This is a genomic window from Flavobacterium sp. W21_SRS_FM6 (genome assembly GCF_052119645.1).
Lineage (GTDB): Bacteria > Pseudomonadota > Gammaproteobacteria > Enterobacterales > Alteromonadaceae > Paraglaciecola.
Window position 1 is genome coordinate 115344 of sequence record NZ_JBGQOM010000005.1, and the last position, 57671, is coordinate 173014.

The 57671-nt window shown below is 44.4% G+C and carries 49 protein-coding genes (1 of these 49 only partly in view); 29 read left to right on the plus strand and 20 right to left on the minus strand.

Annotated features, from left to right (window positions below; genetic code table 11):
* Positions 1 to 310, minus strand: partial view of a hypothetical protein gene (locus tag ACEN2L_RS10210; protein WP_441743522.1) — the 5' portion only. Its footprint begins 626 nt before the window's first position; the window shows 310 of its 936 coding nt (coding positions 1–310); its start codon is at positions 308 to 310; its stop codon lies off the left edge, out of view.
* 172 nt (positions 311 to 482) lie between these two features.
* Between ACEN2L_RS10210 and ACEN2L_RS10215 the strand changes: the two genes are divergently transcribed.
* From ACEN2L_RS10215 to ACEN2L_RS10240, 6 genes are all read left to right on the plus strand, one after another.
* Positions 483 to 656, plus strand: coding sequence for a hypothetical protein (locus tag ACEN2L_RS10215; RefSeq protein ID WP_441743523.1), 174 nt, complete (start codon positions 483 to 485; stop codon positions 654 to 656).
* A 277-nt stretch (positions 657 to 933) separates the two neighbouring features.
* Positions 934 to 2277, plus strand: a complete 1344-nt coding sequence (locus ACEN2L_RS10220; protein WP_441743524.1) for an MFS transporter — start codon at positions 934 to 936, stop codon at positions 2275 to 2277.
* Between the two features lie 36 nt (positions 2278 to 2313).
* A complete protein-coding gene (locus ACEN2L_RS10225; RefSeq protein ID WP_441743525.1) occupies positions 2314 to 3714 on the plus strand; it encodes an aldehyde dehydrogenase in 1401 nt (466 codons plus the stop codon).
* Positions 3715 to 3779: 65 nt separating this feature from the next.
* On the plus strand, positions 3780 to 4619 hold the full coding sequence (locus tag ACEN2L_RS10230) for a p-hydroxycinnamoyl CoA hydratase/lyase (RefSeq protein ID WP_306020254.1): 840 nt from the start codon (positions 3780 to 3782) through the stop codon (positions 4617 to 4619).
* Positions 4620 to 4634: 15 nt separating this feature from the next.
* Positions 4635 to 6107: an AMP-binding protein gene (locus tag ACEN2L_RS10235; protein WP_306020255.1), complete on the plus strand. Its 1473-nt coding sequence runs from the start codon at positions 4635 to 4637 to the stop codon at positions 6105 to 6107.
* Positions 6108 to 6345: 238 nt separating this feature from the next.
* Positions 6346 to 6879 carry a type II secretion system protein gene (locus tag ACEN2L_RS10240; protein ID WP_441743526.1) on the plus strand — a complete coding sequence of 178 codons (534 nt, stop codon included), beginning with the start codon at positions 6346 to 6348 and terminating at the stop codon, positions 6877 to 6879.
* A 74-nt stretch (positions 6880 to 6953) separates the two neighbouring features.
* Here ACEN2L_RS10240 and ACEN2L_RS10245 read toward each other — a convergent pair whose 3' ends face one another.
* Together ACEN2L_RS10245 and ACEN2L_RS10250 are read right to left on the minus strand one after the other, a co-directional pair.
* Positions 6954 to 8711 carry an acyl-CoA dehydrogenase family protein gene (locus tag ACEN2L_RS10245; RefSeq protein ID WP_441743527.1) on the minus strand — a complete coding sequence of 586 codons (1758 nt, stop codon included), beginning with the start codon at positions 8709 to 8711 and terminating at the stop codon, positions 6954 to 6956.
* A gap of 331 nt (positions 8712 to 9042) precedes the next feature.
* On the minus strand, positions 9043 to 9951 hold the full coding sequence (locus ACEN2L_RS10250) for a LysR family transcriptional regulator (protein WP_441743528.1): 909 nt from the start codon (positions 9949 to 9951) through the stop codon (positions 9043 to 9045).
* A gap of 185 nt (positions 9952 to 10136) precedes the next feature.
* On the opposite strand from ACEN2L_RS10250, the gene ACEN2L_RS10255 reads away from it, so the two are divergent.
* The 6 genes from ACEN2L_RS10255 to ACEN2L_RS10280 are packed head-to-tail and all read left to right on the plus strand — an operon-like array spanning position 10137 to position 15571.
* The gene (locus ACEN2L_RS10255) at positions 10137 to 11132 is read left to right on the plus strand and encodes a fumarylacetoacetate hydrolase family protein (RefSeq protein WP_306020262.1); all 996 of its coding nucleotides are present in this window, start codon (positions 10137 to 10139) and stop codon (positions 11130 to 11132) included.
* On the plus strand, positions 11132 to 11920 hold the full coding sequence (locus tag ACEN2L_RS10260; RefSeq protein WP_441743529.1) for a cyclase family protein: 789 nt from the start codon (positions 11132 to 11134) through the stop codon (positions 11918 to 11920). The genes ACEN2L_RS10255 and ACEN2L_RS10260 overlap by 1 nt, the downstream gene beginning before the upstream one ends.
* A gap of 57 nt (positions 11921 to 11977) precedes the next feature.
* Positions 11978 to 13138: an alpha/beta hydrolase family protein gene (locus ACEN2L_RS10265; RefSeq protein WP_441743530.1), complete on the plus strand. Its 1161-nt coding sequence runs from the start codon at positions 11978 to 11980 to the stop codon at positions 13136 to 13138.
* A gap of 10 nt (positions 13139 to 13148) precedes the next feature.
* Positions 13149 to 14075, plus strand: a complete 927-nt coding sequence (locus tag ACEN2L_RS10270) for a VOC family protein (RefSeq protein WP_441743531.1) — start codon at positions 13149 to 13151, stop codon at positions 14073 to 14075.
* A gap of 6 nt (positions 14076 to 14081) precedes the next feature.
* A complete protein-coding gene (locus tag ACEN2L_RS10275) occupies positions 14082 to 14444 on the plus strand; it encodes a Rieske (2Fe-2S) protein (protein WP_441743532.1) in 363 nt (120 codons plus the stop codon).
* Positions 14441 to 15571: an FAD-dependent oxidoreductase gene (locus tag ACEN2L_RS10280; RefSeq protein WP_306020268.1), complete on the plus strand. Its 1131-nt coding sequence runs from the start codon at positions 14441 to 14443 to the stop codon at positions 15569 to 15571. The genes ACEN2L_RS10275 and ACEN2L_RS10280 overlap by 4 nt, the downstream gene beginning before the upstream one ends.
* Positions 15572 to 15635: 64 nt before the next feature.
* Here the strand turns inward: ACEN2L_RS10280 and ACEN2L_RS10285 are convergent, their stop codons facing one another.
* Positions 15636 to 16121 (minus strand): cupin domain-containing protein, encoded by a 486-nt coding sequence (locus ACEN2L_RS10285; RefSeq protein ID WP_441743533.1) that lies wholly within the window; start codon positions 16119 to 16121, stop codon positions 15636 to 15638.
* 194 nt (positions 16122 to 16315) lie between these two features.
* On the opposite strand from ACEN2L_RS10285, the gene ACEN2L_RS10290 reads away from it, so the two are divergent.
* Positions 16316 to 17254: an NAD-dependent epimerase/dehydratase family protein gene (locus ACEN2L_RS10290; protein ID WP_441743534.1), complete on the plus strand. Its 939-nt coding sequence runs from the start codon at positions 16316 to 16318 to the stop codon at positions 17252 to 17254.
* 9 nt (positions 17255 to 17263) lie between these two features.
* Here ACEN2L_RS10290 and ACEN2L_RS10295 read toward each other — a convergent pair whose 3' ends face one another.
* Positions 17264 to 17749, minus strand: a complete 486-nt coding sequence (locus ACEN2L_RS10295; RefSeq protein WP_306020272.1) for a MarR family winged helix-turn-helix transcriptional regulator — start codon at positions 17747 to 17749, stop codon at positions 17264 to 17266.
* Between the two features lie 436 nt (positions 17750 to 18185).
* Here ACEN2L_RS10295 and ACEN2L_RS10300 point away from each other — a divergent pair, with 436 nt between their 5' ends.
* Positions 18186 to 19142, plus strand: coding sequence for a PDR/VanB family oxidoreductase (locus tag ACEN2L_RS10300; RefSeq protein WP_441743763.1), 957 nt, complete (start codon positions 18186 to 18188; stop codon positions 19140 to 19142).
* Positions 19143 to 19165: 23 nt separating this feature from the next.
* Positions 19166 to 20239: a Rieske 2Fe-2S domain-containing protein gene (locus ACEN2L_RS10305; RefSeq protein ID WP_441743535.1), complete on the plus strand. Its 1074-nt coding sequence runs from the start codon at positions 19166 to 19168 to the stop codon at positions 20237 to 20239.
* A 109-nt stretch (positions 20240 to 20348) separates the two neighbouring features.
* On the opposite strand, the gene ACEN2L_RS10310 is transcribed toward ACEN2L_RS10305, so the two are convergent.
* Positions 20349 to 20555 (minus strand): hypothetical protein, encoded by a 207-nt coding sequence (locus ACEN2L_RS10310; protein WP_441743536.1) that lies wholly within the window; start codon positions 20553 to 20555, stop codon positions 20349 to 20351.
* Between the two features lie 631 nt (positions 20556 to 21186).
* Between ACEN2L_RS10310 and ACEN2L_RS10315 the strand changes: the two genes are divergently transcribed.
* On the plus strand, positions 21187 to 22161 hold the full coding sequence (locus tag ACEN2L_RS10315) for a DNA topoisomerase IB (RefSeq protein ID WP_306020276.1): 975 nt from the start codon (positions 21187 to 21189) through the stop codon (positions 22159 to 22161).
* 246 nt (positions 22162 to 22407) lie between these two features.
* Here ACEN2L_RS10315 and ACEN2L_RS10320 read toward each other — a convergent pair whose 3' ends face one another.
* Positions 22408 to 23415 carry a LacI family DNA-binding transcriptional regulator gene (locus tag ACEN2L_RS10320; RefSeq protein ID WP_306020277.1) on the minus strand — a complete coding sequence of 336 codons (1008 nt, stop codon included), beginning with the start codon at positions 23413 to 23415 and terminating at the stop codon, positions 22408 to 22410.
* A 489-nt stretch (positions 23416 to 23904) separates the two neighbouring features.
* Between ACEN2L_RS10320 and ACEN2L_RS10325 the strand changes: the two genes are divergently transcribed.
* The 4 genes from ACEN2L_RS10325 (at position 23905) to ACEN2L_RS10340 (ending at position 31427) form a co-directional block, all read left to right on the plus strand.
* A complete protein-coding gene (locus ACEN2L_RS10325) occupies positions 23905 to 26226 on the plus strand; it encodes a TonB-dependent receptor (RefSeq protein WP_441743537.1) in 2322 nt (773 codons plus the stop codon).
* A gap of 116 nt (positions 26227 to 26342) precedes the next feature.
* Positions 26343 to 28670: a glycoside hydrolase family 3 C-terminal domain-containing protein gene (locus tag ACEN2L_RS10330; RefSeq protein WP_441743538.1), complete on the plus strand. Its 2328-nt coding sequence runs from the start codon at positions 26343 to 26345 to the stop codon at positions 28668 to 28670.
* A 123-nt stretch (positions 28671 to 28793) separates the two neighbouring features.
* Positions 28794 to 30425 (plus strand): carboxylesterase/lipase family protein, encoded by a 1632-nt coding sequence (locus ACEN2L_RS10335; protein WP_441743539.1) that lies wholly within the window; start codon positions 28794 to 28796, stop codon positions 30423 to 30425.
* A 108-nt stretch (positions 30426 to 30533) separates the two neighbouring features.
* The gene (locus ACEN2L_RS10340; protein ID WP_441743540.1) at positions 30534 to 31427 is read left to right on the plus strand and encodes an alpha/beta hydrolase family esterase; all 894 of its coding nucleotides are present in this window, start codon (positions 30534 to 30536) and stop codon (positions 31425 to 31427) included.
* A gap of 114 nt (positions 31428 to 31541) precedes the next feature.
* On the opposite strand, the gene ACEN2L_RS10345 is transcribed toward ACEN2L_RS10340, so the two are convergent.
* Positions 31542 to 32735 carry an MFS transporter gene (locus ACEN2L_RS10345; RefSeq protein ID WP_441743541.1) on the minus strand — a complete coding sequence of 398 codons (1194 nt, stop codon included), beginning with the start codon at positions 32733 to 32735 and terminating at the stop codon, positions 31542 to 31544.
* Positions 32736 to 33604: 869 nt separating this feature from the next.
* On the opposite strand from ACEN2L_RS10345, the gene ACEN2L_RS10350 reads away from it, so the two are divergent.
* Positions 33605 to 35935, plus strand: coding sequence for a TonB-dependent receptor (locus tag ACEN2L_RS10350; RefSeq protein WP_441743765.1), 2331 nt, complete (start codon positions 33605 to 33607; stop codon positions 35933 to 35935).
* A gap of 257 nt (positions 35936 to 36192) precedes the next feature.
* Positions 36193 to 37170: an MBL fold metallo-hydrolase gene (locus ACEN2L_RS10355; RefSeq protein ID WP_441743542.1), complete on the plus strand. Its 978-nt coding sequence runs from the start codon at positions 36193 to 36195 to the stop codon at positions 37168 to 37170.
* A 102-nt stretch (positions 37171 to 37272) separates the two neighbouring features.
* Here the strand turns inward: ACEN2L_RS10355 and ACEN2L_RS10360 are convergent, their stop codons facing one another.
* From ACEN2L_RS10360 to ACEN2L_RS10380, 5 genes are all read right to left on the minus strand, one after another.
* Positions 37273 to 37983, minus strand: a complete 711-nt coding sequence (locus ACEN2L_RS10360; RefSeq protein ID WP_441743543.1) for a Crp/Fnr family transcriptional regulator — start codon at positions 37981 to 37983, stop codon at positions 37273 to 37275.
* Between the two features lie 268 nt (positions 37984 to 38251).
* A complete protein-coding gene (locus ACEN2L_RS10365) occupies positions 38252 to 39241 on the minus strand; it encodes an L-threonylcarbamoyladenylate synthase (protein WP_441743544.1) in 990 nt (329 codons plus the stop codon).
* Entirely contained in the window at positions 39242 to 40078 is an 837-nt protein-coding gene (locus ACEN2L_RS10370) for a DUF6671 family protein (RefSeq protein ID WP_441743545.1), read from the minus strand.
* A gap of 45 nt (positions 40079 to 40123) precedes the next feature.
* Positions 40124 to 42502: a YbcC family protein gene (locus ACEN2L_RS10375; protein WP_441743546.1), complete on the minus strand. Its 2379-nt coding sequence runs from the start codon at positions 42500 to 42502 to the stop codon at positions 40124 to 40126.
* On the minus strand, positions 42499 to 44022 hold the full coding sequence (locus tag ACEN2L_RS10380) for an NADH-quinone oxidoreductase subunit L (RefSeq protein ID WP_441743547.1): 1524 nt from the start codon (positions 44020 to 44022) through the stop codon (positions 42499 to 42501). The genes ACEN2L_RS10375 and ACEN2L_RS10380 overlap by 4 nt, the downstream gene beginning before the upstream one ends.
* Before the next feature lie 99 nt (positions 44023 to 44121).
* Between ACEN2L_RS10380 and ACEN2L_RS10385 the strand changes: the two genes are divergently transcribed.
* The 6 genes from ACEN2L_RS10385 to ACEN2L_RS10410 all read left to right on the plus strand — a co-directional run bounded on the left by ACEN2L_RS10385 (position 44122) and on the right by ACEN2L_RS10410 (position 50404).
* The gene (locus ACEN2L_RS10385; RefSeq protein ID WP_441743548.1) at positions 44122 to 45003 is read left to right on the plus strand and encodes a LysR family transcriptional regulator; all 882 of its coding nucleotides are present in this window, start codon (positions 44122 to 44124) and stop codon (positions 45001 to 45003) included.
* Between the two features lie 579 nt (positions 45004 to 45582).
* Positions 45583 to 46047 carry a hypothetical protein gene (locus tag ACEN2L_RS10390; protein WP_441743549.1) on the plus strand — a complete coding sequence of 155 codons (465 nt, stop codon included), beginning with the start codon at positions 45583 to 45585 and terminating at the stop codon, positions 46045 to 46047.
* 234 nt (positions 46048 to 46281) lie between these two features.
* Positions 46282 to 48459 carry a catalase/peroxidase HPI gene (katG, locus tag ACEN2L_RS10395; RefSeq protein ID WP_441743767.1) on the plus strand — a complete coding sequence of 726 codons (2178 nt, stop codon included), beginning with the start codon at positions 46282 to 46284 and terminating at the stop codon, positions 48457 to 48459.
* 64 nt (positions 48460 to 48523) lie between these two features.
* Entirely contained in the window at positions 48524 to 49069 is a 546-nt protein-coding gene (locus tag ACEN2L_RS10400; protein WP_441743550.1) for a cytochrome b/b6 domain-containing protein, read from the plus strand.
* 90 nt (positions 49070 to 49159) lie between these two features.
* Positions 49160 to 50140, plus strand: coding sequence for a permease (locus tag ACEN2L_RS10405; RefSeq protein WP_306023808.1), 981 nt, complete (start codon positions 49160 to 49162; stop codon positions 50138 to 50140).
* Positions 50141 to 50161: 21 nt separating this feature from the next.
* Positions 50162 to 50404, plus strand: coding sequence for a thioredoxin family protein (locus tag ACEN2L_RS10410; RefSeq protein WP_306023809.1), 243 nt, complete (start codon positions 50162 to 50164; stop codon positions 50402 to 50404).
* A 392-nt stretch (positions 50405 to 50796) separates the two neighbouring features.
* On the opposite strand, the gene arsB is transcribed toward ACEN2L_RS10410, so the two are convergent.
* Genes arsB through ACEN2L_RS10430 form a run of 4 tightly spaced genes read right to left on the minus strand, consistent with a single transcriptional unit; the run spans position 50797 to position 53364 of the window.
* Positions 50797 to 51816, minus strand: a complete 1020-nt coding sequence (gene arsB / locus ACEN2L_RS10415; RefSeq protein ID WP_441743551.1) for an ACR3 family arsenite efflux transporter — start codon at positions 51814 to 51816, stop codon at positions 50797 to 50799.
* A gap of 9 nt (positions 51817 to 51825) precedes the next feature.
* Complete coding sequence (gene arsH / locus ACEN2L_RS10420; protein WP_441743552.1) at positions 51826 to 52542, minus strand: arsenical resistance protein ArsH; 717 nt, start codon at positions 52540 to 52542, stop codon at positions 51826 to 51828.
* Between the two features lie 3 nt (positions 52543 to 52545).
* Positions 52546 to 53016 carry an arsenate reductase ArsC gene (locus ACEN2L_RS10425; protein WP_441743553.1) on the minus strand — a complete coding sequence of 157 codons (471 nt, stop codon included), beginning with the start codon at positions 53014 to 53016 and terminating at the stop codon, positions 52546 to 52548.
* Between the two features lie 15 nt (positions 53017 to 53031).
* Complete coding sequence (locus ACEN2L_RS10430; protein ID WP_306022808.1) at positions 53032 to 53364, minus strand: metalloregulator ArsR/SmtB family transcription factor; 333 nt, start codon at positions 53362 to 53364, stop codon at positions 53032 to 53034.
* A gap of 186 nt (positions 53365 to 53550) precedes the next feature.
* Here ACEN2L_RS10430 and ACEN2L_RS10435 point away from each other — a divergent pair.
* A protein-coding gene (locus ACEN2L_RS10435) for an IS630 family transposase (RefSeq protein ID WP_441743768.1) occupies positions 53551 to 54529 on the plus strand; the annotation gives its coding sequence in 2 pieces (ribosomal slippage) (positions 53551 to 53949 and positions 53951 to 54529; 978 coding nt in all).
* 300 nt (positions 54530 to 54829) lie between these two features.
* On the opposite strand, the gene ACEN2L_RS10440 is transcribed toward ACEN2L_RS10435, so the two are convergent.
* The 3 genes from ACEN2L_RS10440 to ACEN2L_RS10450 all read right to left on the minus strand — a co-directional run bounded on the left by ACEN2L_RS10440 (position 54830) and on the right by ACEN2L_RS10450 (position 57549).
* A complete protein-coding gene (locus ACEN2L_RS10440; RefSeq protein ID WP_441743554.1) occupies positions 54830 to 55042 on the minus strand; it encodes a hypothetical protein in 213 nt (70 codons plus the stop codon).
* 101 nt (positions 55043 to 55143) lie between these two features.
* Positions 55144 to 55350 (minus strand): hypothetical protein, encoded by a 207-nt coding sequence (locus tag ACEN2L_RS10445; protein ID WP_441743555.1) that lies wholly within the window; start codon positions 55348 to 55350, stop codon positions 55144 to 55146.
* 786 nt (positions 55351 to 56136) lie between these two features.
* On the minus strand, positions 56137 to 57549 hold the full coding sequence (locus tag ACEN2L_RS10450; RefSeq protein WP_441743556.1) for a hypothetical protein: 1413 nt from the start codon (positions 57547 to 57549) through the stop codon (positions 56137 to 56139).
* Between the last annotated feature and the right edge of the window lie 122 nt (positions 57550 to 57671).

Sequence of the window (57671 nt, forward strand, 5' to 3'; positions counted from 1 at the left end):
AAATAATGTTTTTAAAGTTGGCCAAAAAGTGTGGTAGGTGGTTGGAGGCGAGGTTTTTTTCAAACCACTGATGTGCTGGAGCGTGTGGGTTGGGTATTCGGTCCAGATTATGCGGATATAAAATCCCTTTTCCTCGCAATTTCCGCTGTTTTTTACTTAGGTAGGTTTGCAGGCTAGTGGTGCCTGTCTTTGGCGTGCCAGCGTGAATAATAAGTGTGTGTTTTTCAATATTGAGTCCAGTTAATGACCCTCTAAAACTGACAAGTAAATCAGCCAATTCTGTCAACATTTCAATAGAGGTGTGTTTCATTTTCTAATCTGCAAACCTTTATATAACGGTAAAGTCGTGAAGGGTAACACACAGTATTAGCCTGCGGTGCTGAACTTGATAACTCGTATTTGTAAAATAGCTAAAAACGAGCAGCTGGGCCTTTGAGAACATCAATAATAGTCTTCCCCAGCCAATACCAGCGTAAACTAAAGTGACTAGCCCCAACGCTGGCTATGTGCAGTTAAGGTGGGGAGAAGTGCTGAATGATGTCAGCGCACCACGTTTAGCGGAAGTACAATACCTACTATTAGTTCGGGCTATGGCTCTGCAAGCCTGTTCACTAAACAACCCTCAATTAATGAAAGCGCGTTTTCCTGTTTTTTAAACCCCTATATTACAAGCTTATTAAAGGCACTTATTAGCGGCTTACCCGGGCCCTGTACTGTCAATATGATTTTAAACGTGCATAAAAATAGAGCTGTCATTTTATGCATGCTATTTAGTCGTTTTCTGCTATATAAGACTTTTAAACATACTATTAACATCTTCGTCACGTCATCGGTTTTACTTTCCATTTATTTGCGTTCCTTGGCTCAAGCTCAACAATTAGCTTGGTGTTCACGCATGCGAAGTTTGCCGATCAAACTAACGGATAGTCATAAATGAATCACAGTCCCGCTACCTTACTAAATGATAGTGCCATGAGCCGTCTGCAACTCATGGCCGTTATTATTTGTATTGCACTCAATGCTTTAGATGGATTCGATGTACTGGCCATCAGTTTTGCTTCTCCTGGGATCGCTGCTGAGTGGGGCATTAATCGTGCTGAACTTGGGGTAGTGCTAGCCATGGAAATGTTTGGTATGGCGACCGGCTCAGTCATTTTAGGTCATGCAGCTGACCGCTTTGGCCGTAAACCGACTATTCAATTTTGTCTTGTCTTAATGACTTCGGGTATGTTTCTAGCTGCCTTAGTGGACACTATAAATCACTTGTTGTTAGTGCGTTTTCTAACAGGTCTTGGTATTGGGGGTATGTTGGCCTCGACGAATGCCATGGTTGCAGAATTTGCCAATCAAAAATACCGGCATTTGTGTGTCATCATCATGGCAACTGGTTACCCCATTGGCGCCATTATTGGTGGTTCAGTGGTATCAGTCCTACTTGAAACGCATAGTTGGCGTTCAATATTTATCTTCGGGGGCAGTGTTACTGGTGTGTTTATGTTTATAGTCGCTTGGTGCTTACCAGAATCGGTTGAGTACTTGTCTAATAAACAACCGCCACACGCCTTAAAACGAATAAATATTATTTTGCAAAAAATGGGTCATGCCAGTATTGAGCAGCTGCCCAGCAAAGTGCATCAAATTAAACAGTCTAGTTTTAAAGTGTTGGCCTCAAAAGAGTTTCGAGCACTGATCCTGTTGTTAATGCTGGCTTATTTTGCACAGATCATGACTTTCTATTTTATTCTCAAGTGGATCCCCAAATTTGTAGTCGACATGGGATTCGAACCTGCCAATGCGGGTCAAGTACTCGTGTGGGCAAACGTAGGCGGTGCTATTGGCGCAATTTTGCTAGGCTTAATGGCCAGCCGCATCAAGCTGCGTCGACTGCTAATTGTCGTGTTGGCCTTATCTTTTGTCATGGTCTCAATATTTGGTATGGGCTATTCCTCCTTGAGCAGTTTGGCCATTGTTTCAGCCGCAACCGGCTTTTTCACCAATGCTGGTGTAGTGGGTTTATATGCCTTAATGGCGCAAAGTTTCCCCTCAGATGTTCGAGCCAGCGGCACGGGCGTGGTGATTGGTTTTGGTCGCGGCGGCGCAGCCTTAAGCCCCATCATAGCTGGCTATTTGTTTACTGCGGGAGTTGGTTTGCAAGGTGTAGCCATGGTAATGGGAGCAGGTGCCTTAGTTTCGGCAGTGGCCATCATTTTGATTGGATTCAGACAGAAAAAACACGGCTCAAGCCCAAAGTTGGTAGTAACACAGAATCTCAGTTAGGTGGCAACACCTTAGAATAAGTAAAAAGGTAAGACAATGACAAATTTTAAGAGAATGAATCCACTTACAGGTGAGTTAGCCAGCGAAGCCTTAGCGATGCAAGTCACAGATATGGCAGTGATTGCACAAAACGCCCAACAAGGTTTTAAGCAGTGGTCACTTGTCGGTCCAAATGGACGCCGGGCTATATTGAATAAAGCAGCTAGCGCACTTGAAGCTCGTCAAGATGCTTTTGTTGCCGCGATGATGAGCGAAACTGGCTCGACAGCCGGCTGGGCTATGTTTAATTTAGGCTTGGCTGCCTCAATGTTGCGCGAGGCAGCCTCTTTGACGACCCAGATCAGCGGGGAGATTATTCCCTCAGATAAACCAGGCTGTTTGGCCATGGCCCAGCGAGTCCCGGTTGGCGTTATTTTGGGTATAGCACCTTGGAATGCGCCAATTATTCTTGGCGTGCGGGCAATTTCAACGGCATTGGCTTGTGGTAATGCCGTGATATTGAAAGCCTCTGAGATTTGCCCGCATACCCATTCGTTAATCATTGAAGCCTTAGCAGACGCTGGATTTCCGGAAGGTACAGTTAATATTGTCACCAATGCCCCAGAAGATGCGGGTGATGTGGTAGGGGCCCTTATTGATCATCCAGCCGTTAAGCGTATCAACTTCACCGGCTCTACGGCCGTAGGACGCATTATAGCTCGCCGAGCCGCTGAAAATCTTAAACCTTGTTTGCTGGAACTAGGTGGCAAAGCACCCATGCTGATATTAGCCGACGCTGATCTTGATGAAGCAGTAAAAGCAGCCGCTTTTGGCGCGTTCATGAATCAAGGACAAATTTGTATGTCTACCGAGCGCTTAATTGTAGTGGATGCCGTGGCAGACGACTTCGCACAACGCTTCAAACAGAAAGTGCACACGATGCCCACCGGCGACCCTCGTGAAGGCAATACCCCATTAGGTGCGGTTGTTGATGAAAAAACCGTGCTAAAGGTCAATAGCTTAATCGAAGATGCGGTATCTAAAGGAGCAACTATCTTAGTAGGCGGTACAAGTCGCTCTGTGCTGATGCAAGCCACCGTGATTGATGGCGTGACTAAAGATATGGCGATATACAGCGAAGAAAGTTTTGGACCTGTGGTGGCGATCATTCGAGCCAGCGATGAACAGCAAGCCATCGATATTGCCAATGATTCTATTTATGGCTTAAGCGCCGCGGTGTTTACTCAAGATGTAGCACGAGGAATGACCATTGCCACAAAAATCAATAGCGGTATTTGTCATATCAATGGGCCAACGGTTCACGATGAAGCACAGATGCCCTTTGGTGGGGTTGGTGCCTCAGGGTACGGCCGCTTTGGTGGTAAAGCCGGTATCGACCAATTCAGTGAACTGCGCTGGATCACGGTAGAGACTCAAGCGGGTCATTATCCCATCTAAGGTTAACGTAAACCTTGCACCGCAACTTAATTAAAACACATTCAATTGATATAAAGGAAAGTCCAATGAGCACTGAAAGAACCGAACAAGAAACCGTGGCGTTTGTGGTAGAAAATAACATCGCTTGGGTGAAATTTAATCGCCCTGAAAAACGTAATTGCATGAGTCCAAAGCTGAATCGCCAAATGCAGCGAGTACTCGACGAGTTGGAGTTTCGCGCTGATGTTGGCGTCGTCGTACTAACAGGAGAAGGCACGTCGTGGTCTGCAGGGATGGATTTAAAAGAGTACTTTCGTGAAAACGAAGGCAAGGGTTTAGGCGCAACCCGCCAAGCCCAGCGTGAAGCTTACGGTTGGTGGCGCAGCTTGCGTTGGTATCAAAAACCCACTATTGCCATGGTAAACGGTTGGTGTTTTGGTGGCGGTTATGGTCCATTGTTTGGGTGTGACTTAGCATTTGCAGCGGAAGATGCCACCTTTGGTCTAAGTGAAATCAACTGGGGCATACTACCTGGTGGTGGTGCCAGTAAAGTGGTGGCTGATTTAATGCCTCTGCGTAAGGCAATGTATCATGCCATGATGGGTGAGAATATTGACGGTAAAACGGCAGTTGAGTGGGGTTTGGTCAACGAAGCCTTGCCAAGTGAACAACTAAAAGCGCGAGTTGAAGCGGTATGTAAGGTATTACTTGCAAAAAACCCAGTGGCATTGAAAGCGACCAAAGACGCCATTCGTCGTGTAAAAGAGATGACTTATGACAATGCCGAAGATTATCTAATTAGAGCGCAAGAGGCAGCAAACAGTTACGACAATGAAGGGCGTAAAGAGGGGATTAAACAATTTATTGATGATAAAACCTATAAGCCTGGTTTAGGCGCATATGATAAGAGTAAGCAAGGCGCTTAAGGGAGACGACAAACCATGGACTTTCTGACTTTTCAGGCATCGTTTCGCCCCGACAGTTTAGCGGTACAAGACCTTACTTTTGAGCGTCACTGGAGCTACAGCGAATACAACTTGTTGGTCGGCAAGTTCGCGGCGTACTTGTTACAACGAGGGATAAAGCGCGGTGACAGAGTGGCATGTGTAAGTAAAAATCGGGCAGAAGTCATTGCCCTGCATTTTGCCTGTGCAAGATGTAAAGCGATTTTTGTTCCTTTAAATTGGCGTTTATCCCTGTTTGAAATTGAAGGTTTGCTGGCCGATTGTGAACCGGCTCTTGTATTTGGTGATGAGAAAGCCGCAGAAATAGGCATTGCTTTTGAGCCTATTCAAAATCTTATTAGCGATACCCAACATTTGCCTGTGGATAGCGCATTAGAATGTGATAACGATGCAGCTTGTTTGATTTTGTACAGCTCTGGCACCACAGGGCAACCTAAGGGGGCGATTCACACTGAAGGCACCTTGATGGAAACCATTCTGAATTCGACGATGTTGTATCAAGTTGACCAGCACAGTGCGTTTTTAAATGAGTCGCCTATGTTCCATATTATTGGCTTAATTTCTTCGGTACGACCTGTATTGTATAACGGCGGTAAGTTGGTTATTTCAGACGGATTTATTCCAGAACGTACTTTAGAGCGCATGTCTGATCCAGCTCTAAGCATCAGCCATTATTTTTGTATACCACAAATGGCCAATGCACTTCGACAAGTAACGGGTTTTGATCCCGCCAAGTTAAAAAACCTAAAAGCCTTATTAACCGGTGGGGCGCCTCATCCTGAAGTCCAAATTAGACGGTGGCTCAATGATGGTATTCCTATTGTTGACGGTTACGGTATGAGTGAGGCAGGCACCCTGTTAGGTATGCCCCATCAACTCAACTTAATTGATCACAGCGCCGGTAGTGTCGGAACGAATACCCCAAGAGTCTCCATTCGTTTGCATGATGCACTCGGTAAACCCGTTGAACCGGGTGAGGCAGGGGAGGTGCAGCTGAAAGGGCCTAATCTGTTTATTGGTTATTGGGGTAAAGAGGCGTTATACGCCAATAGTTTTACCGATGATGGCTGGTTCGAAACAGGTGATATTGCGGTGCAAAATGCGCAAGGTTATTACCGTATCGTAGACAGAAAAAAAGACATGTTTATTTCAGGGGGCGAAAATGTGTTTCCTGCTGAAGTAGAAGCTATTGTGTTAAAGCACCCCCAAGTATTTGAATGCGCGATGATCGGCGTACCCGACGAAAAATGGGGTGAGGTAGGGCATTTGTATGTTGTATGCCAAAAGGACATCAAGACCCTTGATAGCGATGGTTTGTTGCATTATTTGTCGGCCCATTTAGCCAAATATAAAATACCTAAAGCGGTGATTGTGCTGGAAACCTTACCCCGTAATGGCGCCGGTAAAGTCATTAAACACGCGCTGAACGCTCACGCGGCTAAGGTGTAATAAGGTGTGGCACTTGCCACACTCATTGCTATAAACGACGAATGACAGAATGAAACAGCGAGGACAATGCACCTCGCTTTTTTATTGCGTTTTCATCTCATGCTTTAGTTATTATTTCATATACATGAGTATGAGTGCTCTGATAGTAAGCATTGAGGTATTTCGCTATAACTTCGCCTATTAGCTGCTTGTCGTCTTACCTTGTAATACCAGCAAAATTATAACAAAAGAGAATAAAATGCATGTTGCTAAGCCCAATCATTTGACGCCCCAAGCTGGTTTTACCTTGATCGAATTGATCATGGTTATTGTGTTACTGGGCGTATTAGCGGCAACCGCGGCTCCTCGCTTCATTAATGTCAGTAGTGAGGCCAATACTGCCGTTTTGAAGGCCATGGGTGGGGCTATACGTTCAGCCGCTTCGATGGTGTATGCCAAATCACTGATCCAAGGTGTTAGTGGCTCAGTGTTGGCTAATATTGACTTAAATGGCGACGGTTCGCCCGATATTGAAACAAGATATGGCTACCCCAGTGGCTCGCGAGATATAGGGATTTCAAAAGCGATGGAAGACAGTTTAGCGACAGACTGGATGTGGTCTACTGATTACGCACGTACAAAATTTTATCTTACTAATGCGTCTTTCGTGCATACCTCAGGTCTTTATATTAACCAAGTCCCCATCGTCGCCACTAATTGTTATTTAATTTATCACCACGCGGTCAATGCCCAGACACCTGCGACGCTTGAATATGTCACCAGTGGATGCTGAAACATGCTCCTGTTGAGTTGTAAGGTTATCAAACCACGTCATACTTCTTAGCTTTGTCAGCAAGGCCTAAGGCATTATTCAATATCAGGGATCGCTCTATCACCAGCTTGAATTTTCAATAAGTAGCCATACACCAGCGGCAGGACATGGTGAAAGAAATACTCGCCAGTGCGCTTCTTGTGAAGGTATACGTCCCTTAGTTGGCTCGCTTCAATGACGCGCAGTGTTTTAAGCCATGCATAAGCCAACAAACCATAACCCATCACTTGCATCACGTCAGGGGCAACGTTGGCGGCGTATTCTATATCATCTAATTTAGCGCGGGTCAGTAAACTGTTAACCATGACTTTTATCTCGCCATGTAGCAAGGTCATCAGCTCTTTTTCCGCCCGACTATCGTCATGCAGAGCAAGCTCTTGTTCAATGATTTTCAGTAACACGGTGATGCCTTGGCCTTGATCGGCAATGATTTTTCGTAACACCAAATCGTTGGCTTGAATTTCGTTTGTACCTTCATAAATCATCGCAATTCGGCTGTCTCTCAGTGTTTGACCTATGGGATATTCATTAACATAGCCATAACCACCAAACACCTGCAAAGCTGAACTTGCGAGTCTAAAGCCATGCTCGGTGGCAAAGGCTTTAATGATAGGCGTTAATACCGCTAATAATTGGCCAATGCGCTCTTTTTCGGCACCTTGGGTCGCAATAGTTTGCTCATCAATTAAGTGAGCAATCCAGAAGGCGACGATGCGCGATCCTTCACTAAACGCTTTGAGCTCATTGAGTTTGTGTTTTATTGCAGGATGGTGTTTGATTGCCACGGCTTTTGGGTCCTTATCTGCTGCAAAAGCATGGCGACTTTGCAGGCGCTCATTCGCGTAGTCAATCGCTTGTTGAGTGGCTGACTCCATATGGCCAATGCCATGCAGGCCAACCTGTAATCTGGCGGCATTCATCATAATAAACATATGGGATAAACCGCGATTGAGTTCGCCAACTAAATACGCTTTAGCGCCGTCAAAGGATACTGAACAAGTGGCACTGCCTTTGATACCGAGCTTGTGTTCAATACCGGTAATGTCGAGGTTATTCTTATCTCCTAAAGTGCCATCTTCATTCAGCACAAATTTGGACACTAAAAATAACGACAAGCCCCGCGTCCCAGGTAAACTGTCAGGGGTTCGGGCCAACACTAAATGCAAGGTGTTTTCAGTAAGGTCGTGGTCGGCCCCAGATATAAAAATTTTGTTGCCTGTCACTAAATAACTGCCATCAGTTTGCTCAACAGCCTTGCTTTTGATAAGCCCCACATCACTGCCTGCTTGGGGTTCAGTAATGTCCATGCTTACCAGCCATTCACCGCTGACTATTTTGGGTAAGTAACGTTTTTTAATGGTTTCAGAGCCATGTGCATGTAAACATTCATAAGCGCCATGAGTGATCCCTGGATACATAAACCAAGCATGATTGGCCCCAGCCATCATTTCCATTAAGGCCGTATTTAATAGCAAAGGGAGGCCTTGCCCACCGTAGTGCTCATCGCAGGCCAAAGCTGGCCAACCGCCATCGATGAAGGCTTGGTAAGCGGCAGGAAAACCATCAGGGGTAAGTACTCGGCCGTTTTCTAGCCGACATCCTTGATTGTCGCCAGAAGCATTAATCGGTGCCAATTCACCTTCAACAAAGCGCCCGGCTTCAATTATAATTTGTTCGATTAATGCCTTATCAAGATCTTGCCATAATTCGGCACCTTGCCAAGAGGTTGTAGCGTCTAACCAGGTATTTATTACAAATAAAGTGTCTTCAACAGGGGCTTTGTACTGCCACATAGGGCTCTCCAATAGGTAAATAAATGGATGCCGTGCACAGGAATTGGCTGTTGCTCAAATCAAAAAGGGGTGCATATCAGAGATATACCACCTTACCAGCAATAAGGCTCGACGATAACTCAGATGTTAACGACTTGTAATAGCTGACGGAATGGCAGATAACGACGAAATGATTGGCATAAATTGCCATGCTGATTTTTATGCAAGTAAAAATGGGGAAGCAACAAAAAACCGGTAGTGGCAAACATCAATAATAAGCGAAAGAGGCTGGGCTAGAGCTCAACCTTCCTTGCTTACGCATCGTTTAGAGCGGGAAAAAATTTATCAATTTTTAAGCAAATTTCGCTGCACAATCGATAATCCGTTGTCGCAGCCAGCGGTGCATAGGATCGTTTTCAAGGGTAGGGTGCCACATCATATTTTCTTTTAACTTTGGAGTTTCAAAGGGTAATTTAACTATTTTGACGGCTTCGCGCTGGACATGCATTTCTGCAAAATGGCGTGGCAAAATGGCAATCCGCTCTGTGTTAAGCAAGGTGTAGATCATGGTGGAAAAATCGTTAGTGATCACTTCTACCCGTCGATTAGTTTCCATTGTATGAATGAGCCATTGCTCAATACTCAAGTGGCTGGCGCGAGCAAATCCCACTGATATGTGGCCAAGAGAGTTAAACTCTTCCATGGTCAGCTCTTTGTCTACCCGTTTATTGTTAATGTCTGCAATACACACTAGCTCATCGCTCACCAGCGGGGTGTTGGGGTAGGCATCTAACATGACTGCTTCTGGCGCCATCATAATATCAGCACCGCCTTTGGCCAACACATTCACTTCATGGGCAAAGGGCGATAAAAATTCAAAGGTCACGCCCGGTGCAGATTGAGCCACATCGGCCAATACATGCCTTAATAACACCTGAATAATGTAGTCAGAGGCAATAATTTTAAAATGCCGTTCACTTTGTTCAGGATTATTGGCTTTTCTACCAATGATAGAGCCCCTCACGGTTGCAAGCACGCCAGCTACAGGGCCCTGTAGCTCGAGGGCAAACGGGGTAGGCTGCATTTTTTTACCAATCTGAACTAATAAGTCATCTTCGAAAAAAGCGCGCAATCTCGACAAAATACCACTGGTGGCAGATTGCGATAAATGCAGTCGTTCTGAGCTTCGCGTGATGTTTTGCTCTTCAAGTAAAATGTCTAAGGCGACTAATAGGTTGAGGTCGAGTTGTTCAAATCTCATTGTGTGCTCTCGCAAAAAGGGGCTTTAGTGCTGCATTGAGTTAATAGCATAAAGCGCATACTTAGGTATCTGTTTTTCTGATGGTTGTTATCTAAACATTCAATTTTTTGGATTGCAAATTTTAAATTAACATTGAACATCAAATTAATTGATTAAATTTTAACAAAATAAGCCGGATCCTAAGTATGAAATTAGCTTCGCTAAAAACAGAACATCCAGATGGCAAACTAGTGGTGGTTGCAAAAGATCACGGCAGCTTTGTTGACGTGACTGATATTGCTCCAACCATGCAATTCGCACTCGACAATTGGGCAAGCTGCAGCGAAGCCTTAAAGGCGAAGTATAAAAGCCTGAATGATGGTCTTGAACCTAACAGTTCGACTTTTACTAGTCAGTCGACTTATGCCCCTTTACCTCGCTCGTGGCAGTGGTTAGATGGTTCGCTTTTTCTTAATCACGGCCATTTGATGCAACAGGCTTTTCATCTTGATCCTATCGCTGATGCAGACAAATATCCGCTGGTTTATCAAGGTGCCGGTGACAGTTTTCTGGGCGCTAAAGATGACATAGTCGTGGCTGACCTAAAACACGGCATTGACTTTGAAGGTGAATTTGGCGTGATTGTGGATGCCATTCCTATGGGCAGCTCTGCCGAGTATGCGCTATCTAAAATTCGTTTGGTGGTGTTGCTCAATGACATCAGCTATCGCGCCTTAGGCCCCCGAGAAATGAAAACTGGCTTTGGTTTTGTCCAAGCAAAAGGGGCAACGGCTTTTGCTCCCATCGCCTTAACCCCAGATGAGTTAGGTGAATCTTGGCAAAATGGTCGAGTATGTTTGCCTTTACAAGTCAAAAGAAATGGGCAAGTTTTTGGTGAGCCGCTGGGGCAAGAAATGCATTTTGGCTTTCATGAATTAATTGCTCATGTTGCGCAAACTCGCCCAATTAAAGCGGGTACCGTATTTGGCTCGGGTACAGTATCAAATGCCGATCCTGCCAAGGGCCAAGCCTGTATTTCAGAATTACGTGCTAAAGAAATGATCCAACATGGCGCGCCACAAACACCGTTTATGCAACAAGACGAAGTGGTAAGTTTTAATGCTATTGATGCAAGTGGTAACAGTGTATTTGGTGTAATAGAACAGCGCGTGACCCTCAGTCCTGCTAGTGAGAGTATTTAATGTTTAATCCAAGAAATTTTACCATTGTCGACCTATCCGTCACCTTAGATAATAACCCTTATACCGATCCACCTCCTTTGTTACCTAAAATCGATTATATGGATCACCAACAGGGCTGGCCTGAAATGGGCGCCATGTTTCCAGGTTTAACCAAAGCGCAAATGCCAGGTGATGAAGCCTGGGCGGCGGAACGTTTAGATATCACTACCCATAGCGGTACCCACATGGATGCGCCTTGGCATTATGCTTCTACCACTGATGGTGGCAAGCCGGCTTTTGGTATTGATGAATTGCCTCTTGAATGGTGTTTTCAGCCCGGCGTAAAACTGGATTTCAGGCATTTGGAAGACGGTTACATCGTTACCGCCCAGGACGTTGAAGATGAATTGGCCCGCATAGGTCATGACCTACAACCACTGGATATTGTGGTGGTGAATACCCGTGCAGGTGAGTTGTTTGGTCAGCCTGGCTACCTTGATGCGGGTGTTGGCATGGGCCGCGAAGCCACCATGTATTTATTAGAGCGTGGCGTAAAAGTAGTGGGCACTGATGCTTGGAGTTGGGACGCCCCCTTTAAATTTACCCGCGAGCGTTTTGCTGAGTCTGGAGATGCGTCAATCATCTGGGAGGGTCACAAAGCCGGTCGTGATATCGGTTACGGACAAATGGAAAAACTCAGCAATTTAGAGAGTTTGCCTTCCACTGGATTCTTGGTTAATTGTTTCCCTTACAAAATTAAACACGCGTCAGCGGGCTTTTGCAGAGCCGTTGCATTAATTGAAAAATAACAAAGCTATACAAATTAGCCTGTGTTTTAAGGCTAACAAGTAAAAAAGGATAAAAAGATGTTTAAGTACTTTCCAACCAACTATGTGTGGAATCTATCAGTTAATCTAGCCATAGAAATGGGCTCTCGTATCGGTGAGATTGAAGAGATGTGTGGCCCCTTGCAAGATGCCGCTAAATCACCAGATAAAGAAGGTGTGCAAGCCTTTAGAGACACCTGGGCCAAGATGTCCGACAAACTTTGCGGTTTAGCAGAAGAAGATTTAGCAAAAGGGCGCACCTTATCAGCAGGCTATAAATATAATCGTGCTGCTACCTATCTTATTACCTGTGAGCGTCTTCAGGCCCATGGCGCCCCTGGCAGAACAGAGCTGTATAAGCGGTCCTTAGAGTTATTTGAAAAATCCATCGAGCTTAGTAAAGAAAACTGTGTACGCGTTGAAATTCCCTATGAAGGCAAACACCTATCTGCCCTGTATGTCAGAGCCGAAGGAGTAGAAGGGCCAGCGCCCATCTTGATCCAAATTAACGGCCTTGATTCCTCCAAAGAAATGAAATACCGCGTGGGTTTACCAGGTTGGTTAGCTGAGCGTGGGGTTTCATCACTAGTTTTAGATCAGCCTGGTACCGGTGAAGCCTTAAAATTACAAGGTTTGCATGCACGGTATGACACAGAACATTGGGCCAGTGTGGTGGTTGACTGGCTAGAAAAACATGATGAAGTAGACAGCAAACGCATAGGTATGGAAGGCGTGTCTTTAGGTGGTTACTACTGTCCACGTGCCGTCGCGAATGAGCCTAGATTGGCCTTAGGTTGTGTGTGGGGTGCTAACCATGATTGGCGTGATGTCCAAAAACGCCGCTTAGAAAAAGAAGGTGACTTCCCTGTTCCGCATTATTGGGCGCACGTGCAATGGGTATGGGGCGCTAAAGACATGGACGACTTTATGAAGATTGCTGAAAACGTGCACCTTGATGGCCAAATAGAAAAAATTAAAGTGCCGTTTTTGGTGACGCATGGCTTAAAAGATTCGCAAATCCCTCTTAAATGGGCCGAGCGCACTTATGATCAGCTAGTTAATAGCCCTAAACGTGAACTTAAAATATTTACCGAACGTGAAGGTGGCGTGCAGCATTCAAGCTTTGATAACAGTTCGAACGCTGGTACTTACATCGCTGATTGGGTTGCAGAAACCTTTAACGAATTAAAACAAAAGTAGGATCTCCAGCATGAATATTATCGGACCAGACAAACTTATTTTTGGCGTTGACGATGTCGCAGCGTGCAAGCAATTTGCCCTTGATTACGGCTTGGTTCCCAAAGATGAGCAAAATTATGTCTCTTTAGATGGCACTGGCATTGAAATCTTGCATAAAGACGATGCGTCATTACCCGCCCCTTTACCCAGTGGCTCTATGTTGCGTAAAACGATTTACGGTGTGGCTGACCAAGCAGCCCTAGACGCCATTGCAGCTGAGTTATCTAAAGACAGAGAAGTACAGACTTTAGCCGATGGCAGCATTGAAGCCCTTGATGACTTAGGTTTTGTATTGGGTTTTCAAGTCACTATCCGTCAAACCCTTGATTTACCTGCCGAGGCCATTAATGCACCAGGTGCGGCTCCTCAGCGAGGTGTGAATCTCACAGGTGTAAGTAAAGACTTTACGGCGAAACCACGCAGTTTGTCGCACGTTGTGTATTTTGTGCCTGATATTGAAAAAGCCGAAGCTTTTTATTCAGAGCGTTTAGGCTTTGTGACAACCGATCGCTTTACGGGTACAGGGCCCTTCATGCGTCCCGCGGGCACCCTTGATCACCATACTTTGTTCTTTTTAAAAACCCCGCCCTTTATGCAAGGTGTTGAGCATTTTACCTTCCATATGAGCGGTCCTACCGAAGTCTCACAAGCTGGGTATGCCTTGGTTGAAAAAGGCTATCAAAGTTTCTGGGGACCGGGTCGTCATATCTTTGGCTCGAATTGGTTTTGGTATTTCAAAAGCCCCTTTGGCTGCAATATTGAATATGATGCAGACATGGACTTACACGATGATAGCTGGGAAGCGCGTGAAGCCTTGCCGGGTGCGGATAATTCGCAAGTGTTTTTATTACAATCTCGCGAAAAATGGGCGCCAGGCGGACCTCCTGGAAAGCCGTAAATCTTCATGGGTAAGTTATGGTTAGGCAGTGTCAGTGACATTGCCGATGGGCAAGCAAAAGGTTTCGATCCCAATCATTCGGGCAGTGATACCTTTTTTATCGTGCGCCAAGGCAACGAACTGTTTGCCTATGTGGATATTTGCCCGCACTACAACGACACCTCATTACCGTGGAAGCGGCATCACTATCTCGATAGTGCCAGTGATTATATTGTGTGTGCAGCGCACGGTGCTTTGTTTGAAATAAACAATGGCGATTGTGTACAAGGCCCGTGCAAGGGGCAAAAGCTGAGTAAGATCCCATTAGAGGTTTCATCCCAACAAGAAATTTGGATAAGCCTAACAACAATTAAGGAGTTCAATTTATGAACCCAAGCGTAAGTAAAGTATTGGTTATCGGTGGCGGCTTTTCCGGTATGTCAGTGTGCATAGAATTACGAAAATACGGCATCGAAGTTGATTTGGTTGAAATTGATCCAAATTGGCGCGCAGAAGGCGCTGGAATCAGCATTGGTGGCGCGACTTTACGCGCCTTCAAAACCCTCGGTATTCTGGATGAGTACTTAAAAATTGGTAGTGCTCATAGTGGCTTAGATGTTCATGCTCCTCATGGCGTGCATCTAGCCCATATTCCCACCCCGCTGATTGGTGATCCTGATATCCCCAGCTCCGGCGCTATTATGCGTCCGGCGCTTGCCAAGATATTGGCAGAAAAAACCAAAGCCTCTGGCGCTAATGTTCGTCTTGGTATTACCTTTACTGAGATTAAGCAGGGGATAGACGGTGCCGAAGTGACCTTTAGCGACGGCACAATGTACACCTATGATCTGGTTATTGGTGCAGATGGGCTGTACTCACAAGTGCGCAAAACGCAGTTTCCAGAAGCGGCCGAGCCTAAATATGTTGGTCAAGGCGTATGGCGCGCGGTATTGCCTCGCTTGCCTGAAGTCAACAATACCATGATGTGGGTAGGACAACATATTAAAGCCGGATTAAACCCCATGTCGAAAGACCAAATGTATATGTTTGTGACCCAAGACAATGCACCAGGAACGTGGATAAAAGGCGAAGAAGCCTTAGTAAAACTAAAAGACATTATGCAAGCATTCCCTGCTCCAATGTTGCAGCAAGTGGCAGGCATGTTGGATGAGCATTCTTATATTAACTATCGCCCCCTTGAAAACTTATTAGTCCCCACACCATGGTACAAGGGCAGGGTAGTGTTGATAGGTGATACCGTACACGGTACGACACCACATTTGGCTTCTGGCGCCTGTATTGGTATTGAAGACGCTATTGTTTTGGCTGAAGAATTAGCGCATAAACCTTCACTGAATGAAGCGCTAGAAACCTTCCAAAACCGCCGCTGGGAGCGTTGTAGGATGGTCGTCGAAAACTCTGGTCGTTTAGCCCAAATCGAAATAGAAGGGGGCGACAAACAAGAGCATATGGGCATTATGCGCGACAGTATGATGGCTTTGGCTCAGCCGATATAAGAGTGGTTTAGTGTTAAAAAAGCTTATGTTGCCTAGCAACAACATAAGCTTTTTATACAATGTACTAAGGTTTTAGTTCAGTCAATGACTGGCCATTGTGTTGATATGGCTTGGCTTCAATCAGAATAAAAATAATTCGGCAGGTTTGGGTAAGGCTAGGGTTACGCCACAAATGTATGGTGCCTTGCTGCACAATAACATCGCCAGTTTTGAGTAATTTGGCAGCGCCACAATCGAGTTCTAATTCTATTTGTCCGTCAATGATAATGCCGTAATCGATACTGTTGGTGCGATGCATCGGAGACGCTTGACCGGGCAAAATATCGCAGACGCGGATCACCGAACCGCCCTGTAAAGTCAGCCCTGCATCGCGCAACATACCATCGCTTTTATCGTTTAAGTTAGCAGGCACCTCTTCGGTGGTCCATAGGGTTAACATTGCGGCATCACCAGAGGGAATGAGTGTTACTTCATGCTGTTGATCATCAATAAAAACCGCTTCACCATAAGCATTGTGGCCCGTCACGACTCTGCGTGTTTTGTTATTCATTGTTGCCTCTATTTCACCAAGAAAATACTGAACTCTACTAAGGGGACGGGCAAAAGTAACATCTTTTAATCTGATGCTTACTATTGAAAAATTCGTCGCAGTTGGTGACTTTTTGTTCTGTCGTTTTGTTATGTTGTCGTCAAAAATGGGTATCAAATTTCGTCTGAGAGCGTGTTGTTCAGGATTAAAAATTTATGAAAAAAGCATTCATTACTGGCGCTGGTGGTTTTATTGGCAATCACTTAGTTGAATTATTATTATCATCAACCAACTGGCATTTGACCCTATTCGATACTTATTTAGCGAATAGTCGGTATAAGAAAAATTCCCGAATCACTTTAATTACAGCAGATTTATGCCAATCTGATGTACTAGCTCAAGCGCTGATTAAACCTTACGATTATGTATTCCATATGGCGGCTTTACCTGGTGGAAGTGCTGAACAAAATCCACAACTCTCTCGCAAAATTAATCTAGACGCCAGTCTGTATCTATTTGATTTACTCGCTCAGCATGGGCATTGTCCACGGCTTGTGTACAGCAGCACGATCGCTGTATTAGGTGCGCCGATGCCTGAGCAGGTAGATGATCTCTCGCCAATTGTACCCGCAATGATTTATGGCACACACAAAGCAATGATTGAGCTGGCGTTAGCGGACTATCATCGACGTGGTAAATTAGATGTAGTGAGTATTAGATTGCCGGGCATTTTAGCCAGACCTATGAGCAGCAACGGATTAAAATCGGCATTTTTAAGTCATGCCTTTCATTTATTATCCGCAGGAAAACACTTCACATCGCCCGTCTCCCCACAGGCAACAATGTGGTTAATGTCGGTGCAACAATGTGCACACAACCTGTTGAGGGCGGCGCAACTGGATAGCCACTTAATGCCGGTAAATCGAGTAGTGACCTTGCCAGCTTTACGTGTTTTGATGCTGGATTTTTTGCACGAAATTGTCAGTCAAACTCAACAACATCAGTCACTGTTAAGTTGGCAGCCGGATGCTCAACTTGAAGCTTTATTTGGCCAGCAACCACCTTTAACAACCACTGCGGCCGATAAAGCAGGCTTTAAACACGATGGTGCATTGCAAACATTAGTCGCGAGGGCTCTTAGTATATGCACTTAAATATTTTGTTTATAAATCCGGCTCGTAGGCGTTAGCCCGTTTTACATTACTATTTAGTTTGTTTAATAAATTTACCAGTACTGCCAATTCATATTCAGACACTTCATTTAGTAATAATTTTTCTCGTTCTAGAGCGACGACGAATACTCGGTCGTGTAGGTTTGCTCCTTGGTGAGTGAGTCGAACAAGTGAAGAACGTCCATCTTGCTGATCTTTTACAAAGCTAACATATCCTGAGGCCTGTAGTTGCTTTAAAGCGCGGCTTACCGCAGCTTTATCCAGTCCAATGACCTGACAGATCCGATTGGCTGAGATATCAGATTCTACTTTTAACATGGCTAATACACGCCATTCGATAACACCAATATTAAAATATTTTCGATAACAGTTCGAAGCACCCGCTGAAAGCTTATTAGATAAAGAGGTTACTAAAGCGGGTATGTATTGTTCTAAATCTAATTGCTTTTTAGCTGAATCGTCTTTATTAGGTCGCATCTTTTATCCTGACATTGATTGAGTTTAAAAGCTTACTTGCTGTTGTAGCACATGCAAATACTTTTACCTGATATGGCAAAACCTGAACTACTTAAACTGAACTCTGGTTTAGCCGCGGCTCTCAATAACGCTCTTTTTACGCCTAGCGGCGTTGGGTTTTCTCGCAATACCAAGCTATTGCATACGACACCCCGCCTTGCAACCCACAACAGTTTTGTCTCCGAGTGAATATCACCTCGGGGGGGGGACCGTTAATCTTTCGTATGCAATTGAAATGATAACAACACATCTTATTCAGAGTTCAGATGACTTAAAAGCGCGCAAACGTTAGTTTGAGATGTTTTAAGTTAACAAATTATCAACAAACTAGTTGATATATCAACTAGTTTGGCGCAATATACACCTATGGCCTTATGCTTAGGTGGAGTAAAAAGTGATGTTAAACCTGCAAATTCGCAGTAAAACCCCAGAAACAGCCAATATTGTAAGTTTTGAATTAGAACGTTCCGATCAGGGGGAGTTACCACCGTTTTCTGCAGGTGCGCATATTGATGTACAAATAGCGCCGAAAATTGTGCGTCAGTACTCCTTATTACCGCACCCTGATAAAGAACATATTTATAAAATAGCAGTATTAAAAGAGGCGCAATCTAGAGGCGGTTCACAGTTCCTGCATGAGTCTACTCAGGTTGGTGACACACTGACTATCTCAGCGCCAAGAAACCTATTTCCGTTGAATTTAGACAGCCAAAAAGTCCTACTATTTGCCGGTGGTATCGGTATCACGCCCTTATTAAGTATGGCCTATGAGTTAGACCGAGCGGGTATCGACTTTGAGTTGCACTACCATGTCAAGCAGCAAAGTCACATTGCATTTTATCAAGCCTTAAAAGACAGCACTTTTGCAAGCAAGGTGTTTTTCCATTGTGGTTTAAGCCCTACAGAAAAAGAGCAAGTGGTTCAACAAGCGTTGAGTACAGCGACTAACAAGCGCGCATTATATACCTGCGGGCCTAATGGATTTATGGACTATATTTTTGCGACTGCACGTGCTTTGGGATGGCTTGAACAACATATGCATAAAGAGGTGTTCAGTGCAAAACCGCTAGATGACGATAGAAATGACGGTTCGTTTGAGCTTTTCCTAACGCGTTCTAATTTGCAGTTGCATGTGCCAGCAGACAAAAGTGCATTAGAAGTGATTGAAGATGCCGGCGTTGAGATTGACGTGTCCTGCGAACAAGGTATCTGCGGCAGTTGTTTAACAGCTGTGAGCTGTGGCCAAGTTGATCATCGAGACCAATTTTTAAGCGAGGCAGAAAAAGCCTTGCACAATCGTTTTACCCCTTGTTGCTCTCGTGCTTTGAGCCCCTCGTTAACAATAGATCTATAAATACCTGAACCGGAGTCATAATTATGTCTACAAGTCATGTAAGCCCCCAATCTGAACCTGTGTCAAAGGCTTCTGAATTTCCTCTAGATACGTGGTATGTCGCTGCTCAAAGTAAAGAGTTAAGCGATAAACCGCTGGCGCGTACACTGTTGAATCAACCAGTCGTACTTTTTCGTACCGCAGATGGCAAGGTCAACGCCTTAGTTGACCGCTGTTGTCATCGTCAACTTCCCTTGTCTTGTGGCACCATAGAAGCGAAGGGATTGCGCTGCGGATATCATGGCTTACTCTTCGACGGTATTGGTAAATGTATTGAGATCCCAGGACAAGAAAAGATCCCCAGAAAAGCGCAAGTTGGTGCTTTTCATGTGGTTGAGCAAGACGAGCTGGTATGGATATGGTTTGGTGCTGACACCAACAAAGAGCCACTGACGTCACCACCACGTTATCCTTATCATTCTGAACCTGGTTTTGTGTTTGATGGTGACGTTTATCACTATAATGCTCCTTACCAATTGGTGCATGACAATCTACTTGACTTAAGTCATTTAGGTTATGTGCATTTACACACTATAGGCGGAGACGCCAACACTCATATGAATGCACAAATGGATGTGACCACTGAAGGGGATAGTGTAAAGGTAGTCAGATACATGCGTAATTCAACACCACCACCAACCTACTCTGCAGCGTATCCATTTAAAGATAAAATCGATCGTTGGCAACAAATTGAATTTTTTGTTTCGCACCTAAGAATTTGGACGGGTGCGGTAGATGTGAATACCGATGCGGTAGATGATCCTAATAGAGGCGGCTTTCATATGCGCGGACTGCATTGCGTTACTCCAGAAACCTCTGAAAGCTGCCATTATTTTTGGACCATGGCCACAAATCCAAGCACAAATATTGAAGAAACCAAAGCTAAAGTAGTAGATCAAACTCGTTTTACCTTTGATGAGGATAAGATAGTGATTGAAGCTCAGTTTAAAAATATGCAGAAATTTGATGATCAAAGCATGATTGATATTCATGTGGACACGGGCGCAAATCAGGCCAGAAGGATCATTAAAAGATTGTGTGAGGGCGAGACTCTTTAATAAATTGCTTAGTTTGGTAGATAAAAGAGCAACTGAGCCTCAACGAGCGGAGCTTACTATATAGGCATGTTGAGGCGCAGGTAAATGTATAAGTCATATGCTAAACCTCTCAACATTGTTTGTTACGATGTGCTTTTACCTTAGCTTTTAACGTTTTCCAACGAGTAGTGGTCTTTTTTGCATCTTGAGCCCCATTCGCCCGTTTATTTACGTCAAATAAATAAGGACTAAAAAATTGTGCAGTTAAGCCTGAGAGGAGCATTGCATCGATTTTTTCACGGGGGTATTGGCTTTCTATTTTATCAACATCTTTCATCGTAAAATCCTTCCTTATGGTGATTTTGTAATTTTATTACAACATATGGTAAGGGCTTTTTCAGAGAATTCAATGCCTGCTAAGATAGCTAAAATTGTTAAATTACTAACAATTTAGCTATTTTCAGGCGCATTCTGTTACTGTGTTGTTACATGTTCATGTTTTAAATGACGTTTGCTATTTTGTAATTTAATTACAGTATGTGCACCAAGCCTTAGCAGGGAGTGACTCACATATCATACAGCCCAAGGTTCTTTCGATTTCATTAACAAAAGTTATTTCAAAAAAATTGAAAATAATGATTGAACTGCCAATTATTGTCAGCCAACGCTAGATAAAACGCTATTCAGCAAGGGGTTTATGGCAATAAGCCCAGGAATACTCGGTTTACATCAAGAAAAAAATAACGACTCAAGTGGTTTGTTACTCTCCGTTACTTTTGTCACATCAGGTTTTATTGTTCTGCTTTGTCCATCACTTAATCATTGATTGCTGCTTTAGTGCAATTTGTGTTGGGCAAGCGTATAACAACACGTTTTTTCGTTTGGTACGCTCTGTGCTTTGCCTAGGTACAGAAAATGGGCTCGTCGCTACAGCAAGGGCCAAATAAACGCCGGCGAAAGGAAAGATAATGGAACTCATCTACGTAGACGATAGCTTACCCGGTATTAGTCGCAGATTAAAAAACAAGCATTGGCAGTATATTGATCCCATGGGTAAGGTGATTAAAGACAACACCCTTATTAGTCGTTTGAATGGTCTAGCGTTTCCACCTGCCTACAAGAACGTGTGGTTTTGCCCTGAAGAAAACGGCCATATTCTTGCCACCGGTTACGACAGTAAAGATCGTAAGCAGTATCGTTATCATCCTATATTTACAGAGCAGCAGGATGCAAAAAAATACCAAGCTTGCAGTGTGTTTGGGCGCAAATTACCTTTGCTCCGAGCTCGCTTAGATGAAGCCCTGCAAGGCGATAGACTCGACTACGAACGCACCTTGGCGGCAGTGGTACGGTTAATGGATTTAGGCGCAGTGAGGGTAGGGAATGAGCGTAATGTAAAGCGTAATAAAAGTTATGGCGCCACTACACTTAGGGCCCGACATGCAAAGCTGACAGGCAAAACCATTCGCTTAAAATATCGTGCTAAGTCAGGCAAAGAGCGTGAGGTCAATATCAGCGATAGGGTGCTGAGCGCGGTGATAAAAGAGCTACAAGATTTACCGGGGCAACACTTGTTTCAATATATTGAAGACGGCTCCCGCTGCAATGTCAGCTCGACAGACATCAATAACTACATTCAAACAATAATGGGCGATGAATTCAGCGCTAAACATTTCAGAACATGGCGTGGCAGTGTCATTGCTTTTAAACAACTTTACAACGCCAAAGGTGCTTTACGCTTAAACAGTATGTTAGATGAGGTTTCAACGGTATTGGGTAACACACCGACTATTGCGCGAAATTCGTATATTCATCCCGACATTATTGCTTTATGCAAAGAAGCTGAAAACGATCAAGAACATTGGCGTAAACACTTTATATTACCCCGTAAAACCAAATATTTAAGCCGGTATGAGCGGGGGTTATTAGCCTTTTTATGCTAATTGGTCGTTGCGTTTTTACACGGTAACGCTTAGTTATTACACATTGAACTGTGATTAGGGTAATTTTGAACGTGAGCCAAAACGTCTTACTCTGTTTTTATCACAGCCTTATCAGGGGAAAATGTAGGATGTGCTATGTAGGCATCGCACATGGGATTATTTTAATGCAAGTAGAGTGTGGTCACGAGTAAAAAAGATAAGCAGTTAAGGGCAAACAAGGGGGAAAGTTCGTTATTTCCCTCTCTGCTATGAAGATTTGACTGCCGCTGTACTGCCGCGCACGATTAAGTCCGTGGGCAAAAAATAAGGCCGCAATACACTTTCTGGCTCATATTTACCGTCTATTAGATTACACAGCAACTTCATCGCACTAGAGCCTAATTCTTTGGCTGGTTGACGAATAGTGGTTAAGGGGGGCTCACAGTATTTAGCAAATTCAATATCATCAAAGCCCACTACGGAAATATCTTCAGGTATCCTTAAACCCTCGGCTTTTAAGCCTTGGATTATACCGATAGCCATTTTGTCACTCATGCTAAAAATAGCAGTAGGGCGGGGCTGCATGTTGATAAATTCTTTGGCAGCATTAAGACCACTTGTTACTGAAAAGTCACCCTTAATAATGAGCTTGTCAGACAGTGGAATGCCCGCTTTTTGTAGTGCGTTTTGATAACCCAGTTTACGGTGAACAGTGGCATGGATAAAATCTAAACCGGTTAAGCAGCCAATATGACGATGACCTAAGGATACTAAGTAGTCAACTAGCTTTTCGGCAGCTTTAACATCGTCTACTGTCACTACCGGTGAGGGATTGTTTTCCACATAATCACAAAGAGTCACAATATTATCGATGCGTGTTCCATTTTTTTTATCTAAACGTTTTTGTACTTTAAAATCTATGATGCCCTCAACAAGGCGGGTTTCTAACATTCCGTAACATTTGCTTTCTTCATCTTTAGATTCCAGCGCATCAACCAACAAAACGGTATAACCCTTAATGCGCGCTATTTCCTGAATGCCTTGAATAACATCGAGAAGAAACGGGTTGCCCAATGGCGCCAATACCAAGATCGAGTAGGAGCGGGATTGGGTAAAGTTACGGGCTAATAAATTCGGTTTGTAATTAAGTTGCTCGATGGCCTTCATGACTTTGTCAGTGTTCTTTTTAGACACTTTTTCGGGGGCACTGAAATACCGTGATACCGTTGCTACCGACACGCCAGCGAGTGACGCCACCTCTTTTATATTGGCCATAATTTACTTCATATTAATCGTTCTACCTTTGCATTATACCCATTACCGAAGCGTAATGTAAATTTGTAATCGATTACAAATTTGATGTATCGGTTTTGTGGATAGCTTATATTTAAAATTAACATGGCTTTTGTATTTTCCGTTTATGACCTTTTCAGACTTGCTTTTTAAGTGATTAATATATTGATATTATTAGTTTTTACTTGGCTTGGTAATGGTTTTAATTTGTTAATTAGGTGTAACTAAAGTGTGTTCATTGTAATAAATAGTTTGAAATCAAAAATGTAATCAATTACATTTTGTTTCGTTGCTAATCGAGAACAGACGAGAACATGCAACGCTACTCGGATTTGAAGTCACGGTACGATGCTGACTTGGGGAATCGATAAAAATGATTGTCAGCTGTTGATTGGTTCGAAGTGAAAACTTCAGGGTTGAGCCAATGAAACAACTGATTATTTTGTGAAAGAATAACTATTGGAAAGGTTTATGAATCACCCTAAAAAAACACTATTAAGCACCCTTATCGCAAGCGCTTGTGCCTCTTTTATGGCTGCTACTCCATCGGCTTACGCGCAAGAAACACAATCTGAAACACCTAAAAATTTAGAAGTGATTGTCGTTTCATCAACTCGTACAGGTACCGATTTAGCAAGTACGTCTGCAGCGGTTACGGCCTTGTCTGCCAAAGCCTTGGCTGATTCAGGCATTACTGATCCAACCAATTTACAAGACCAAGCGCCGAATATTTCAATAGATCGGGCAGGTTCAAGTGGTTTGCAAATTACTATTCGTGGTGTGTCGAGTACAGACAACACGGAAAAAGGTGATCCTTCCGCAGCGTTTTTACAAGACGGCGTTTACATCGCCAGACCTCAAGCACAAGAAGTGTCGTTTTTTGATTTAGACCAAGTCGAAATACTACGAGGTCCACAAGGCACCTTGTATGGTCGAAACGCCACAGCCGGTTTGATTAACGTCATCTCTGCTAAACCTACTATTGATGAAATGTACGGCTCTTTTGATGCCACCCTGGGTGATTATGGCCGCCGCCAAGCGACCGCCATGTTAAATGTGCCTATTTCCGATAAAGCTGCTATTCGCGCTGCAATCAATGTAGACAGACGAGATACCTATTTAAATAAACACCTCGAATCTTCCTATGACATTGATCCCGGTAAAGATAATATGTCAGCCCGTCTTAGCGGCTTCTTTGAACTAAGTGATGATGTATCGCTACTCGTTAGAGGTGATTATTCTTCGATTGAGGGCAGTGCGCGCAGTGATGTTAAACTTTCAAACTTTTACGATGTGCTCAATACCTTTCCGCCAGAAAGTGGCAAAGGCGTAAATCCAACTTATATCGCAGACCAAAAAAGTTCTGATGAGTTACGAACGGTGGGTTGGCAGGATACGATGCAACGTACCAACGATAATTCAACATGGGGCGCCATGGCTGAGTTAAATTGGACAATCAATAGCCAGCTTACTATGACCTATCTTGGCTCATACCGTGAGTTTACGCGCAGAGAGGATAACGTAACAGGCTACTTAGGCAGTGTAGTATTGCCTTTTGGTATCATCGATATCAGTAATCCACAATTGTTTCATGGTGACTACGAGCAAAGTTCAAATGAACTTCGTTTTACCTATGTGACTGATTCCATGAACTTGCAAGGTGGTATTTATTCGTTTTCAGAAGAATCAGCGGTTAAGTTTTTAATTTATCAAGGTGAAGAAGGCCAAGACGGGTATATATTTGGTTTTCCTCAAGACCCAACCAAATCGGATTCTGTTGCCATATTTGGCCAAGGCAGCTTTGATTTAAGTGACAAACTTAGTTTAACTGCGGGCGCTCGCTACACCCAAGACGAAAAGTCTCGAGTCGGTGCAGTAGTCAATCACGTGACGCTTGAAGAAGAATTAAATTTTACCTATGACCCAGTGACCAATCCTATTCCAGATTCGCTAAACAATGCCGAAGTTGACTACAATGAACTCACCTGGAAATTAGGCCTAGACTACGATGTTAGCGACGATATTTTACTATACGGCTTGATATCTACTGGCTACAAAGCAGGTGGCTTTAATGATGGTTGCACTGAAGGTATGCAAGATTGTAATAGTCCCTTACCCGAGGAAGCACTTTATTATGATCCAGAAACCTTAACCGCCTACGAACTGGGCCTAAAATTAGACTTGGACAACGGCTTACGAACCTTTATCAACGTGTTTCACTATGATTACCAAGACTTACAGTTAAGTAATGTGTCTGAAATCTGTGGTGGGTCTTGTCAAGTCACTAGTAACGCCGGTAAAGCAGAGGTGGACGGCATTGAACTGGAGTCGCGTTATTACATTACCGCTTACGACAAACTCAATGTGGCCTTAACGTGGCTAAATGCTGAATATACCGATTACCAGCTTAACGACACGATTAATCTAAAGGGCGAAAAATTAAACCGTTCACCGGAATATACCGCCATCGTCAGTTATCAACATATTTTTGAAATGGAAAATGGCGCGGACATCGAGTTTGATATTTCAAGTCGCTGGAGTGATGAATATTCCATTTTATCTACCAGTTCTGTTTCGCAATTTGTGCAACCTTCATTCCATAAAACCGATGTAGCCTTGACTTACCGTGCGCCAGAGCGTGATTGGTATGTACAAGCCTATGTGAAAAACATCGAAGACGAGCTAACCGTATCAAACGCTTCTTTTGGCCCCGCTTTTCCGGGTTTAGCTGATGGTACGCTTACCTTCTCTGACCCGCGCACTGCAGGGGTTCGTTTCGGCTTAGAGTTCTAAGTAAAGTAGTTAAAAATTGCTCGCCTATGTCAGGCGAGCTTTTTGCGTTAATGATGAATCAATCGTCGTAACACAAGCTAGTGTCTATAAAATTTATTCAGGGTGAGTAACTCAATATGATAAGAAAAATAAAAGCCAATAAACCCAAATCAATTGCTTTTCGAGCAATATGGCTCTCGTTGTTTGTGGCAAGTTCCATGTCCGTGTTACCTGCCTTGGCGACTACCACACCGAAGTTAGGACAGGCCTCATTAGATGAAGTGATTCAAGCCTTGAGTTTGGAAGAAAAAGTCAAACTGGTTCGCGGTACCGGCATGAACATGGGCGACAGCGGCCCAACAGTAGGTCAAACTAAAGATAAGGTGCCAGGTGCAGCAGGTACCACTTACGCTATTCCGCGTTTAGGCATTCCCTCTATTGTACTGGCTGATGGCCCAGCGGGATTGCGTATTGCACCTACTCGTGATGATGACAAAGATCATACCTATTATGCTACCGCGTTTCCTATCGCTAATTTATTAAGTTCAAGCTGGGATCTGTCTCTAGTTGAACAAGTGGGGCAGGCTATTGGTGCAGAATCAAAAGAGTATGGGGTAGATGTGCTGTTGGCCCCTGCGCTGAATATTCATCGCTTTGCTTTAGGCGGTCGAAACTTTGAGTATTATTCAGAAGATCCTTTACTCAGCGGTAAAATGGCGGCTGCCATGGTGCGCGGCGTCCAATCACAAGGGGTGGGCACATCGCTTAAGCATTTTGTAGCCAATAACCATGAGTGGAACCGCAACACTATTGACGTACAACTTGATGAGCGTGCACTGCGTGAAATTTATTTACGGGGTTTTGAAATCGCGGTCAAAGAAAGTCAACCGTGGACAGTCATGTCCTCGTACAACAAAGTTAACGGTGAATACACCTCTGAGAGCGCCTATTTACTGACTGAGGTCTTGCGTGACCAATGGGGCTTTAATGGCGTGGTGATGACTGACTGGTTTGGCGGCAAAGATGCAGCCCAGCAAATGGCAGCGGGCAACGACTTGCTCATGCCGGGCATGGACTATCAAGAAGGGATGATCATCGGTGCCATTAAAAGCGGTAAATTGGATGAAGCAAAACTGGATCGCAATGTAAAAAACATCTTGCAACTGGTGCAGGCTAGCCCCGCATTTAGCCAATATGCCTACAGCAACAAGCCTGATTTAATCAAACACGGCCAACTGTCTAAAACAGTTGCTGAAGAAGGCATGGTGCTATTAAAAAATAATGCTCAAACCTTGCCATTACAGGATAAACAGTCATTGGCCTTGTTTGGTAATCATTCGTTTGATGTGCTCATCGGTGGCACTGGCAGTGGTGATGTTAATGAAGCTTATGTGGTTACGTTAGAAGACGGCCTAAAAGAAGCGGGAATTGAGTTTGAAACCGGACTCGCTTCGGCCTACAAAGCCCATATAAAAACAGAAGACGCTAAACGTCCTGTGTCGAATAACCCTCTCGCAGCCTTTATGCCAAAACTAGCCCTAGTGGAATTCGGCTTAAAACAGGAATTGTTGCACGCATCGGCACAAAAATATTCTGCTGCCTTGGTTACCATTGGTCGTAGTTCAGGTGAGTTTGTTGATCGCCAGCAAAGTGATTTTTATTTAACCGAGCAAGAGCGCGCCATGCTCGACATGGTATCCAGTGCATTTCGTCAACAGGGCAAGCCTGTGGTGGTGATTTTGAATGTAGGTGGCGTAATTGAAATGGCCAGTTGGCAAGACAAAGCCGATGCGATTTTACTGGCCTACCAACCCGGTCAAGAAGCGGGCAATGCCATTGTTGATCTGTTACTGGGCCACACCAATCCATCAGGAAAATTGCCCGATACTTGGCCACTCGATTTACCTGACTATCCCGCCGCGAAAGAGTTTCCCGGTACCGTGCTTGACCCTGAGGCAAAGCCAGAAGGCATGATGCAAACCGTGCCAGCTAAGGTGACTTATGACGACGGCATCATGCTTGGTTATCGCTATTTCAATACCCAAAACGCTGAGGTGGCTTATCCCTTTGGTTTTGGTTTGTCGTATACCGACTTTACGTATTCTGCCATTTCATTAAGTAGTCAGGTATTTAGCGATAAAATTGTGGCGCAAATCACGGTTAAAAATAGCGGTAAGGTGGCAGGTAAAGAAGTGGTGCAAATCTACGTTTCAGCGCCACAAACTAACTTAGTCAAACCTGAAAGTGAACTCCGCGCGTTTGCTAAAACCACACTGTTACAACCAGGTGAATCCGAAGTACTTAGCTTTGAACTCAGTGCACGAGATCTGAGCTCATTCGATCAAGAGCATAATATGTGGCTGGCACAAAGCGGTGAATACGTGCTTAAAGCAGGTACGTCTTCACGGGAGATTCTGCAAAGCGCCCGCTTTAGTCTACCAAAAGACCTCGCTATCAAACCGTAAACCGCTTGGTTTTTTAAAGCAGTAGTAATAAAACAAATGCAGATTGGTTGCTATGCCAATCTGCATTTATCATTTTACAGATAGGCCACTAGTTACTAATGGCGCTTGTCTAGGAGAACCACTATGCAAAAAATTCGTTCGACTCGTTTCATCATCGTACTTTGCTTGAGCCTCGGTTTATTGGCTTGTGAGGCCAAAGAAGCCAGCGTTGACCCACTCCTTGTGAACACTGAAGCCGGTTTAGTAAAAGGGACATTACTGCACGGTGCGGCTCAGTCAGTAAGAGGCTATTTAGGTATTCCATACGCCCAAGCGCCGGTGGGCGAGCTACGTTGGCAGCCTCCGCAAAAGGTTACACCGTGGCAAGGCATCAAAGATGCCAATCATTTCAGTAATGACTGCATGCAAATTCCTTTTCCAGGTGATGCAGCGCCACTGGGTGAACCGGTCAGTGAAGACTGCTTGTATTTAAATATTTGGGCGCCAAACACCGATGAACAAGACAAATTGCCCGTAATGGTATGGCTGCACGGTGGTGGTTTTGTTAATGGCGGGGCATCACCCTCAGTGTATAACGGACAAGCTTTTGCAGAATCTGGTGTGGTCTTTGTCAGTTTGAATTATCGCCTTGGACGATTTGGTTTTTTTGCCCATCCTGCACTTAGTGCAGAAAACCCTGATGGACCCACAGGTAATTATGGTTTTATGGATCAAATTGCCGCTCTTGAGTGGGTAAAAAATAATATCGCTAGTTTTGGTGGCGATGCCAACAACGTGACTTTGTTTGGTGAATCGGCAGGTGGACGTTCGGTTAATGCGATGATGCTGTCGCCCAAGGCGAAAGGATTGTTTCATAAAGCCATTGTGCAGTCCGGCGGCGGTCGCAGTGAGTCGAATGGTTCAGTGGTGTATTTGGACAAAGAGGGTAAAGGGGCTAAACCTTCTGCCGAGCAAATTGGTGTGGCCTTTGCCACGAGTGTTGGAATAGACAGTGAAGGTCAACAAGCCATGGCTGAGCTGCGTGCTTTACCGGTGGAAAAAGTCCTAAGTGGTTTAAATATGGCCTCGATGAATGTGCCCACTTATAGCGGGCCGATGATCGACGGTAAGGTGGTGCTTGAAGATGACGAAAGTGGTTTTACAGCCGGTCATCAAATGAAAATTCCCTACTTTGTTGGCAGTAACGACTTCGAATGGGGTTTTTTGAAAGACTACAATCCTCATGGCGCCCAGATGATTGCTAAAGGCGCGTTGGCGCAAGCCTCTGATCCAAATGCTTTTTTAGCGGCGTACCAGCCCTTTGTTCCTGAGCAAAACGGACAGGTTAATATGGCCTTTTTAGGCTCTATGATTTTTGGGGATCGCAGTTTTGTGGAGCCTGCGCGCTTTTTAGCACGCCAAACCAGTAAAGTGGGTCAAGCCACGTGGTTTTATCGCTTCACCTACGTACCGACTAGTTTAGAAGGTAAGGTTGACGGTGCGTATCACGCCAGTGAAATACCCTTTGTTTTTGCAAGCGGCACCGCACGTTATGCCGATGATTGGAGTGAAGCAGATAAACAGGTATCCTTAGTCATGCATGATGCGTGGGTTAATTTTGCGAAGGTGGGTGACCCATCGTTGGCAAATGCCCCCCCATGGCCTGCATATACTCAGGGCACTGAAAACGTGATTGAATTTAATGTTACAGGAGCGGTGTTGAAACACGACTCACTCGAAAAACGCCTTGACCAAATTACGGCCCTAGTAAAATAGCTAGCAGCGTAAATCGTTACCTGTAGTAAAGCCTGTTTATTATGTTGATTAACTACATTATAAGCAGGCCAATAAGCTGATGACCGGCAGATTTTATAAGGACTCTCCATGCGCATGTATATCGTCAACTCCCTTTACGCTCTTGTTTTATTGATCAGCTCTAGTGGCTTAGCCGCAGAGCAAGCGCCCTATAAAAATATTCAAGTAGATAATGATCTGCGTCAGTACCGATTATTTGTACCTGCTTCGTATACAGATAACACGCCCTTGCCTTTGGTGTTGAATTTTCATGGCACCAGCAATACGCCTGACAGGCAAGAAGCATTGTCGGATTTTGAAAAGCTAGCCGAAAAAGAGCGGTTTATTGTGGTAACGCCACTTGCACTATTTACTCGTACAGCAGGTGGCCCTATTACGTGGAATGCAAACAAAAAACCGGGCCCTGATGATGTCAACTTTATCACTTTGCTTCTACATCAATTACAACAAGACTGGGCCATAGATAATAAACGTATTTATGCCACTGGTTTTTCTGGTGGGGCGAGAATGAGCAGTCGATTAGGCTGTGATTTAGCCGATAGAATCGCCGCCATTGCGCCTGTTGCAGGGCTGCGTTTTCCAACAGATTGTCAGCCCTATCGCTCTGTACCGATTATGACCTTCCATGGTGAAAAAGACGGCATCAATCATTTTATTCTTCGTGAAGATTCACCGGTGTATTGGACGATGGGCGTCGAAGACGCTTTAGCTGGCTGGATCAAGCATAATCAGTGCAACGCACCCGTGCAAACAGCGCTATCATCGTCTTTAACAGAGTTTGCCTATCAAGGATGTAGTCACCACGCAGATATTGTTTTTTATCGCTCCACTGAAGCGGGTCATACGTGGCCAGGCAGCCCGATGGCCGAACAAATGTTGCGCTTTGGATTAGGCAAAACCGAGGAAAGCTTAGCTGCGACAGACCTAATTTGGCAGTTTTTTAAAGCGCATCCCTTACCGTAGAACGGTAGTTAAATATGCAAACTAGCGGTAATAAAAAAAGCTGATGAGGTTAAGCTCATCAGCTTTTTTTTAGCGCCCAAATAGTCTTAAGTGGCGCTCAGGTGAATGAAGAATTTAGTGACTCACTAAACCTTTTGCCCCTTTTAATCTGCTTGCTGCAATTGCAGCGCCAATAAGTGACAGCCCTGCAATCAACATTAACACTGCTTCTAAGCTACCCATCTTATTTTGCAAGGCTGCGACAGCGATAGGCGCGGCAAACTGTCCAAAAAAGAAAACGCCAGTCCACAGACCGGTGCCACGGCCACGAACGTTGTCAGGCAACAAACTTAAAATCCATGTCAACATGGTGGGTAACAACATACCACAACCAAAACACGCTACGAACAAAGAAGCAGATGTGACTAGAAGCGAGATAGACAGGCTTGCACCGACATAGCCCAAGGTGGCCAGTAGCAAGCCAATGCAAACGAGTTTGGGTCCAGATGCTCCTTTGAGCTTACTAAAGGTTACTGAGCCTAAGGCGACCCCAATATTGGCTGCTGCACCAATACCACCGATAACAGCAGGTGACACGTCGCCGACTAATTGTAATATCACGCCTAGCTTCACAATAATGGTATAAAAAATTAAACCGACAAATAAGGTAGTAAATAACAACGGCAATACGGTTTTAATCGGAAATTTAGCTGAATGACTGACAGCAGTACGCAGATGTTTCACCGGTTCAAATAATACGATGGCGCACAATAAAGCGATAGGTAGGGCCAGTAAGTAAAGTAAGAATGGGCCGCGAGAACCCAGTACTTCACCTAATAAACCACCAACAGCAATTAATATAATCGCACTTAAACTGACGCTGGCGATTTGAATAGCAACCCAACGTTCACGGGCTTTACCTTGGAAATAGTCTCCAATTAATGCGGTCGCTACTGTCATGATCACGGCTTCAGCTATACCTAACACCACGCGGGTCATGATGATGTGTGGTAATTCAGTTAAAAAGAAGGGGACCAAACCAATTACTGCATAAATAATCAACGACATTATCAGCAGCGATTTTCTTCCAGTTTTGTCTGACAGTAAACCAGCAATGGGAGAAAAAAGGGCAACACAAAGTGCAGGGATGGTCATGGCAATTGGTACTAAAAATTCTACGCCCTCTACACTAGCAAATTCTTGTGTGAGTAATGGAAGCACAGGTACCAAAGAAATAATCGCCATAGCTGGCATCACAGCGGCAAGGGTCAAGATGACCCCATGTCTTGTTTGCGCTGTTTGGCTGGTGTTTGGAGGTGTGGTGTTCATTTGTTGTTATCCAATTATTATTTAATAGGTGGCAATACCATTAAACAGGTAAGTCAAAAACATGTGAAAATTATGTGATGAATTTGTGCATAATGAAAATGGATTAAACTGATTTAATGTATCTAGGAAATCGATTGTTAGCGACTTACTAATCTGTCTTTGTATGGACTGCACAACGAATCATTTAGACAGTAAAAGATGATTGCTTACCTCAAACCGAATAATACTATAGTCAACTATTGCAGGGAGTTGCAGCGTTCCTGACTTAAGTGCATGGTTTAGGTTACACCCACTATATTTCCTAGCTTACACCACTTGTTTGTATATGCCTAAGGTTACTAAGGTATTGGGTTTTCGGGAGTCGACTTGGGTATTTTTCTCCTTTTACTTCAATAGCTTGTGAACATGATTGATGCCGAGTTGTTGTCTAATATCTTGTAAGTCACAGTAGAGCTTACGATAGCGATACACATCGCCTGATTCGAACAAAATGCCACATTGACTAAGGGAGTATGGTATCTGCTAAATGGATAGTTAATATCAATATATTCGATTTTATCAATTCATACATTTCCATTATGTTAAATAAATGAAATTAAATCGTTATGAATAAGTTGGCTTTGCTACTAAATTTTAACATGCAGACTATTTCATAGTATTGAACATTACATACACGAGTTTGGCACAGCAATAATTATTGGGGACTTCACATGAAACTAAAAAAGCTATCTTTATATTTTCCGCTTCTGGCACTTTCAGCACTATCACTTCAAGCGGCAGCGCAAGAGACCGCTAACCAAGAAGCAGAGGCTGATGAAAGCATTAGCATTGAAACAATTATGGTCACCGCCCAGCGTAAGTTTGAATCGATGCAGGATGCGGCTGTACCCATGTTAGCAGTAAATCAGGAATCTCTGACTCGTCAGGGTCTTGAGTCAGGTCAAGACCTCGGAAGGCTTTCACCTTCCTTAGGTATAAGTGCTGGCGGTGGTCCACTCACAAGTATCTTTATCCGTGGAGTAGGAGCCTTGACAGTTAATCCATTAACTGACGCCGCCGTTGCCCAGAACGTTGATGGGGTTTATCTTGGGCGTTCTAGTGGTGCAGCGGGTCAAGCTCTTTACGACTTAGAGCGGGTTGAGGTCCTGAAGGGGCCTCAAGGAACGCTTTATGGTCGCAACGCGACAGGTGGAGTTGTGAACTATATCCCAGTGAAGCCGCAGCTAGGCGAAACTTCAGGTTACGCTCAAGTTGAGTTGGGTAACTATTCAAGAGTAGGTTTTCAAGGCGCATACAATGCGCCAATTGGCGACGAAGCTGCGCTGAGACTATCGGTTAATTCGTTGCAACGGGATGGTTACTCTGACGATGGAACTAATGATGCAGATTCTTTTTCTGTTAGAGCTCAAGTTTTATTTGAACCTACTGAAGACTTTAGTATTCGCTTTGCCGCAGATTACTCTGAAAATTCAGCGATTGGCGCAGGGGGCGATCTGATAGGAACGTTCAGCAATGACGCAGGTAACCTACAAGAGTTTTTCCCTTCCGGCATCGATGCTTTTACAGGACCTACTGATGATGAAGCTAACGCCATCCGAACTAGCGTACTGCACACGCCATCGTTTGCACCCTACCGACCTCTAGATATTGATGATTTAGGCCAAGATATTTCCTTTACGGGCTTTATGGCTGAAGTAAATTACACCATAGAATCCGGTACTCTTACTGTGATCCCTTCATACAGAGAATCAGAGCAAGACTATACTTTTGTAGGCCCGGGTTTTGCCCCTGCTAAAACCAGTGAGCAAAACGAGCAGACAAGCATAGAAGCGCGCTTTACGAGCGATTTAGAAGGTTCTTTAAATGGTATTCTGGGCATATTCTATTTCGATGAAGAAATTCAAACTAGTGGTGTATTTGCGCAAAACTATGCATCACCAATCCAGAACTATGAAAATGGTGGCGACTCTTGGGCAGTATTTGGTCAGGCTACATATGATGTATCGGACACCTTTCGTATAAACTTGGGATTGCGGTACACAGAGGACAGTAAATACGCTGAGGGTATCAGTGATACATTTGTTACCTTTTGTGGTGGTGCGCCGTTTAGTGGTAACTTCCTCACGCCTCCTGCTAGCTTTGGCAACGGCTGTGCGTCTGGCGCTATGCCAGCACACCCTATCATCTCAGATCGGGATGAATTCATAGCGTACTTTGTAAATGAAGGACTAATTGCACCAGACTCAGTTGCGACAGTACCTGGCATGGGACCTCCTCCATTCTATAACTTGACAATTCCGGGTGGTATCACTCCTCAAATAGGCACAATAGTTAATGTAGGTGAGGGGTTCATACAGTCGAACTTAGATTACAATGAAACGACTTACCGAATTGGTCTAGAGTATGATGTGGCCGAAGACAGTTTGCTGTATGCGACTTTCGAAACGGGTTATCGTGCAGGTGGTGTAGATTTATCTCTCGCAGCACCTACCTATGACTCAGAGTATATCGATGCATTTACCATCGGTTCGAAAAATCGTTTTTTTGACAACACACTTCAGCTTAATTTAGAAGCTTTCCACTGGAAGTATGATGGCCAACAAGTCACTTACTTCACGACTTTAGAAGGTGCCTCGTCATTCCCAATTGCTAACGGTGACGCCACCATTCAAGGGTTAGATGTGGATGTGATTTGGAGAGTAGGTCGTGACACCACAATAAGCGGTAATGCTCAATTCCTAGATTCTACTTATGATTCATTAACGCTTGTATCTGATCCCGGACGGGGTCGTTTTGGGTGCGCATCAACAGGTGTAACTGGTGACCTCGAAAGCTACGATTGTTCAGGGAAAAGTCTACTCTACTCACCTGATTTCGGAGCAAATTTAGCGATAAACCATAACATTCAGATTGATGGATATAATCTTTCCTTGACTGCACAAGCATCACATCGTTCAGAGCAAGCCACGAATTTTATGTTCGTAGATTCAACGAACTCTGATTCTTATGTAACGTTGGACTTTGATGCTACGCTCGCTTCTGGTACTGACACTTTTGATTGGACTTTATCCTTGTTCGTCCGTAATGCAACTGATGAGGTATATGTTGCTAACTCAAATGTTAATAACCGAGGATTAACTTACGTTGTCCACAATCCACCGCGTACATTTGGACTTCGTTTCAGAACAGAGTTTTTTTAGAAAAAGGCACAATAGCGTTAACGTAGACGGTTATACGCTTCTTGTTAATCGGTTCGCCCATTACCGTGGCGAGCCGATGAATTCGTTTAAAGAAGCCCATGATTAACTATTTGGGCTTTTATTTGAATTGTGAATCTAAATGAAAAATTGAAGTCTTAATAAGCAGTATGTAGCGCTATTTTGAAATCAATGCTTTTTTGAAATTAATGCTTTTTTGTCACAATAAAATATACCAAAAGTAAAATAGGAATAACTGTATGAAATTGCCAAAAATAATCGCCAGTGTATTGTTTAGCTTGAGTTTAGTCAGCTATACAGTGACTGCTAGTAGCAAAAATGAATGGATCACCTTAGGTACAATGGCCGGCCCTATTCCGAATGCTACGCACTCTCAACCTTCAAATGCCTTGTTGGTTAATGGTAAAACGTATTTAGTCGATGCCGGTGACGGCACCGCAGGCCAGCTAGCTAAAGCGGGTTCGAATATTAAAAATGTTGATGCAATTTTTTTAAGCCACCTTCATTTTGACCACACTGGCGGCCTACCTGCTATTTTAAGTTTACGCTGGCAAACTGAAACTAAAAGTGAATTAACTATTTACGGGCCTCCGGGCACAAAACAAACCGTAGATGGAATATTTGCTTTTATGACCTATGGAGCATTAGGTCACTATGGTGTGCCAGGACAAGCGACTGCACCACCAAATAGAAACATCAAAGTGGTAGAAGTGGTTGATGGTTCAGTCCTTGATTTTGATGGATTTAAACTCAGTGTTATCCGCAATACTCATTACAGCTGGCCAAAAGACAGTGAGGAGTACAATAAATTTCAAGCCCTATCATTTAAGTTCGAATTGCCTAACTTTAGCGTTGTATATACCGGTGATACTGGGCCCAGTGAAGCGGTTGAATTGCTCTCACAGAACGTTGATTTATTGATCAGTGAAATGATGGACGTTGAACATACCGTAAATTTGGTAAAACGCATGAATCCGATGATGCCACCGAAAGCCCTTGGTCATATGAAGCAACATTTATCTAAACATCATTTAGTACCGGCTGATGTGGGTCAGCTTGCAGCCAAAGCGCAAGTCAAAAAATTAGTGGTGACTCACATGGCACCAGGTTTAGTGACGCCTGAAGAATTTGCTAAATACACTGGCGAAGTGGCTGAGTTTTACAAAGGTGATATTACCATTGCTAATGATCTTGATCGTTTTACCTTAGAAAAATAAGGGCGATGATGAGCGCTTGTCTCATCAATATTAGCCAGTAAAATGCAAGGGACGAGTTGATTACTCGTCCCTTTTTTATGGCTTATCACCTCAGGGTAATTGTTACTGCCCCATGGCATTTTCATAACTTGCTAAAGCCGCAAAGTAACAGCCGCAAGAAATATGCTCTAAACCTTCCCGTGACAGTATTTGAATGTGGCCGCGGCGATAACGGATCAAGCCTTGTTTTTGTAAACTTCCGGCCGCGATGGTGACCGCACTGCGACGTACACCCAGCATGGTAGCCAAAAATGTGTGGGTGAGCATAAACGTGTCGGCGTGAGCGCGGTCATGGGTCATTAATAGCCAACGTGCCAAACGCTGTAGTACTTCATGAAAACAGTTGCAAGCGCCGGTTTGCGCTAGTTGCAACAAGGTCACATACAGATAACTGTGAATGGTGTGTTGCAAGGCCCCATTGTCTGATAAATATTGACAAAACGACGAGGCTTCTAGCTTTAAGGCACTACCAGAGCCTTGAACAAGGCATTGCATTGGTGCTGTTGATTTTCCCAGCGCGAGGGTTGCTCCTATCATCCCTTCATTGCCTATTAAACCCATTTCGATAGCGGGTTCGTCCAAAATAGGTACTAACAAAGAAACAAATCCACCTAAGGGAAAATATACAAACGCTATTGTTTCATCTGCTTGACACAGTACCTCTCCAAACTCTAGTTGAACCAAGGTGCTGTGATGGTAAAACCACTGCTGCTGCTGAGCTGACAGCCCGTCTAGCAAGTGATTAGAAATAGGGAGGGATGAAGTTGGTGCCATGAGGCTCTCCAGCGATAAAAGTGCACAGCCAAATAACTGCGCTCGTATTTAATTGCCGTTTAGCATGGAGGGATGAGCATGACGCGTCTGTGCGATCTCACACTGAACGGGGTTTAATTGTGGCTCCTTTTTACCCAGTAGTAGTAATGAGCCTTAGCGAACAGAAGCGCAGAGAGATAGCAGGCAACATTATTTTCGTTGTTCGCATCCATATAGTGCTAAGGCCTTGGTTAATATTCTTGCGTGACCTTTTTAGGCTGTGTTTAAGCTAAGCTTTAAAGCAGGCGCGACTTACTCTATCAATAACTTCATGCCATTCATAAGGCGGTTGTTCTATCCAAATCTCATCGCAGTTCATTCGATCCGCTTGGCTAAGCGCTTGGTAAAGTTGACTGGCGTATTTTTCTCGCTGCGTACTCAATTTGATTGATTGAATACTTGCGTTATTGAGTTGAACAAGGGGAAGCTCACTCATATGAATAATTGCCAATGTGGGCCCATTGCACTCACGTTTTAAGATATTTGCTTCAATTGCTTGGCGCGTGAACAAGCTTGCAGGGGTATTAGGCTGGTAGTGCGCTGGCATATTGCCCGCAACAGCCACGTCATGGCTACTGGGCAGAACGACGTTTTCACCCATTATCGCTGCGAGTTGCTCAGCATAGTAAGGCCCAGCGCGTAAGATCCTTACAGGCCGTACAGTTAAATCGACAATCGTTGACTCTAAGCCTAAATGGCAATTGCCACCATCAAGTACCGCATCGATACGGCCGTTTAATCCATCCATGACCTGCTGGGCACAGGTTGGACTGATCTTTTTATGCAAATTAGCCGAAGGCGCCACTACCGGTCCGCAAACCGTCAGTAATTGACGTAAGCGCGTTTTATCCGGCATACGGATTGCGATGGTATCGCGCCCACCCGTAATTAGGGCACTGACCCCCGGCGCTTTGTTGAAAATCATCGTTAAAGGGCCGGGCCAGCAATGCTCGGCTAACAATTTTGCGCTGGCCGGCACATCGATGACCCAATCAGCCAATTGAGAAAACTGGCCAATATGCAAAATTAATGGATGATCACTGGGACGGTTTTTGGCGGCAAACACGCCTTTAATGGCGTTGTCATCATGGGCGCTGGCGGCCAATCCGTACACTGTTTCTGTGGGGATAGCCACTAACTTACCGGCAGATAACAGCGTTGCGGCCTGCTTTAGATCAGCATCACTTTCAAGGGATAATAATAAGGTGTCTTTCGTCATTTAGGGATTACAGTAAGGGCAGTTAACCGGTTCAGCAAAAGGCGTGTCGACAGCAAAAGATTGTTGATGCTGGCAACTTTGGCAGATTGCAATTCGTTTGGCAATAGAATGGGTGGGCATATGGCATACACCACAAGGAAGGCCGTCCACGAGGTGATCAGGCCAAAAGCCCGGTCGTTTACAATTAGGGCAATAACATTGTAAACGCGCAAACAAATTTTCAGTCGCTTGGGCGATTCTGTTCATACGCTCAGGGCAGTGCATGGCACGTAAATCATATTCAACAACAACTGCTTCAGAGCATCTATCTTGGCATTCTTGAAATGCAGCTTGGATATTATCTTTGCCATGCACACCTTTAAATAAGGTATCGGCTGGCCGTGATTGAGGATACAGTATTAACGCCTGTCCCTTGGGAATATCTTCAATAAACTCGGATAGTTTGTCAGATGATTCAAGTACACGTTGCTGATGAAACGACGGCCCGTGGGCAATACCGGTTACTTGCCAGTTGTTGTCTATATCAACACAGGTGAGTAATTCCTGATTCCAAGGTAGTAAGCCGCCATAAGGCCCTGCATCAAAGGAGCCTTCGCTACCTAGGCCAATGGATAAACCGCTTAATTCACAGGCCAATCGCGCCTTATATTCCGCGCAGCCAGAGGCCGTTAGGGTGCGTGGGGTTTCTCCACTAAAAGTGCCAAGTTGATCGGTATCAAAAGCATCGCTTGTGTGCAGTTGCCAGTTTAATTTGTTTTGCAAAATAGGGGCAATAACGCGTCCTTTGTCGTGTCGAGTAAGCAGCGCAACCGCGCGAGGCACAGAGGAATGTGGCATTAAATATAGCTCCCATATTTTTCGATTCCAAACAGACATATGTGATCATACATAGTGCCACACTCCTTGCAGCAAGCGGGCTATTTTGCCACGTTGTGGTTGCCATGCAAAAAGATACAGCCATTGATTATCAATCAATTGGCGCACGCTTTCATGGCGATCAACAAGGGTTTGAATCGCCTCTTGTGGCGCATCGATGACAACACTAAGGCGCAAGGGTTGGTGCATCCATTGCTGGCCATTATGCAGGGATTGCATGGGTAAACCGACCCTGAGATCACCGCCATTTCCCTCAAAAACACCCAAGTGACCCGCTACCACGTTATGCAAGGTTTTATCGCCAGAGCCGTATAGATGGTTATCAGTCACCGAGGCGTAATACTGAAAGTTAATCCAGTGGGTCACGATCATCGGTGCTGTCAAGATCAACTCTAAGGTGCGAAAACCCGTGTCAGTGTGCCAATCGTAATCATGTAAAAAACTTCGACCTTGCAAGTTGCAGTGTCTGGTATGTTGGCGCTTAGCCACAATAAAACTGGCGTTATTGGCTAAACCCCATTCGGGTCGTAGTTCAGCCCAATCACGGCTGCGCTGCTCTGGTTGAGCATTAATGCTAAAACAGCGAGCGCGTTCGATACGCGTTTGCTGTGACGCATGTTTCAACCATTGCTGGTATTCGTTTGGCAGAACATCGCCATAACTGCATAAGGTAATGTCATCAGTGGTGGTATTGTGCAAAGCGGCAATAAATTGCGTTGTATCTGCAAGGGGCAAACCTTGCTGAGCTAAACCTGCACGTACTTCAGTATCATTTAATATACTGGCTAATACTCGTACATTTACTTCGCCAGTTTGTCCACAGCAGGCGCCACAGTCTAACGCCGCCTGCATATGGTTGTTACAACTTTGACTGCCGTGACCAACCAACAAAACGAAAGGCGCGATGTGTGTGGTCAGACCCATGGCGGTTAACACAGAGTGGGCGAGACTAACTTTATCAGCCGTGGTGAGTGGCACTCCTTGTTTGTACAGTTGCCACTGCGTGTCATTAACACTGTCGTTTATTGGATGGCTTGCCTTACCTGCAAACCAGGTGTTTTTGATCATTTTAAGACCGTACAACCACCCACTGGCCTCAACAGCATTAAACATGGACACGGATGATGATGAAAAGGTATCCCACGACTGCGCTACGCCACGACTAAAACCCTTATTTGCTTTGGCTTGTCTGACTTCAATACTGGGGGTGAGTAAACCAGGCATTTGAGGTCGTTGATAGTTGTTTGCGTTTGGAGAAAAAGACAATGGTAAACCAAAAAAGCCAGCAAAACCGAGAGTTTGAATATCAGGATGCTGAGCTTCAAGGGCCCGCCGATAGACCTCTGAACGCACATCGATACAAAATGCTGCTTGCATCACAGGGCTTAAAATTTGCCTTTGCTTTTCATCGTCTCGCTGTCGCAAGTTTGCAAATAAGCTGTGCTGATAGGCTATTTCTGCCGCCCGTTGCCAAATCCAAAGGATTTCTTGTTGTGATTTTACATGGTCTACCAGCAAAGGAAGAACAACAAATTGCTGATGCCAGCGCTGAATTAAGGCTCGGTGTTGCGCCGCTTCTTGTTGGGTAATATAGCGATACAACACCCGTTCCCAGGCCATTCTGATAGCGAGTAATTGCCATAATTGATTGTGTTCAAGTGCAACATCGGATTTTAGCCATTGCTGATGGGCGGCCCAAGATGCCCAGCCGTTAATATCGAGCAACATGGCATGGGCAAAATCGGTTTGATAGCCTGCCGTAATCTCGAGTTCGTCTAAGGTCATGGCTAAAATTTGCTGTGGGTCGTGAGGTAACTCAGCAAAGATTTTACTGAGCTTTGGGGCAGCCATAACAATACTAATACCCTTGTCGTGGATCACTTGTTGCCACCAATACTCATATAAACCTTGCTGTGGCCCGTCGCCTTGTTCCATTAATAAGGCATAGCTGGCGACGGTTTGCGAAATCTGGTGAATAATTTCATCATGCCAGCTGATCTGGCGCTGTGGATTGCGCTGTAAATCAAGTATTCGACTAAAAGCTAAAAACTCGTGTTTGTCATTCTCAGCCTTTAAATAGGCTAAGGCATCGTCCTGCTCAATGTTCAGATTCGATTCTGCAATAGCTTGAGCGAGTTGGGCAGGTTTAATTTGCTGTTGCCACTGAGCCAAAAAGTATGATCTTGGCATAATGCAGGTAGCACCGGCTAGCACATTCAGATTAGCGCTCACCTCGCTAATAGGCTGATGGTGCATGAGCCACCAAGGATTGACCGCGATCCAATTGTCTAAAGGCCAACTTGGTGCAATTTTTTGACAGCCTAATTGCAAACGCGCAATTTGCGCGCTACTCAATACTGATGTTTGGTGGGCGACATGGCTCATCTAGATCTCTCCTGTGAATAAAGGGTAGTGCTAACAACATGTTTTTTGGGGAGCTGTGTAGGCCAAATAGCCAAAGTAAGACGAGTTGACCATTCATCTAAATAAAAGCCTGCATATAACCAGCGGTAAACACGCTGGCTAAGAGGGCGTTTTGCTGCCAATTTAAGTAACCAGTACACACTGCCCATGATGATAAACAACAACGAAACCCAAACCAGTTGCCCCATGCTTAAATCGACGGGCGCAGCGCTGATAAAGTGATTGATACCCATTTGTTGTACCACATAAAAAACGACAAAAACGCTCGCACTCAGCGGAATACTTAAGTACCAATAAGCCGTATTGAATAGGTGACTAAACAGTAGCGAGAACATAATAATGTACAGCACACTCATGGCCGGATGGATGGGAAGTATGCTGTGCCAGAGGGCTACAGAAGCTGTTCCAAGTAGTAAACTTGCTGCTATTTGTTTGAAGCTAGGGGTGTTTGGGCCGTTTATTTGGCGAAGCAAATATTTGTCGACTTCTGAGCTAGAGGCCAAAAAGGCGTAAGCTTTGTAAAGCGAATGGGCCAAAAGATGCAAGATGGCTAGTTCGTAATACCCCAGCGCACATTCAAGCAGCATAAAGCCCATTTGCGCGCTGGTCGACCATGCCAGCTTTACTTTAATGCTTATTCGGGTTTGTACCACAAGCGCAGCAATAACCACGCTCAGTCCAGCCCAAATGAGCAGGGTCCAAATCGCCACTGGCGATAAGCTAATTAGCGGCGCAAATACGATAACTAAAAACCCGCCCAAATTCACAATGCCAGCGTGCAGTAAGGCTGAAACGGGCGTAGGGGATTCGACTACTTGGATTAACCACCCGTGGATGGGTAACTGCGCACATTTAATCATGGCAGTAATCACTACCAGTACGCTAGCGAAAACCAGTGGGCGGGGAAGGGCGTCTAATTGGGCGATATTCGCCGTCCACTGGCTGATCCACGGACTTTGCCAATGGGCATATAACAATAAAAAAGCAATCAATAAGCTCAACTCGGCGATACGCGCAAAGATAAATTTTTTATGGGCAGCCAATGCGGCGCGCGGGCGCTCAGGAAACATCATCAGTAAACGGTGAAAACAAAAACTGATGGCTACCCAAGCGCTAATAAACACCGTCATATGATTACTGCTCAGTACCGCCCATACACTGAGTAAGCACAAGGCAAACCACTGTTGAAAATAATCAATTCGCGGCTGGCCTTCAAGATAGGTGCGAGCATAACGGGTTAAAACCAAAGCCAAAAACGACACGAGTGGGATTAACAGCGTCGTTAAAATTGAAGGGTTAAACCATAAGAAAGGATGCTGCTGGCTGTAGAGGCTTATTACAGCAAAGCTCATTGACAAAAGCAAAGCCAAGCCATACAACCACGTCATATTGCGCCATCGGCCTAGTATTTTAAAGTTAAAGCACGCGAGGGCAAAACAGCAACCTACTGCCAGTAAAAGTGCGGATAGGAGAATTTGCATACCGTTTGTTTCCATTTTTATAGATGGCGCTAGTATGCAAAGGCAATAACATTCCGTAAAATAGATAAATATTAATTAAACGTTCTGTTTTAAGGAATTATGAATCGATTAAACTACCATCATTTATACTACTTCTGGCATGTAGCAAAAAGTGGCAACTTAACCCAATCAGCCCAAGAATTGCATACGTCTCAGTCTGCTTTATCATCACAAATCAAACAATTAGAACATACGATGGATGTGAATTTATTTGAGCGAAAAGGGCGTAAATTGATTCTCACGCAACAGGGGCAGCAAGCCCTTATTTTAGCCGACGATATTTTCAGCAAAGGTGAAGAACTCGCGTCGTTACTCAAGGGAAATTCGCAATCTGCCACACAACCACTGCGTATTGGTGTGATGTCGGTCATGTCGAGAAACTTTATTGAAGCTTTTATTTCCCCTTTATTGCAACGTCAGGATGTGCAATTTACCTTGGTATCTAAAGGCATTACCAATCTGTTAAATGAATTATCAAATCACAAATTAGATGTGGTGTTATCTAACGTCAATGTGGCAGTAGACGCAGGTAATTTATGGCAAGTCCAACTCTTAGGTCGTCAGCCCTTATCCATCGTTGGCCCACCTGATTTATTACCTAAGAGTGAATTTCCTCAAGGTTATAAGGATTTTCGTTGGGTTGTACCGGGTAAACAAAGTGAAATTCGCGCTAGTTTCGATGCATTTTGCAGCCATTTTCAATTTGAACCCAACATACAAACCCAAGTAGACGACATGGCAATGTTGCGACTACTGGCCCGTGATAGTGGCTCACTAGCGGTCTTACCTAAAGTGGTTGTAAAAGATGAATTAAGCGCAGGCTCATTGATTGAATATTTAAGTTTACCCAAGGCCTTTGAACATTTTTATGCCATTACGGTGAAACGCAGTAAGCGTCCGCCCATTCTTGATGAACTGTTGGCAAAGTCTATCTTTCGTTAGAGTAGTGCGAATAAGGGACTAAGAGTGACAGCTTTGTTACACACTAGTGAGATACGTTTTATTCCGCGCATCCACCTTGCCTGTAGCCAAGCGTATCCTCATGTATAACCGTCACACCCAAAGTGGCTTTGGTTAAGGTAACAAGCTGCGACAGGTGCCAGTTCTCTGTTGCCAGGACCTTAGCTTTCAACGCCCTAGCTGCAGATGTGTCATGCGTCGCAGGTGAATGTATTTTCCATCAACTATTACTCAATGCCTGCAGATATTCTTTTGCGACCCTGAGATCGTTGTGCCGCATTGATCTAGGTGCTTCGCTGCAATACATTCCTTGGCTTCACCTAAGATACGAGCAAATTGTTTCTAACAACTCTGCGACTTGTTGCTCATTGCCGCTAGGTAATTGCAGGCCAAATAAGCCCAATAATCAGTCAGGGAAATCGACTGTGGCCGCCAAGCAAAAGTCAAATTGTGCAAACACCTTGAGCGTAAAGCGTGCGATAGCGCACCGACTATTGCGTGCACACCGCTTATAACTGCTGAGTTAGCCGACGAGCTATCGTCATACAGAGCGTTATAACGATGAAAAAATATCTGAATTTAGCCATTTTTGCGGTGTGTATCTCACTACCTGTATCAGCCAACACTGCAAAAAATGTTACCACTACCACCCACAGCAATACCGCACAAATGATGGATCATCAAGCGATGATGCACCCGCAAGGTCACATGGCCATGCAAACTAAAATGCAAGAGATGTCTGCGCTGATGCAGCAAATTGTGCATGAAGACAGCCAAGAAAAACGTGAGGTGTTAATGGCTGAGCATATGCAAAAAATGCAGGAACACATAAACATGATGAATACCTCTGAGCAGCAAGGAAGCATGCCCGACAAGATAAAAAATGAGCAAATGGTGCCGATGGGCCAGCGCATGGAACTGATGGAGGGCCGCATGAACATGATGCGCGATTTGATGAATCAAATGATGGAACACAGTGCACAGCGGGAATTACGACCTAAGCAGGCACACAGAGTCGTGGATTGATTTGAGCGTAACATCACAAGTTACAAGACCACTCTTGAGCGATTGCTGACTCGTTTTGTGATGCTGCTCAACTACATACACCCAACCCTCTTTTTTGATGCTGCAGGATTTAGCTTTGTATGCAGTGCCCATGGGTACCAGGATTAGCGACACGCTGAGGGTACCTATTACTTTACTGAGTTGATACTAATGTTAACAATACCTCGTTCTATCCTTAGCGCTGCCCTTGTTGCTATGTTGCCCTTCGCTGTGGCTGTGCCAGCCCATGCTGCACCAATGACCAATCGTGATTGGTGGCCGGATAAACTGAATCTACAAGCGCTTCGTCAAAATGCTGCTGAGTCTAATCCGATGGGGCGCGATTACGATTATGCTGCCCAGTTTGCCTCACTCGATCTGAAAGCGGTTAAAAAAGACATAGAAACGCTATTGACTCAATCGCAAGCATGGTGGCCTGCAGATTATGGTCACTATGGTCCATTTTTTATTCGAATGGCTTGGCACAGCGCAGGAACTTATCGTGTGGCTGACGGCAGGGGCGGAGCCGGAGGCGGACAGCAGCGATTCGAACCTCTAAATAGCTGGCCTGATAATGTCAGTTTAGATAAAGCACGCCGATTGTTGTGGCCCATTAAAAAGAAATATGGCAGTAAGCTTTCATGGGCAGATTTGATTGTATTGACAGGCAATGTCTCGCTTGAATCGATGGGCTTTACAACTATCGGTTTTGCCGGCGGGCGTAAAGATGATTGGGAGCCTGACTATGTATATTGGGGGCCAGAGTCAAAATTTTTAGGCGATGCGCGCTATACCGGCGATAGAAAACTAGAAAATCCATTAGCCGCGGTGCAAATGGGTTTAATTTATGTCAATCCCGAAGGGCCTAATGGTAATCCTGATCCATTGGCGGCGGCCATCGATATTCGAGAAACCTTTGCCCGAATGGCAATGAACGATGAAGAAACCGTAGCACTGATTGCTGGTGGCCATACCTTTGGTAAATCTCACGGCGCCCACGACCCCGCTAACTGTTTAGGCCCAGAGCCTGCCGCTGCTGGCGTCGAAGAACAGGGTTTAGGTTGGAAAAACACCTGCGGCAAAGGCAACGCCGAAGACACTATTACAAGTGGTTTAGAAGGGGCATGGTCTGGTAGCCCAACGGCTTGGACACAACTCTATTTAATTAATCTGTTTACCTTTGACTGGGAAAAAACCAAAAGTCCTGCTGGGGCTATTCAATGGATACCTGTTGATAATCAAGCAGCAAACCAGGTGCGCGATGCCCATCTTGTGGACGTAAGCCATGCGCCGATCATGTTTACGACTGACATCGCCCTTAAAGAAGATCCCATTTACCGGCCTATTGCGCAACGTTTTAAAGACCATCCACAAGAGTTTGAGCTGGCATTTGCAAAAGCATGGTTTAAGTTAACGCATCGGGATATGGGCCCGAAAGCCCGGTATGTTGGAGCTGACATCCCCAAAGATGACTTGTTGTGGCAAGATCCCATTCCAGTTCGTCATCATGGATTAATCAGTCAACAGGATATCACTAAGTTGAAAGCCGAGATCCTCACATCAGGTTTAACTCTTTCTCAATTGGTGGGTACTGCATGGGCGTCGGCGGCTTCATTTCGGGGCACTGACATGCGTGGAGGTGCCAATGGTGCGCGTTTACGACTAGAGCCGCAAAAAAACTGGGAGGTCAATCAGCCCCTCGAACTGGCTAAGGTAATGGGCGTTTTAACCGGCATTCAGCAAAACTTTAATAAAGCCCAATCTGGTGATAAACAGGTTTCCTTAGCAGATTTAATCGTGTTAGGCGGGGCAGCTGCTATTGAACAAGCGGCAGAAAAAGCCGGACAAGATATCACCGTAGCCTTTACTCCTGGTCGTATGGATGCCAATCAAACACAAACCGATATGGAGTCGTTTGCTCAGCTTAAGCTTAATGCTGATGGCTTTCGCAATTACTTTAGTGCCGACAATCTCCAGTCTCCGGCTGAGTCCTTGATTGAACGCGCGACCTTATTGGGCCTAACGGTGCCTGAAATGACGGTATTAGTAGGGGGAATGCGCGCCTTAAATGTGCATACCGGTAAGGCCCAACATGGGGTATTTACTGATAAGCCAGGTGTCTTAACCAATGACTATTTTGTTAATTTATTGGATATGTCAACTATCTGGTCTAAATCTGCAAAAGAAGAGGGGGTGTACGAAGGGCGAGACCGTCAAAGTAATAAGTTGAAATGGACCGCTACCCCGGTTGATCTGATCTTTGGCTCGAATTCTGAATTGCGCGCTGTAGCCGAAGTGTACGCAGCAGATGATGGGCAGAAAAAGTTCCGTGATGATTTTGTGCTGGCTTGGGTAAAAGTCATGAACCTAGACCGCTTTTCTCCATCGTTTTAACACTACAGCGGCATTGATTGATTCAAATCAATGCCGCTTTGTGCTTATTCATTAGAGTATCAAAATGAACACTATCCAATTTGTCCGAATTTATCACGCTGCCCTCGCAGTCCTGGCTATCTTAGCCTATTTAAGCGCTGAGCTGGGCATAGTGCATGTATGGCTCGGTTATAGTGTTGCTTTAGTCATAATACTGCGCTTGATGTGGGTGCTCAGTGGTAATCCAAATGTTGGCTTAATGCGGTTTTATCCGTCTTTTGAAGGCTTAAAATTAGCGAATGCCTTTACTCATCCAGCTATTACTAAGGTATTCATGTTAGGGATCGCCGTGAGCTTATTGGCCACTACTGCGACAGGTATTGCCATGGACAAGGGCAAGGCGATAGGTTTGACTCAGGTGTCTGTTGTTTCAGTGGCCTACGCCGATGACAGTCAAAAGGCAAACAAACACCAACAAAAAAATGAAGAAGGACTAAAAGACAGTCATGAGTTTTTTGCAAATTTACTGGTGTTTTTTGTCGGGTTGCATGTGTGCTATTTACTGGTATTTAAACGTCCATTGGCTAAGTTCATGGTATTTATGCCTAAAAAATCAGATAAAAATGCCTAATGTTGGAAAAGTACACAACAGTCAATTTTACTAACACCTAAATGATTGCAAGAGCCTAGGTGAAATCATAATCCCAAATGAGAAACCAATATGCTGTCTATTTTTACTGAGTTAGCTGATTGGTTTACCTATACGCTGCTGGGCTTAAGCGCAAATGATAAATTAAGTGATGCGCTGCACTTTTTTATCGAAGATACCAGCAAGATATTTTTTCTATTAGTGGTAATGATTTATTTAATCGCCCTGGTTCGTGCATCCTTAAATATTGAAAAAGTGCGAGACTATTTGGCAAGCAAAAATCGATTTGTAGGCTATTTTTTTGGCGCTATTTTTGGGGCGATCACACCGTTTTGCTCGTGTTCGAGTATTCCGGTTTTTCTGGGCTTTACCTCGGCAGGTATTCCTGTGGGGATCACCATGGCGTTTTTGCTAAGCTCGCCACTTATTAATGAAGTGGCAGTATTGTTGCTGCTGAGTTTAGTGGGCTGGAAACTTACCCTTATTTATATTCTAGTAGGCATGGCCGTCGGTATAGTGGGCGGCATATTGCTTGATTTGATCCATGCTGAAAAAATGTTACAGCCGTTTGCGCTCAAGGCCTATCACTCGGCAAACCCCGTTACCCGTATTGATAAACGTTGTACTGCAACCCTTACTTTTCGGCAGCGCCATGATTTTGCCAAACAAGAATTGTTAGATATTGTACGCCGTGTTTGGGTGTGGATATTTGTTGGCGTGGGCATAGGCGCAGGACTGCACGGGTTTGTACCCGTGGCTTGGGTAGAGTCAACACTTGGCGATGGGCAATGGTGGTCAGTACCTTTAGCAGTACTGCTTGGTATTCCTTTGTATTCCAATGCTACGGGAGTCATTCCGATAATGGAAACGCTCATTAATAAAGGCTTACCCCTTGGTACAACGCTTGCGTTTTGTATGAGCACAGTGGCCGCGAGCTTTCCAGAGTTTATTTTACTTAAACAAGTGATGACCTGGCGTTTGCTGGCCATCATTTTTACGCTCTTACTGGCCTCGTTTACCCTAATAGGCTGGGTTTTGAATGCAATTAGCTAAGACATTTGCGGGGATAAAACAATGAAAGAAATGATGGTGTTAGGAAGTGGTTGCAGCAAATGCACTAAAACCGCAGCGCTTATTCAAGCTATTGCTAAGCAAAACAGCATAGTGGTAAAGGTTGTCAAAGAAACCCGCCCAGAGATTATTTTGCAATTTGGGGTGATGCGCACCCCTGCGGTTGTAATAGACAATAAAGTAGTACACGCAGGCTCTATTCCACCTCAGATATTGGTAGAAAGTTGGTTAAAAAACACAAAATAATGACAACGCTAGCATTATCCAAGATTGAAAAGAGCGCAGAGCAAGCAACAAAGACAGCACCTCAGAGGAATTAGGTGAACAGCATGAGGTGAATTAGTGTGATTACCAAGGAAACCTTACGGTAAAAGTACCAAGCGATTTTGAGGTAATCACACGAGCAGTATTTCACGCTTTTGGGCAAGTCTTGTTCATTTTAAGAGGCATCGTTGATAAGTCAGGCCTCATTCACTGTAGTTGTCCAGCGGCCTTTTTCGTCTAAAATTGGCTCTTCATCTTTCCGAAAGTAAGGACCAGAAGGCCACTTATCGAATCAAGCCAGAACAGTGTCGCTAAGTCTGCACAGCTTACCACTTTTCGAAGAGCAGACGATTGGGTGAACACTTTGAACATCTTTACTCAACGAACCAATGACGCGTGCGGTTGGCAAACCATACCAGGGACAGCATAACGGGAACTTCCACCAACACACCCACAACAGTTGCCAGTGCAGCGCCCGAATGCAGACCAAATAATGAAATCGCCACGGCAACGGCCAGCTCAAAAAAATTAGAGGTGCCAATCATGCAGGCAGGTGCTGCAATGTTGTGTGGCAACTTCATCTGCTTTGCCATGAAATAAGCGATGGCAAAGATTCCATAGGTTTGAATCAACAGTGGAATGGCAATTAGCACAATCGCCTGTGGTTTCGCCAATATCGTCTCTGACTGAAAGCCAAACAGTAAAACCACGGTTGCCAGTAAGCCGATGATTGACCAAGGCTTCATCGTTGCTACAAACTGATTTAGCCCTGAATGATCATCTGCTTTATCCAGTTTTTTACGGGTTAATACACCCGCAACGAGGGGAATAAGCACATACAATACCACTGACAGGAATAAGGTATCCCACGGCACGGTAATATCAGTTACACCCAATAACATTCCGGTAATCGGCGCAAAGGCGAAGATCATGATAATGTCGTTGATAGATACCTGCACCAGTGTGTAGTTTGCATCCCCTTTAGTGAGCTGACTCCAGACAAACACCATAGCAGTACAAGGCGCAACGCCGAGTAATATCATGCCTGCGATGTATTCAGTTGCCGTTTGTGGATCAACCCAGTCGGCAAACACACCTTTAAAGAACAACCAGCCCAGAAACGCCATTGTGAATGGCTTAATTAACCAATTAATTACCAGAGTAAGGGCAAGGCCTTTGGGTTTCTTACCCACATCTTTTAGCGACGAAAAATCGATCTGTACCATCATAGGGTAAATCATTAACCAGATAAGCACCGCCATGACTAAATTAACATGCGCGTATTCAATACTGGCTATCACAGCAAACACATCTGGCGCAACACTGCCAAGAAAGATACCGACCACAATAGCAATACCCACCCATACCGATAAATAGCGTTCAAATGTACCCATACATCCTCCTTAAATTGAACGCTGATTCACGCGCTGGCTTAACTGCTCAGCCGATTCAACACGCTCAGAATATCTGTCTACGAAATAGTCTTTATTGTGTCTGAGCAATAATGTGAACTTCATCAGCTCTTCCATTACATCAACAATGCGATTGTAATAGGAGGAGGGCTTCATCTTGTCGTTTTCGTCAAACTCAAGAAACGCTTTCGCTACGCTGGACTGATTTGGGATAGTAACCATACGCATCCAACGACCAAGAACACGTAACTGATTAACCACATTAAACGACTGTGAACCGCCACATACCTGCATTACAGCGAGTGTTTTCCCTTGCGTGGGACGCACGGAACCTATACTCAGAGGCACCCAGTCAATCTGACTTTTAAAAATACTGGTCATTGAGCCATGACGCTCAGGTGAACACCACACTTGCCCCTCTGACCACATCATAAGTTCTCTGAGTTCTTTCACCTTGGGGTGATTTTCATCTTCTGTGTCATTTTGTGGCAGTCCTTCGGGATTAAATATTTTTACTTCTGCGCCCATTCGCGTAAGCAGTCGGGCACACTCTTCAATCACTAAGCGACTGAATGAGCGTTTACGCAAAGAGCCGTAAAGCAATAGAATACGCGGTGCGTGGTCACTTGGTGTGCTCTGGCACTTATCAAACGTTGGAATATCAAACTGCGTTTCATCGATATTCGGTAAGGTGATGACCTGGCTCATTACCTACTGTGCTCCTAATTTAGCTAATTCGGTTTTATATTCGGCTGGAGCAAGATTTTTCTCAGCAATTCGAACTAACTTGTTAATCCGTTCAGTAATTTCGGCTATACACGCTCGGAAGCCTTGCGCTTTTTCTTCTTCAGTCCCTTCGATTTTAGACGGGTCGGCCAGCCCCCAATGGACCTTGACAGAATTACCAAACCATATAGGACAGGCTTCTCCGGCAGCAGAGTCACAAACAGTCACAACCACGTCAGGTTTGAAATCCTCAAACTCATCCCATGACTGACTTTGCAGGCCGTCAACAGAAATCTTGGCCTCTTTCAGATAATGGATAGAAAGTGGATGAACCTCACCCGAAGGCTGACTTCCGGCACTTTTTGCAATAATACGATCGCCAGCAACATGGTTTGTTATGGCTTCCGATAAAATGCTTCTACAACGGTTATGGGTGCAGATATAAAGAATTTTCATGTATGTTCCTAGTCATTAGCAGGATAAAACGTGTTGTTTGGATGTGCTCAGTTTTAATAAAGCCTCGGAGAAATAGTCATTGTTATTGTCAGCCGTGTGGCTGATAACCTCTTTAGCCCAATCAGGTAGCTGCTTGTGAAGCTGGTAATACACCCATTTTCCGCGACGCTCGTCCTGCAAAATATTGCATTTACGTAGCTCAGCTAAATGGCGGGATACTTTCGGCTGGTCAAGTTCAAGCGCAGCCATCAGGTCACACACGCAAGCTTCTTCGAGTTGATTGATAATCAGAACAGATTTTAATCTGGTGTCATCAGACATACATTTGAAAAATTGTAGTGGACTCATATTTCACTAGCTTCAAAAAATACATGTGAAATATAATATATGTGAAATTTCACATGTCAATACTAATACCAATCCGTCTAAATGTGTGATCTAATATATCTATCATATAATCACGTTATAATCCCTTTGAATCATCATACTGAACAGCAATTAAAAGCACTTTCTAACAAGGTTAAAGATCATCGAATGCGCATGCGTTTATTGGCTGTATCGCATTTTAAGGCGGGTAAAAATAAAGCTGAGGTCGCCAGAACGTTGAACGTTAGCCGAAGGATGGTTAATGAGTGGGTTGCCAACTACTTGAAAGGTGGGGTTAGCGCCCTTGAAAGTAAAAAACCACCGGGAAGACCCTCTCTATTGTCTTCGCAGCAAAAAGACGAGCTGCTCGATTACATCGAGAAACAGAGTCAGTCTGCAAGTGGTGGACGTCTAAACGGTGAAATGCTACAAACCTACATTCAGCAAGTGTTTTCGATTAACTATCATCAAAACTCGATTTATAAATTACTCAAATCATTAAACATCACTTGGACGACAAGTCGCTCAAAACATCCACAGCAATCTGAAGAAGCGCAAGAAGACTTTAAAAAAACTTCAGATTGAAGCGATCAAGTTGATCCCCGGACATATTGCGCTAGATAAGGTCGATTTTTGGTTTCAGGATGAAGCGAGAATAGGCCAGCAAAATACCACCACACGTCTGTGGTCAATGAAAGGTCGTCGACCTAGAGCCGTTAAGCAACAGCAATTTGATTATGCATACTTGTTTGGTGCAGTGTGCCCAGCCACAGTGGAAACAGAGGCATTGATAGCCCCTTATGTTGATAAGGGCATAATGACACGCCACCTCGAACAAATCTCAGCGAATACAGAAGCCGGTAGACATGCGGTAGTGATCATGGATGGGGCTGGATGGCATCAAGCTTCATTGGTCGAGGGGCTTAAAAATGTCAATATCATCAAATTACCGCCGTATTCACCTGAACTAAACCCAATCGAACAAGTATGGAGTTGGCTTCGCCAGCACCATTTAGCTAATCGTTGTTTCAGCGGCTATGAGGACATTGTGGATGCCTGCACTATTGCTTGGAATGATTTTGTTAGCGACGTAAAGCGCGTGACAAAACTGTGTTCTCGAGATTGGCTCGAAGTGGGAAAAACTTAATGCGGATTGGTATAAAACAACACGATCACGTGCTGTTGTCTTTTGTTGTTGACCTTGTAATCAGCAGGGCAGTGCTGTTCATCTTCTGGCTAAGCCATATGTTGCGTACTAAATTGGGACTAATATTCAGCTCATCCTTAGCGTTCATTTTGTTAGCCACTGTTTGTGGACCGAGGAGGGGATTGGCGAGTATGCAATTCACTACCGTATTTTTAATGCTGGTATCGATACAATTTTTGTGTTTTAACTCAGGCCTTGCTTGCCGTTTCAAGGCTTCTGCACCAACTGGCTTGACGAGTTTTAAATGGCGGTAAATGTATCAAGCGAGTCACCACTTAAACGCCATGCTTCAGATGCGTTGCCCCGATTTTCAACCAAGGCCAGTACCTCCAATTTCTTTTGGATGGCTAAGTCTTCTATAGCAAGATTACTTGGCTCGTTAACTCCTGAAACACTGAGTTCGCGGCAAGAGAGTGAGCAGTGAAGCTTTTTTACGGGGTTTTCTTCTCTCAAAATTTTGCTTGGCGATTGAGTGTTTCAGCGGTGATTCAATCAAGTAAAACTTATTACCGTAGCTAAAGTGTGGTCATTACGTATTTTTCGGTGGTCTTTATTCACACAGATGTCATTAAGGATGCTGTGTGTTGCCATTGACGTAACTCCGTTACTTGATGTTTTGATATCACCTGAATGTGAGACTGCCAGAATTGTCGAATAAACCCGTGCGGTAGATAGGCCTTGGCACTTGCTATGTCGTTGATATTGTTGAGTCTCAGTTCAGGTGCAAGGCCGGTTTGAAAGGTATCGAAGGCGCGTTCCATTCAGCCTTTGCCCTGAGGAGAGTTGGCTAAGATAATCTCAATACCCACTCATCACAGGCCTTTTACAATTGCGAGAAGTCACAACGTTTCGGGTCATCAAAGGTTGTACCTCGCTCGACATACAAGCTTTTTAATACGGCGTACTTTTCAACGACTGAACTTGATGATTAAACCTTTCATGAGTTTGATTAACTGGCTCGTTACCTGAATTACCGTGACCAATACACTGTAGCCTTTGGCTTCGGTAACGCTGCAAATAACGTTCAACAGTACGTGTAGATTAAGTGAATAGCTTAGCGGCATTGACTATCGTAATTTTAAGCTCGGCCACTTTCATACTGACAGCAATGGTTAATTGACCTTTGGACTTTCACACAATCATCCTTAGCGTTTTACAAATGCACAACCAAAACACACTTAATGATAACCGTCGATTTCTAATGATAATTAGCGATTACGACAGAATCGCTTGGTAATTAAGATACGACAAAGTCGCTTGGTGTTAACAGAATTAGGTGAATTAGTTCTAACTCAACCGAACGAATTAAACCTGGCAGTCGTGTAGGAGCGAAAACAGGGCCCTTACCTTCGTTACGCTTATGACAGAGAAACTGACAAACATGACATTCATTAATGGTCTGATACAGATAGATTTAGTTATTATTGGTATATAAATCAGTGATTTTAGAGATTATGATTTTTGTCATTAGGTTCTTTATCCAATCAAATTTGATTGGATAAAGAAATGCATTCTTGCGATATTATTTATTTCAAGCTCGAGCTTTATCAGACTAATAGACGCCTTTTCACAATCAAAACTAGACCTAAAAGCAACAGGGATAAAGTTGCAGGTGCCGGTACAGCGTTGATATCGGTATCAAATGTTATCGGAGTTTGCGACATTCCGACGGTCGAAGCTGTAATATTCTCAAACGCAATACCAGTTACGAACGCGTTTATATCATTCGGATCCAACGCCAGATTTGGATCAATTCCTGTTAACGAAAACGATGTAAGTCCAAAAAAGCCATTATCACCGAAATTAAACATCTCTCCAGAAGCCAATGCATAATCATAGTCAGTACCACCAGAAGAGAACAAAAGCCTATAACCGTCTGCGTCAGCCACAGCAGCGAAAGTCGGCGCGGTCACACTGTCGAATTCAGCTCCGGTAACCGTGTATGTATAACCGGTCGAAATAATCGGATCGAAAAATATTGTTTCGCCTACGGTAATGTCAGCGGCTGGTAAATCGAAGTTAAAAGCGCCGGTTTCTGGATCGGTTGAACCCGGCAGTAGCGGCAGAGCTTCTATTGAACCCGGTGCTGGCGGCGTTGCATTACCAAATAAAGTTTGAGTGGTGTAGGTTACGACCTCATTTGGGGCAAGGTTGAATACATTGCGAAGGGCAAGAGTGACATCGTAAGCGCTATCGATGAACCCATCGCCATTCGTATCACCGTCAATTTGGTCATCAAGTGCTTCACCTTGAGCAATAATTCCTCGAAGTCCAGAGTACGAAGAAATCTCAAATCGATTTGTTTCAGGCGTTATGCCGCCGATACCAGTAATACCGACAAAATTTTGTGATGTTGCACTACCCGAACCAACGCCGTCCGTTTCAAATAAAATTTCATTACCACTTTGAACTATCCGTCCACCGCCATCTTGAATAGTTCCATCGAAATCCAGATCGCCATCCAAATACCTGACCACATCGAAACTAATTTGTTCGGCTGCTGTATTCGTGATGGTATAAACCTGATTGAGGATTGTTCCAAGCGCAACTCCGCTGGAATCTTGCGACAGCGAGACCGACTGATTGAGTTCAAATTGAAGTGCATTGACCATAAAGGTCGATTGCATGCTAGAACTGGTTGTCGTTCCAATTACCAGATTAGTCCCAATATTGTCCGGGCCGGCAATAGAGCCAGTGGTGAGGTATGTCCTGTCACCGCCAAAACCGACAGCAATCGCACTTTCATAAGTTGTACCGGCCGACTCATCGATGCCAACAGGGTCGTAGAACGCATCAGATGTATCGATGCCACTGATGGAAGAACCAAAAGAGCCATACCCATCGACACCTACTTCGAGCGTACCATCGCCTGTTCCACTGGTTAAAATGGTCGCAGACGCAGGGGCAACCCCCAAGAATAATAGGGCAGTCGCCCAAACACAAAATAGAAACCTTTTCATAGTTACCTTCCAATAGTTGTTTATGATTAACATAGCTTTTGTTGAACCAATTGAAACAAGCAATTTTTGCGCCACTCAAAGTTTAATAGTAAATTCAGAGGCTTAACTTTAGTCACTACTGA

Coding starts and splice junctions, on each gene's coding strand:
- ACEN2L_RS10305 (WP_441743535.1), top strand. CDS start 19,166: ATGTCTACAAGTCATGTAAGCCCCCAATCTGAACCTGTGTCAAAGGCT.
- ACEN2L_RS10320 (WP_306020277.1), bottom strand. CDS start 23,415: ATGGCCAATATAAAAGAGGTGGCGTCACTCGCTGGCGTGTCGGTAGCA.
- ACEN2L_RS10400 (WP_441743550.1), top strand. CDS start 48,524: ATGAACACTATCCAATTTGTCCGAATTTATCACGCTGCCCTCGCAGTC.
- ACEN2L_RS10235 (WP_306020255.1), top strand. CDS start 4,635: ATGGACTTTCTGACTTTTCAGGCATCGTTTCGCCCCGACAGTTTAGCG.
- ACEN2L_RS10445 (WP_441743555.1), bottom strand. CDS start 55,350: ATGGAACGCGCCTTCGATACCTTTCAAACCGGCCTTGCACCTGAACTG.
- ACEN2L_RS10270 (WP_441743531.1), top strand. CDS start 13,149: ATGAATATTATCGGACCAGACAAACTTATTTTTGGCGTTGACGATGTC.
- ACEN2L_RS10335 (WP_441743539.1), top strand. CDS start 28,794: ATGCAAAAAATTCGTTCGACTCGTTTCATCATCGTACTTTGCTTGAGC.
- ACEN2L_RS10295 (WP_306020272.1), bottom strand. CDS start 17,749: ATGCGACCTAATAAAGACGATTCAGCTAAAAAGCAATTAGATTTAGAA.
- ACEN2L_RS10370 (WP_441743545.1), bottom strand. CDS start 40,078: ATGCCACATTCCTCTGTGCCTCGCGCGGTTGCGCTGCTTACTCGACAC.
- ACEN2L_RS10385 (WP_441743548.1), top strand. CDS start 44,122: ATGAATCGATTAAACTACCATCATTTATACTACTTCTGGCATGTAGCA.
- ACEN2L_RS10425 (WP_441743553.1), bottom strand. CDS start 53,016: ATGAAAATTCTTTATATCTGCACCCATAACCGTTGTAGAAGCATTTTA.
- ACEN2L_RS10405 (WP_306023808.1), top strand. CDS start 49,160: ATGCTGTCTATTTTTACTGAGTTAGCTGATTGGTTTACCTATACGCTG.
- ACEN2L_RS10240 (WP_441743526.1), top strand. CDS start 6,346: ATGCATGTTGCTAAGCCCAATCATTTGACGCCCCAAGCTGGTTTTACC.
- arsH (WP_441743552.1), bottom strand. CDS start 52,542: ATGAGCCAGGTCATCACCTTACCGAATATCGATGAAACGCAGTTTGAT.
- ACEN2L_RS10300 (WP_441743763.1), top strand. CDS start 18,186: ATGTTAAACCTGCAAATTCGCAGTAAAACCCCAGAAACAGCCAATATT.
- ACEN2L_RS10325 (WP_441743537.1), top strand. CDS start 23,905: ATGAATCACCCTAAAAAAACACTATTAAGCACCCTTATCGCAAGCGCT.
- ACEN2L_RS10255 (WP_306020262.1), top strand. CDS start 10,137: ATGAAATTAGCTTCGCTAAAAACAGAACATCCAGATGGCAAACTAGTG.
- ACEN2L_RS10355 (WP_441743542.1), top strand. CDS start 36,193: ATGAAATTGCCAAAAATAATCGCCAGTGTATTGTTTAGCTTGAGTTTA.
- ACEN2L_RS10340 (WP_441743540.1), top strand. CDS start 30,534: ATGCGCATGTATATCGTCAACTCCCTTTACGCTCTTGTTTTATTGATC.
- ACEN2L_RS10375 (WP_441743546.1), bottom strand. CDS start 42,502: ATGAGCCATGTCGCCCACCAAACATCAGTATTGAGTAGCGCGCAAATT.
- ACEN2L_RS10410 (WP_306023809.1), top strand. CDS start 50,162: ATGAAAGAAATGATGGTGTTAGGAAGTGGTTGCAGCAAATGCACTAAA.
- katG (WP_441743767.1), top strand. CDS start 46,282: ATGTTGCCCTTCGCTGTGGCTGTGCCAGCCCATGCTGCACCAATGACC.
- ACEN2L_RS10275 (WP_441743532.1), top strand. CDS start 14,082: ATGGGTAAGTTATGGTTAGGCAGTGTCAGTGACATTGCCGATGGGCAA.
- ACEN2L_RS10280 (WP_306020268.1), top strand. CDS start 14,441: ATGAACCCAAGCGTAAGTAAAGTATTGGTTATCGGTGGCGGCTTTTCC.
- ACEN2L_RS10330 (WP_441743538.1), top strand. CDS start 26,343: ATGATAAGAAAAATAAAAGCCAATAAACCCAAATCAATTGCTTTTCGA.
- ACEN2L_RS10390 (WP_441743549.1), top strand. CDS start 45,583: ATGAAAAAATATCTGAATTTAGCCATTTTTGCGGTGTGTATCTCACTA.
- arsB (WP_441743551.1), bottom strand. CDS start 51,816: ATGGGTACATTTGAACGCTATTTATCGGTATGGGTGGGTATTGCTATT.
- ACEN2L_RS10430 (WP_306022808.1), bottom strand. CDS start 53,364: ATGAGTCCACTACAATTTTTCAAATGTATGTCTGATGACACCAGATTA.
- ACEN2L_RS10220 (WP_441743524.1), top strand. CDS start 934: ATGAATCACAGTCCCGCTACCTTACTAAATGATAGTGCCATGAGCCGT.
- ACEN2L_RS10350 (WP_441743765.1), top strand. CDS start 33,605: ATGCAGGATGCGGCTGTACCCATGTTAGCAGTAAATCAGGAATCTCTG.
- ACEN2L_RS10285 (WP_441743533.1), bottom strand. CDS start 16,121: ATGAATAACAAAACACGCAGAGTCGTGACGGGCCACAATGCTTATGGT.
- ACEN2L_RS10345 (WP_441743541.1), bottom strand. CDS start 32,735: ATGAACACCACACCTCCAAACACCAGCCAAACAGCGCAAACAAGACAT.
- ACEN2L_RS10265 (WP_441743530.1), top strand. CDS start 11,978: ATGTTTAAGTACTTTCCAACCAACTATGTGTGGAATCTATCAGTTAAT.
- ACEN2L_RS10225 (WP_441743525.1), top strand. CDS start 2,314: ATGACAAATTTTAAGAGAATGAATCCACTTACAGGTGAGTTAGCCAGC.
- ACEN2L_RS10360 (WP_441743543.1), bottom strand. CDS start 37,983: ATGGCACCAACTTCATCCCTCCCTATTTCTAATCACTTGCTAGACGGG.
- ACEN2L_RS10290 (WP_441743534.1), top strand. CDS start 16,316: ATGAAAAAAGCATTCATTACTGGCGCTGGTGGTTTTATTGGCAATCAC.
- ACEN2L_RS10380 (WP_441743547.1), bottom strand. CDS start 44,022: ATGCAAATTCTCCTATCCGCACTTTTACTGGCAGTAGGTTGCTGTTTT.
- ACEN2L_RS10250 (WP_441743528.1), bottom strand. CDS start 9,951: ATGAGATTTGAACAACTCGACCTCAACCTATTAGTCGCCTTAGACATT.
- ACEN2L_RS10450 (WP_441743556.1), bottom strand. CDS start 57,549: ATGAAAAGGTTTCTATTTTGTGTTTGGGCGACTGCCCTATTATTCTTG.
- ACEN2L_RS10260 (WP_441743529.1), top strand. CDS start 11,132: ATGTTTAATCCAAGAAATTTTACCATTGTCGACCTATCCGTCACCTTA.
- ACEN2L_RS10365 (WP_441743544.1), bottom strand. CDS start 39,241: ATGACGAAAGACACCTTATTATTATCCCTTGAAAGTGATGCTGATCTA.
- ACEN2L_RS10245 (WP_441743527.1), bottom strand. CDS start 8,711: ATGTGGCAGTACAAAGCCCCTGTTGAAGACACTTTATTTGTAATAAAT.
- ACEN2L_RS10310 (WP_441743536.1), bottom strand. CDS start 20,555: ATGAAAGATGTTGATAAAATAGAAAGCCAATACCCCCGTGAAAAAATC.
- ACEN2L_RS10230 (WP_306020254.1), top strand. CDS start 3,780: ATGAGCACTGAAAGAACCGAACAAGAAACCGTGGCGTTTGTGGTAGAA.
- ACEN2L_RS10315 (WP_306020276.1), top strand. CDS start 21,187: ATGGAACTCATCTACGTAGACGATAGCTTACCCGGTATTAGTCGCAGA.